The 57671-nt window shown below is 36.9% G+C and carries 53 protein-coding genes (1 of these 53 running past the window's edge); 34 read left to right on the top strand and 19 right to left on the bottom strand.

Translation table 11 applies throughout. The features are described 5' to 3' along the window. A protein-coding gene (locus tag I215_RS10840; protein ID WP_008992007.1) for a UDP-2,3-diacylglucosamine diphosphatase crosses the window boundary here: on the top strand, nt 1-319 show its end. 515 nt of this gene lie to the left of the window's left edge; only the last 319 of its 834 coding nucleotides appear in the window; its start codon lies off the left edge, out of view; its stop codon occupies nt 317-319. Between the two features lie 122 nt (nt 320-441). After that, entirely contained in the window at nt 442-744 is a 303-nt protein-coding gene (gene hpf, locus I215_RS10835) for a ribosome hibernation-promoting factor, HPF/YfiA family (protein WP_008992006.1), read from the top strand. Between the two features lie 82 nt (nt 745-826). Here hpf and I215_RS10830 read toward each other — a convergent pair whose 3' ends face one another. From I215_RS10830 to I215_RS10820, 3 genes are all read right to left on the bottom strand, one after another. Continuing rightward, nucleotides 827-1516 (bottom strand): OmpA family protein, encoded by a 690-nt coding sequence (locus tag I215_RS10830; protein ID WP_040460252.1) that lies wholly within the window; start codon nt 1514-1516, stop codon nt 827-829. 30 nt (nt 1517-1546) lie between these two features. Next, nucleotides 1547-2038 carry a lipocalin-like domain-containing protein gene (locus I215_RS10825; RefSeq protein WP_008992004.1) on the bottom strand — a complete coding sequence of 164 codons (492 nt, stop codon included), beginning with the start codon at nt 2036-2038 and terminating at the stop codon, nt 1547-1549. 109 nt (nt 2039-2147) lie between these two features. Continuing rightward, complete coding sequence (locus I215_RS10820) at nt 2148-4121, bottom strand: alpha-ketoacid dehydrogenase subunit alpha/beta (protein WP_008992003.1); 1974 nt, start codon at nt 4119-4121, stop codon at nt 2148-2150. Between the two features lie 168 nt (nt 4122-4289). Here I215_RS10820 and I215_RS10815 point away from each other — a divergent pair, with 168 nt between their 5' ends. The 5 genes from I215_RS10815 to I215_RS10795 all read left to right on the top strand — a co-directional run bounded on the left by I215_RS10815 (nt 4290) and on the right by I215_RS10795 (nt 8442). Continuing rightward, on the top strand, nt 4290-5240 hold the full coding sequence (locus I215_RS10815; RefSeq protein WP_008992002.1) for an isopenicillin N synthase family dioxygenase: 951 nt from the start codon (nt 4290-4292) through the stop codon (nt 5238-5240). 40 nt (nt 5241-5280) lie between these two features. Beyond that, nucleotides 5281-5610, top strand: coding sequence for a translation initiation factor (locus I215_RS10810; protein WP_008992001.1), 330 nt, complete (start codon nt 5281-5283; stop codon nt 5608-5610). A gap of 101 nt (nt 5611-5711) precedes the next feature. Beyond that, nucleotides 5712-6644, top strand: coding sequence for a DUF1835 domain-containing protein (locus I215_RS10805; protein WP_008992000.1), 933 nt, complete (start codon nt 5712-5714; stop codon nt 6642-6644). Nucleotide 6645: 1 nt separating this feature from the next. After that, the gene (locus I215_RS10800) at nt 6646-7521 is read left to right on the top strand and encodes a nucleoside phosphorylase (RefSeq protein ID WP_008991999.1); all 876 of its coding nucleotides are present in this window, start codon (nt 6646-6648) and stop codon (nt 7519-7521) included. A gap of 69 nt (nt 7522-7590) precedes the next feature. Continuing rightward, nucleotides 7591-8442: a substrate-binding domain-containing protein gene (locus I215_RS10795; protein WP_008991998.1), complete on the top strand. Its 852-nt coding sequence runs from the start codon at nt 7591-7593 to the stop codon at nt 8440-8442. On the opposite strand, the gene I215_RS10790 is transcribed toward I215_RS10795, so the two are convergent. The 4 genes from I215_RS10790 to I215_RS10775 all read right to left on the bottom strand — a co-directional run bounded on the left by I215_RS10790 (nt 8429) and on the right by I215_RS10775 (nt 12300). Then, nucleotides 8429-9094, bottom strand: a complete 666-nt coding sequence (locus tag I215_RS10790; protein WP_008991997.1) for a uracil-DNA glycosylase — start codon at nt 9092-9094, stop codon at nt 8429-8431. The genes I215_RS10795 and I215_RS10790 overlap by 14 nt on opposite strands. Further along, the gene (locus I215_RS10785; RefSeq protein ID WP_008991996.1) at nt 9094-9954 is read right to left on the bottom strand and encodes an alpha/beta hydrolase; all 861 of its coding nucleotides are present in this window, start codon (nt 9952-9954) and stop codon (nt 9094-9096) included. The genes I215_RS10790 and I215_RS10785 overlap by 1 nt, the downstream gene beginning before the upstream one ends. 73 nt (nt 9955-10027) lie before the next feature. Then, nucleotides 10028-10987, bottom strand: a complete 960-nt coding sequence (locus I215_RS10780; RefSeq protein WP_008991995.1) for a glycoside hydrolase family 43 protein — start codon at nt 10985-10987, stop codon at nt 10028-10030. A 14-nt stretch (nt 10988-11001) separates the two neighbouring features. After that, nucleotides 11002-12300 carry an anthranilate synthase component I family protein gene (locus I215_RS10775; protein ID WP_008991994.1) on the bottom strand — a complete coding sequence of 433 codons (1299 nt, stop codon included), beginning with the start codon at nt 12298-12300 and terminating at the stop codon, nt 11002-11004. A gap of 326 nt (nt 12301-12626) precedes the next feature. Between I215_RS10775 and I215_RS10770 the strand changes: the two genes are divergently transcribed. From I215_RS10770 to I215_RS16670, 13 genes are all read left to right on the top strand, one after another. Continuing rightward, entirely contained in the window at nt 12627-13274 is a 648-nt protein-coding gene (locus I215_RS10770) for a GNAT family N-acetyltransferase (protein WP_008991993.1), read from the top strand. Next, complete coding sequence (argG, locus tag I215_RS10765; RefSeq protein ID WP_008991992.1) at nt 13271-14458, top strand: argininosuccinate synthase; 1188 nt, start codon at nt 13271-13273, stop codon at nt 14456-14458. Before I215_RS10770 ends, argG begins: the two co-directional genes overlap by 4 nt. Then, complete coding sequence (gene argC, locus I215_RS10760; RefSeq protein ID WP_008991991.1) at nt 14455-15429, top strand: N-acetyl-gamma-glutamyl-phosphate reductase; 975 nt, start codon at nt 14455-14457, stop codon at nt 15427-15429. Before argG ends, argC begins: the two co-directional genes overlap by 4 nt. 18 nt (nt 15430-15447) lie before the next feature. Then, on the top strand, nt 15448-16236 hold the full coding sequence (gene proC, locus I215_RS10755) for a pyrroline-5-carboxylate reductase (RefSeq protein WP_008991990.1): 789 nt from the start codon (nt 15448-15450) through the stop codon (nt 16234-16236). A gap of 66 nt (nt 16237-16302) precedes the next feature. Continuing rightward, nucleotides 16303-17451: an aspartate aminotransferase family protein gene (locus I215_RS10750; protein WP_008991989.1), complete on the top strand. Its 1149-nt coding sequence runs from the start codon at nt 16303-16305 to the stop codon at nt 17449-17451. Next, complete coding sequence (locus I215_RS10745) at nt 17444-18640, top strand: glutamate-5-semialdehyde dehydrogenase (protein ID WP_008991988.1); 1197 nt, start codon at nt 17444-17446, stop codon at nt 18638-18640. The genes I215_RS10750 and I215_RS10745 overlap by 8 nt, the downstream gene beginning before the upstream one ends. Before the next feature lie 82 nt (nt 18641-18722). Continuing rightward, nucleotides 18723-19505 (top strand): glutamate 5-kinase, encoded by a 783-nt coding sequence (gene proB / locus I215_RS10740; protein ID WP_008991987.1) that lies wholly within the window; start codon nt 18723-18725, stop codon nt 19503-19505. A 120-nt stretch (nt 19506-19625) separates the two neighbouring features. After that, a complete protein-coding gene (proB, locus tag I215_RS10735; protein WP_008991986.1) occupies nt 19626-20411 on the top strand; it encodes a glutamate 5-kinase in 786 nt (261 codons plus the stop codon). A gap of 70 nt (nt 20412-20481) precedes the next feature. After that, on the top strand, nt 20482-21420 hold the full coding sequence (locus tag I215_RS10730) for an N-acetylornithine carbamoyltransferase (protein WP_008991985.1): 939 nt from the start codon (nt 20482-20484) through the stop codon (nt 21418-21420). A 15-nt stretch (nt 21421-21435) separates the two neighbouring features. Beyond that, entirely contained in the window at nt 21436-22221 is a 786-nt protein-coding gene (gene argB, locus I215_RS10725) for an acetylglutamate kinase (protein WP_008991984.1), read from the top strand. Between the two features lie 6 nt (nt 22222-22227). Then, a complete protein-coding gene (locus I215_RS10720; RefSeq protein ID WP_008991983.1) occupies nt 22228-23292 on the top strand; it encodes a M20 family metallo-hydrolase in 1065 nt (354 codons plus the stop codon). Nucleotides 23293-23382: 90 nt separating this feature from the next. Continuing rightward, complete coding sequence (gene argH / locus I215_RS10715; RefSeq protein WP_008991982.1) at nt 23383-24663, top strand: argininosuccinate lyase; 1281 nt, start codon at nt 23383-23385, stop codon at nt 24661-24663. A gap of 305 nt (nt 24664-24968) precedes the next feature. Further along, entirely contained in the window at nt 24969-25268 is a 300-nt protein-coding gene (locus I215_RS16670; RefSeq protein ID WP_008991981.1) for a zinc ribbon domain-containing protein, read from the top strand. Nucleotides 25269-25286: 18 nt separating this feature from the next. Here I215_RS16670 and I215_RS10710 read toward each other — a convergent pair whose 3' ends face one another. Then, nucleotides 25287-25823 (bottom strand): NADPH-dependent FMN reductase, encoded by a 537-nt coding sequence (locus I215_RS10710; protein ID WP_008991980.1) that lies wholly within the window; start codon nt 25821-25823, stop codon nt 25287-25289. 110 nt (nt 25824-25933) lie between these two features. Here I215_RS10710 and I215_RS10705 point away from each other — a divergent pair, with 110 nt between their 5' ends. Then, complete coding sequence (locus I215_RS10705; protein WP_008991979.1) at nt 25934-26821, top strand: aldose 1-epimerase family protein; 888 nt, start codon at nt 25934-25936, stop codon at nt 26819-26821. Between the two features lie 283 nt (nt 26822-27104). On the opposite strand, the gene lpdA is transcribed toward I215_RS10705, so the two are convergent. Continuing rightward, on the bottom strand, nt 27105-28508 hold the full coding sequence (gene lpdA / locus I215_RS10700) for a dihydrolipoyl dehydrogenase (protein WP_008991978.1): 1404 nt from the start codon (nt 28506-28508) through the stop codon (nt 27105-27107). 365 nt (nt 28509-28873) lie between these two features. On the opposite strand from lpdA, the gene I215_RS10695 reads away from it, so the two are divergent. Continuing rightward, nucleotides 28874-30298, top strand: a complete 1425-nt coding sequence (locus tag I215_RS10695) for an L-serine ammonia-lyase (protein ID WP_008991977.1) — start codon at nt 28874-28876, stop codon at nt 30296-30298. Nucleotides 30299-30319: 21 nt separating this feature from the next. On the opposite strand, the gene I215_RS10690 is transcribed toward I215_RS10695, so the two are convergent. Genes I215_RS10690 through I215_RS10680 form a run of 3 tightly spaced genes read right to left on the bottom strand, consistent with a single transcriptional unit; the run spans nt 30320 to nt 32988 of the window. Next, nucleotides 30320-31075, bottom strand: a complete 756-nt coding sequence (locus tag I215_RS10690) for a LytR/AlgR family response regulator transcription factor (RefSeq protein ID WP_008991976.1) — start codon at nt 31073-31075, stop codon at nt 30320-30322. Nucleotides 31076-31130: 55 nt separating this feature from the next. Continuing rightward, nucleotides 31131-31439 carry a 2TM domain-containing protein gene (locus I215_RS10685; protein WP_008991975.1) on the bottom strand — a complete coding sequence of 103 codons (309 nt, stop codon included), beginning with the start codon at nt 31437-31439 and terminating at the stop codon, nt 31131-31133. Nucleotides 31440-31443: 4 nt separating this feature from the next. Continuing rightward, on the bottom strand, nt 31444-32988 hold the full coding sequence (locus I215_RS10680; RefSeq protein ID WP_008991974.1) for a 2TM domain-containing protein: 1545 nt from the start codon (nt 32986-32988) through the stop codon (nt 31444-31446). Nucleotides 32989-33315: 327 nt separating this feature from the next. Here I215_RS10680 and recG point away from each other — a divergent pair, with 327 nt between their 5' ends. The 4 genes from recG (at nt 33316) to I215_RS10660 (ending at nt 39182) form a co-directional block, all read left to right on the top strand. Next, nucleotides 33316-35418, top strand: coding sequence for an ATP-dependent DNA helicase RecG (gene recG / locus I215_RS10675; protein WP_008991973.1), 2103 nt, complete (start codon nt 33316-33318; stop codon nt 35416-35418). A gap of 225 nt (nt 35419-35643) precedes the next feature. After that, on the top strand, nt 35644-38070 hold the full coding sequence (pheT, locus tag I215_RS10670; protein WP_008991972.1) for a phenylalanine--tRNA ligase subunit beta: 2427 nt from the start codon (nt 35644-35646) through the stop codon (nt 38068-38070). Between the two features lie 152 nt (nt 38071-38222). Then, complete coding sequence (locus tag I215_RS10665) at nt 38223-38924, top strand: hypothetical protein (RefSeq protein ID WP_008991971.1); 702 nt, start codon at nt 38223-38225, stop codon at nt 38922-38924. A gap of 24 nt (nt 38925-38948) precedes the next feature. After that, entirely contained in the window at nt 38949-39182 is a 234-nt protein-coding gene (locus I215_RS10660) for a putative signal transducing protein (protein ID WP_008991970.1), read from the top strand. Between the two features lie 56 nt (nt 39183-39238). Here the strand turns inward: I215_RS10660 and I215_RS10655 are convergent, their stop codons facing one another. Beyond that, nucleotides 39239-42130: an FAD-binding and (Fe-S)-binding domain-containing protein gene (locus tag I215_RS10655; RefSeq protein WP_008991969.1), complete on the bottom strand. Its 2892-nt coding sequence runs from the start codon at nt 42128-42130 to the stop codon at nt 39239-39241. An 80-nt stretch (nt 42131-42210) separates the two neighbouring features. On the opposite strand from I215_RS10655, the gene I215_RS10650 reads away from it, so the two are divergent. Beyond that, a complete protein-coding gene (locus I215_RS10650) occupies nt 42211-42705 on the top strand; it encodes a hypothetical protein (RefSeq protein ID WP_008991968.1) in 495 nt (164 codons plus the stop codon). A 129-nt stretch (nt 42706-42834) separates the two neighbouring features. Then, a complete protein-coding gene (locus tag I215_RS10645) occupies nt 42835-43938 on the top strand; it encodes a TlpA disulfide reductase family protein (protein ID WP_008991967.1) in 1104 nt (367 codons plus the stop codon). Between the two features lie 412 nt (nt 43939-44350). Here the strand turns inward: I215_RS10645 and I215_RS10640 are convergent, their stop codons facing one another. Together I215_RS10640 and I215_RS10635 are read right to left on the bottom strand one after the other, a co-directional pair. Then, on the bottom strand, nt 44351-45037 hold the full coding sequence (locus tag I215_RS10640; RefSeq protein WP_008991966.1) for an SIMPL domain-containing protein: 687 nt from the start codon (nt 45035-45037) through the stop codon (nt 44351-44353). A 50-nt stretch (nt 45038-45087) separates the two neighbouring features. Next, nucleotides 45088-45735, bottom strand: coding sequence for a rhomboid family intramembrane serine protease (locus tag I215_RS10635; protein WP_008991965.1), 648 nt, complete (start codon nt 45733-45735; stop codon nt 45088-45090). 258 nt (nt 45736-45993) lie between these two features. Here I215_RS10635 and I215_RS10630 point away from each other — a divergent pair, with 258 nt between their 5' ends. Then, the gene (locus I215_RS10630; protein WP_008991964.1) at nt 45994-46881 is read left to right on the top strand and encodes a lysophospholipid acyltransferase family protein; all 888 of its coding nucleotides are present in this window, start codon (nt 45994-45996) and stop codon (nt 46879-46881) included. 7 nt (nt 46882-46888) lie between these two features. On the opposite strand, the gene glmM is transcribed toward I215_RS10630, so the two are convergent. Both glmM and I215_RS10620 read right to left on the bottom strand, forming a co-directional pair. Next, on the bottom strand, nt 46889-48277 hold the full coding sequence (glmM, locus tag I215_RS10625; RefSeq protein WP_008991963.1) for a phosphoglucosamine mutase: 1389 nt from the start codon (nt 48275-48277) through the stop codon (nt 46889-46891). A 152-nt stretch (nt 48278-48429) separates the two neighbouring features. Continuing rightward, nucleotides 48430-49071, bottom strand: a complete 642-nt coding sequence (locus I215_RS10620) for a protein-L-isoaspartate(D-aspartate) O-methyltransferase (RefSeq protein ID WP_008991962.1) — start codon at nt 49069-49071, stop codon at nt 48430-48432. Nucleotides 49072-49305: 234 nt separating this feature from the next. Here I215_RS10620 and I215_RS10615 point away from each other — a divergent pair, with 234 nt between their 5' ends. From I215_RS10615 to I215_RS10595, 5 genes are all read left to right on the top strand, one after another. Further along, nucleotides 49306-50271: a Gfo/Idh/MocA family protein gene (locus tag I215_RS10615; protein WP_008991961.1), complete on the top strand. Its 966-nt coding sequence runs from the start codon at nt 49306-49308 to the stop codon at nt 50269-50271. Nucleotides 50272-50303: 32 nt separating this feature from the next. Further along, nucleotides 50304-51191 (top strand): 3-hydroxyacyl-CoA dehydrogenase family protein, encoded by an 888-nt coding sequence (locus tag I215_RS10610; protein WP_040460255.1) that lies wholly within the window; start codon nt 50304-50306, stop codon nt 51189-51191. Between the two features lie 95 nt (nt 51192-51286). After that, nucleotides 51287-51904 carry an acyl carrier protein phosphodiesterase gene (locus tag I215_RS10605; RefSeq protein ID WP_008991959.1) on the top strand — a complete coding sequence of 206 codons (618 nt, stop codon included), beginning with the start codon at nt 51287-51289 and terminating at the stop codon, nt 51902-51904. An 18-nt stretch (nt 51905-51922) separates the two neighbouring features. Beyond that, nucleotides 51923-53605, top strand: coding sequence for a gamma-glutamyltransferase (gene ggt / locus I215_RS10600; protein WP_008991958.1), 1683 nt, complete (start codon nt 51923-51925; stop codon nt 53603-53605). An 18-nt stretch (nt 53606-53623) separates the two neighbouring features. Continuing rightward, nucleotides 53624-54325, top strand: coding sequence for a hypothetical protein (locus tag I215_RS10595; protein WP_008991957.1), 702 nt, complete (start codon nt 53624-53626; stop codon nt 54323-54325). A gap of 67 nt (nt 54326-54392) precedes the next feature. On the opposite strand, the gene I215_RS10590 is transcribed toward I215_RS10595, so the two are convergent. Continuing rightward, on the bottom strand, nt 54393-55241 hold the full coding sequence (locus I215_RS10590; protein WP_008991956.1) for a DUF2911 domain-containing protein: 849 nt from the start codon (nt 55239-55241) through the stop codon (nt 54393-54395). A gap of 204 nt (nt 55242-55445) precedes the next feature. Beyond that, on the bottom strand, nt 55446-57269 hold the full coding sequence (gene rpsA / locus I215_RS10585) for a 30S ribosomal protein S1 (RefSeq protein WP_008991955.1): 1824 nt from the start codon (nt 57267-57269) through the stop codon (nt 55446-55448). Nucleotides 57270-57671 lie beyond the last annotated feature (402 nt).

Below are 57671 nucleotides of genomic sequence, written 5' to 3'. Positions count from 1 at the left end.
AAAAGCTATAAAATATATTGATGATTTTGAAAGCGTGGCGGCCGATCTGGCTATTGAAAATGGTTATAAATATGTGATATGTGGTCACATACACCAGCCTCAAATGCTAAGAAAGGTCAATAAAAACGGAACTTGCTTGTATTTAAACTCAGGAGATTGGATCGAAAACCTAACTGCATTAGAGTATCATCATAAGCGTTGGGATTTATACCATTTTAATCAAGATAAGCTTAGCTCCTTCTATGCCGATGAAGATCTAAAATCAATGAATTACAAAGAGTTACTCGCAGCAATTACTATTACCTCAAAAAATATATAGTACTGTATCTCACTAGGTAGGCACCAAATACCTCTACTAAGTTCTTAAATTGCTATTAAAACTTAGTAAATCCTATAGATTCTACAGTAAATTTTCTTATTTTTAGTACAAACATATGTACTATGCAAATAAACTTTGAATACGATGGTGTGGCCGCTAGTTCCCGATTGGAACAACTGGTTAGAAAAAGACTAGAGAAGTTGGAGGATAAATATGATTTTATTGTCCGCTTTGATGTATTTTTTCAAAATGAAAGAAGTTCCACAAGAGAAGCTGGAAAAATATGTAAAATTAAATTACGTGTTCCAGGCTCATTATTATTCTCGGAAGCTTCTCATGAAAAATTTGAGATGTCCATTCAAGAAGCCACTGATGATTTAGAACGTCAATTACAAAAAAAGAAAGGCAAATTAAAGGCGAACTAATTGCTTACGAGCAAAAAAATAAGGTCTGATTTTTGTGAGTCAGACCTTATTTTTTTAATTGTAAAACCTAAAGTTTCTTTTACTATTGTTGTGCTTTGGCATCCTGAATCATATCCTGATTGGCAATAATACCAAGCTCAACCCTTCTGTTCTTTACACGACCATCTGCAGTAGCATTGTCGTATTTTGGTTGTGTTTCTCCGTACCATTTAGTTGTCAATCTTGAATTAGAGACCCCATTAGCTGTTAAAAAGTCACGAACAGATTTCGCTCTTTTTTCTGATAATGAGTAGTTGTATTCATCAGAACCCGAAGTATCAGTATGTCCCTCGATAAGAACATTGGTATCATCATACTCTCTAAATACTTCTGCCATTTTGTTTAAGGTTGCTTTACCTTCAGGAGAAATTTCAGCAGAGTTAATTTTAAATTTAACACCACTATTCTCATCAAAGGTTACATTAATCCCTTCACCAATTCTAGTAACTTCTGCACCTGGAACTGCTTCTTCGATTGCTTCAGCATTTCGGTCCATTTTATTACCAATTCTATTCCCGACAACACCACCAACAGCAGCACCTATAATAGCACCTAAAACGGTATTGTTCCCATCACCTACATTGTTTCCGATCACTCCACCGATTACCGCACCAGATCCTGCTCCAATAGCGGTACCTCTTTGAGTTTTATTTGAATTTTGGATAGCATCACAACTGAACATTAATAATACTGATGCAAAAATCAAACTACCCTTATACACTGTTCTTTTCATAAGTTTATTATTTAATTGTTTTATTTAAAATTACATGCTGATTCTGTTGAACTGGTAGACTACATTGACACTTTCACCATCTACATTAGAGACAGAACTAATGACCATTTGGTCAGCACTTAAACTTCTAATGTCAAAAACATAGCCATAACCTCCACTGATATCCTTTTTCTTTTCATCGATAAATTTAAACTGAAATTTGGAAGGATTTCCATTGGCATCATCTTGAATTGACCAACGAATAAATCGCTGACCTGGAGCACAATTACCTGGCGAAATAATGTTGTAATAGCCAGTACTATTATTCGAGCGGAAGAACCACTCACTGCCTCTAAAACATTTAGAAGTCACATCATTGAATAGCAATGATTTGAAGTAGCCTTCATTGTTCTGATAATCGATATGGCTTAATTCCCAAGTTCCGTCTAATGATTTTCTGGAATCCCGATTTGCCTTACTCAACCCACAGGAAGACGCTACCACCGCGACTACCAATAGTAACAAATATGCTTTTTTCTTCATAATTAAGTAGTTTTAATTAAACTGATTTTTTGGGTTCTAAATTAGTAATTATTCCAACCTAATCAAGAATCCCTTATTAAATTAATAAAAATTTAAATACAAGACTATATTAATATTCTATTAGTTTTAATAATTCTTCTCTAAACCTAGTTTTAGGCAAGTAGTTATTCTCTAGGGATTTAGCGAAAGGAATGGGGGTTTCGATGCTACCAACTCGAATGATTGGGGCATCTAAATATTCAAAACAGTGCTGTGCTACCAATGCTGATATCTCACTAGCAAGGCCACAGAACAGCGAGTCTTCATGCAAGATAAGTAATTTTCCTGTTTTTTTAACAGAGTTGTATATGGTTTGTTGGTCAAGCGGCATTAAAGTTCTTAGGTCAATAAGGTCTACATCGATTTCAAGCTCAATAATCAAATCAATAGCCCAATGAACACCAGCTCCATAGGTAACAATACTAACATTAGTCCCTGACCTAACTTGGACCGCCTCTCCAATTGGTGTATTGTAATACCCTAAGGGAACATCTTGATATTGTGTCCTGTACAAGGCTTTATGCTCGAAAAACAACACTGGGTTTGGATCTTCAATAGCACTAATTAAGAGTCCTTTGGCATCTGTTGGAAATGCTGGGTAAATGACCTTTAATCCAGGTGTTTTCAAAAACCAAGCTTCATTAGTTTGTGAATGAAAAGGCCCAGCGCCAACTCCTGCACCACAAGGCATACGAATCACAACATCCGCATGCTGACCCCAACGGTAATGAGATTTAGCCAGATAATTGACAATGGGGTTAAATCCACTACTTACAAAATCAGCAAATTGCATTTCAACAACTGCCTTAAAATTTTGGATGGCTAATCCCATAGCTGTTGAAACGATACCCGATTCGCATATTGGGGTATTACGCACACGATCTTTAGAAAACTCTTCCACAAATCCTTGGGTAACTTTAAAAACACCTCCATATTCTGCGATATCCTGTCCCATAATTACAAGATGTTCAAATCTTCTCATGGCTTCTTTTAAACCATCAGAGACGGCATCAACAAGGCGCATATTCTCTGTTTCTTTACCTGGTAGAACTTGGTTAGGTCGGTGTTCTTTATATAGGTCTTGAATTTCCTTTTCAACAGTACTCTCTATATCATGAGCATCAAAGGCCTTACGGAGATTCTTCTCAATCTCAATACCGATTCTTTCTTTAATATCATTAGTTTGAGGGACACTAACAATACTTTTGTCAATTAAGAAGTTCTCATAATTTATAATTGGATCCTTTCCTTTCCAGGAATCTAGTAAGGTTTTAGGTACATATTTGGTTCCGCTAGCCTCCTCATGACCACGAATACGAAAAGTTTTAAATTCTAAAAGCACAGGTCTAGGATTCTCTCGTACACTTTTAGCCAAAGCACTTACTTTGGAATAAACCTCGAGAATGTTATTTCCATCTATAATATGTGATTCCATCCCATACCCTTGTGCTTTATCAGCTATATGTTCACAGTTAAATTGTTCTATAATGGGGGTAGATAATCCGTAACCATTATTTTCCACGCAAAAGAGCACTGGCAAAGACCAGACCGAAGCAATGTTCAACGCTTCATGAAAATCACCTTCACTAGTCCCTCCCTCTCCACTAAATACGGCACATACTTTAGGCTGTTTTTTTAATAAATTACCCAGTGCAATACCATCGGCTACACCCAACTGAGGACCTAGGTGAGAAATCATTCCAATAATATGATGCTCGTGGGTTCCAAAGTGGAAACTTCGGTCTCTGCCTTTTGTAAATCCAATATCCTTGCCCTGCCACTGACCAAAAAGCCTATAAAGCGGGATTTTTCGAGTTGTAAACACCCCTAAATTTCGGTGCATCGGTAGAATGTATTCATCCATATCTAAGGCGGAAGTTACCCCCACAGCGATTGCTTCTTGACCTATTCCACTAAACCATTTTGAAATCTTTCCTTGTCGGAGTAAAACTAACATCTTCTCTTCGATCATTCTAGAGGTAAGCATCGCTTGATACAGCTCTAATTGCGTAGTACTAGAAACTGAGCGGTGATCAAAAACCATCGCATTGGAAATTAATGGGTGATCCATGGATTTTATTTTTATCAAATTTAGAAAAAATTATAGAATTTTAATTTTACAGGAAAAACAAAGGAATTAAAAAATCAACCTTTACACTTCAGAAATTCTTACATTTGTTATAAGTAACTATTGTTGTAAAATTCAGGACAAATGAATAAAATACCTAGTGTTGATCTGACTGATTTCATATCAGAGGATCCTAAAAGAAAGCAAAAGTTTATCGATGAAATTGGTAAAGCGTATGAAGAGATTGGCTTTGTAGCCTTAAAAGGTCATTTTTTATCAGAAGAGTTAATCAAGGATTTATATCAAGCAATTAAAGAATTCTTTAATCAACCTCAAGAGATTAAAGACCAATATGAAATTCCAGGAATTGGAGGACAAAGAGGTTATACTTCTTTTGGCAAAGAGCATGCAAAAGGCAGAAAAGAAGGGGATTTAAAAGAATTTTGGCATTTTGGGCAGTATGTGGAGAATAATCCTAGACTTGAAGCTGAGTATCCCGATAATGTAATAGTGAAGGAAGTTCCAGAATTTAATAAAGCAGGTAAAGAAACCTACAAAAAGTTAGAAAAGACAGCCAAATACGTTCTTAGAGCATTAGCACTTCATTTGGGTCTTGAAGAAAATTACTTTGATAAATTCATTACCAATGGGAATTCAATCTTAAGACCAATTCATTACCCTCCTATTAAAGAAGAACCTAAAGCAGCAGTAAGAGCAGCAGCTCATGGAGATATCAATTTGATTACCTTACTTATGGGAGCCCAAGGAAAAGGACTTCAAGTTCAAAACCATGAAGGACAGTGGATTGATGCTATAGCACAAGAAGATGAACTTATGATCAACGTAGGTGATATGTTATCTCGTTTGACAAATAATAAGCTAAAATCAACCATTCACCAGGTAGTGAACCCTCCTAGAGAACTGTGGAATACTTCTCGTTATTCTATCCCATTTTTTATGCATCCGGTGAGCGATATGCCACTGAATGTGCTAGATAATTGTGTTGATCAGGAGCATCCAAAATTATACGAAGATATTACAGCAGGTGAATTTTTACATCAACGACTCATAGAACTTGGACTTATCAAAGTGTAAATAAAGATAACATAGGTAGAATTAGCTAAAAATAGCAATAATGGACTTACAAGACCAATTAAAAGATTTATTTCCCGATCATGAATTTGAGCAGGAAGAACATGTAGAGTCTTCAGAAAATACCATTTGGATACAAGATGAGCCCCTTCTATGCAAATACGAAAAAAGGAAGGGCAAACCCATTACAATTATCGATGGGTATAATGGAGCGGATAAAGACTTTAAAATTCTTGCAAAAGAGTTAAAAACCAAATTAAGTGTTGGTGGCTCTTTTAAGAAGGAATCCATCATAATTCAAGGAGATTATCGTGACCAAATCATGTCAATACTTCAAGAAAAGGGCTTCAAAGTCAAACGTGTAGGGGGTTAAAGTCCTTTTGAAATTAACATCAAAAATTATGGTAATTCATCACATAATTTATACATTTACCCATAATTAAACTAAATGTTTCTTCCAAATCTATAAATTAAATGACTAAAACACTGCACATTACAAACGGAGATGCGTTTACCGCGGTTTTGAAGACATTAGACATTTCTGGTGACATCATTACTTGGCGTGAAATGCTTTGCGAGGGTAAAACCACCCCTGAGGTTGGTAGTGAAACCTTTTGGCGACAACGATACGAGTTCTTAAATAGGGCTTATAAAGTAACCAAGGACACCTTTATTAATAGAACCCTAAAAGAATACCGAAATCTTTGTAATCAGAAATCTCAAGATGAAATTGTACTTTGGTTTAATAAGGATCTCTTTTGTCAAATAAATATGATTGCGGTCCTTAGTTGGATTAAGAAAAATAGATCTAATGCCACTATCTATCTTATCGGATCTGGTGTTGAAAAGGACTCACAACCCTCACCTTCTCTATCATCCTTAGATAAAACTGCTCTTGAGGATCTTTACAAAGACAGACTTTTACTTAATAAAGACGATATTGAATACGGCGATTATATTTGGCAGCTTTATTGTGAAAACAGTCCTATTCGCCTGCAAAGTGCAATTAAACAAAACAATAGTCAACTGCAATATCTCACCAATGTAATCCAAACCCACCTACATCGTTTCCCAAGTTTAAAAAACGGGCTCAACCAATTAGAGAATAAAATGCTTGACAAAGCATTGTATCAAAACATAAAATCCAAAGATTTATTAGTGGATGCGATGCTTCAGGACCCTGGATATTATGGATATGGAGATATACAATACTATAAAATGGCCTCTAAACTAAGACCATTGTTCCGCTCCTTTACTCCGGTAAAACTTACCAAAACTGGTACCGCAGTGGCTGAAAAACTTGAAAATTATTATCCGCAATTAAGAAACGAAAAGGAATTTTTAGGAGGAACACCTAAATACTCGTTCCTATTTGTTGAAGACACTGCGCAATTGCTTAAATTATAAAATGACTAGCATAGATGCATCTGAGCTAATCCTCAATGAGGATGGCAGTATATATCACTTAAATTTATTTCCAGAAGATCTTGCTTCAACGGTAATTACCGTTGGTGATCCTGATCGTGTCGCTGAGGTTTCGAAACATTTCGAGGTTGTTGAAATTAAAAAAGGAAAGCGTGAGTTTATCACCCACACTGGATGGTACAATTCGCAGCGTCTAAGTGTTATATCAACTGGAATTGGTACCGATAATATTGATATTGTTCTCAACGAGCTGGATGCACTGGTTAATATTGATTTTAAAACGCGTGGTGAAAAGCCGAAACATACATCATTAAAAATTGTGCGAATCGGTACCACTGGGGCTATTCAAAAGGAATTGAAGGTCGATAGTATCCTTGCAAGCAAATATGCCGTAGGCTTAGATGGTTTATTGCACTACTATCAAAGTGAAACTATTCAAGAATCTGACTACCAAACGGCTTTCACCAATCAAATACCTTGGCCACCCACCCACCCTACACCCTATGTTATAGCAGGGGACAATGATTTATTGAAAATATTTAAAGATGTTAATTTACACCTAGGTATCACTGCTACAAATGTTGGTTTTTATGGACCTCAATCTAGAGTGTTGCGCTTGCCATTAAAAAATCCCGAGCTAATTAATAGTCTCTCGACATTCGATTATAAAAATCAAAAAATCACCAATTTGGAAATGGAAACCTCAGCAATCTATGGAATGTCAAAATTACTAGGACATAAAGCCATATCGCTAAACAGTGTTGTAGCCAATAGAGCTAATGGAACTGTTTCCAAAGATCCTAAATTAGCCATGAAAAAACTCATTGTATTTGCTTTGGATAAAATTTCTAAAATTTAATGCCATCATTACCATCTTACTTTGATAAATTTTCTATTTTTAATTTCAGACACTTTTTGAATAAGAAACATGAAAAAGATACGAATTTCTGGAGTTCCAGAACATTTTAACCTCCCCTGGCATTTGGCAATCGACGATGGTGCCTTCGAGGATAGAGGAATTGAATTACAGTGGAGTGATGTTCCAGAGGGAACTGGCAAGATGTGTCAGCTACTACGTGATGATGAAACTGATATCGCAGTAATACTTACCGAAGGTATTGTAAAGGATATCGCGGCTGGAAATCAAGTTAAAATCATCCAAAAATTTGTGGATTCCCCTCTGTATTGGGGTATTCATGTGGATGCCCATTCCAGTTTCAAGACCCTTGAAGATGTAAAAGGAACTAAAGCAGCCATATCAAGATATGGAAGTGGAAGCCATCTGATGGCTTATATCAACGCAAATGAACAGGGTTGGGACACTAAAGATCTAAGCTTTGAGGTGGTCAATGACATAAACGGTGCCGTAACTGCCCTTGGTAATGGTTCGGCAGATTATTTCATGTGGGAGCATTTTATGACAAAACCACTGGTTGATCAAGGTATCTTCAGAAGAATATCAGACTGTCCTACTCCTTGGCCATGTTTTGTAATTGCAGCTAGCGATGCGGCAATTAAAAAACATTCAAATCTCATCAAACATATTTTAGAGGTTATCAATATTTATACTTCGGATTTTAAGGATATCCCGAGTATTGATAGAATGTTATCAAATCGGTATGGGCTAAAAGCAGAAGATGTGCAAGAATGGTTGTCAATTACCCGTTGGAGTCAGGAAAACATTACCCCAATGATGATTAAAAATGTTCAACAACAACTCTTGGAGTTAAACATCATAGACCAAGTGCTCCCATATGAGGATGTAGTCACCAATATATAGGGTCTAATTGTAAAGAAGTTAAAATTTCATTACATCGACTAAAGTGCTTATTTCCAAACCAATACCCTCTATTCGCACTTAATGGTGAAGGATGTCCAGAGACTAATACATGATGCTTTTTGGTGTCTATAAGTTTTACTTTTTCTTTGGCATAACCACCCCAAAGCATAAAGACAACATCCGACTTATCTTTGGATATAGTTTTGATCACCTGATCCGTAAAGGTCTCCCAGCCCATTTTTTGATGGCTCCCAGCCTTCGATTCTCGTACAGTCAATGTTGCATTAAGTAAAAGAACTCCTTGTTTTGCCCAATGTTCCAGATTCCCACTCAAAGGATAAGTTTTATCTACATCCGAGGCCAATTCTTTAAAAATATTTATAAGCGAAGGAGGGTGTGAGGTCCCTTCAGCAACTGAAAAACATAACCCATTAGCCTGATTTGGCCCATGATAAGGATCTTGGCCTATAATTACGACCTTACACTGATCAAAGCTACAATGTTCAAATGCAGCAAATATGGAATCCAAAGGAGGATAACAGATGCTATTTTGGTATTCCAAGGCTATAAAATCAAGTAACTCTTTAAAATACGTTTTCTTAAATTCTTCCTTTAAATGAGACTTCCAGTCTGGACTTAGGTCTAACTTCATTATTGCGTAATACTTATATCATTTACTTGATTTACTCCTAATTGTTCATTCAACCACTCGATCACCGTTTTAAACAAGTCCTCTTTTTGAAGATCGTTATGCAGCTCATGGTAACCGCCCTTATATAGTTTAAGGTCAATTAGAGGAGATTGCTTTGAAAAAGCTTTACTTGCCCAGTGACTCGTGATATAATCTCCCGTCCCATGAAACAACAAAGTTTTTATAGAGAGTTTATCCGGGTTTTGCATAATCCATTGTCCGCTTTCCATAACTGGAAACGTATACAGTGGACTAACCATATTATGCACCAGAGGATCGTCTTTATACTTTTCTACTTCTTCTTCCACTCGTGAAATGTATTTAGGGTCTATGCCACTTGGTAAAGTTATTTTAGGATAGACATAATGACATAATTTACCTAAGTATAGTTTCCAAGTAGGCGGGTCGAAAGCCAATTCTAAATAGGGACTTGAAACTATCAAACCTTTACAATTTATATCTCGGTTCATGGCGTAATTCAATACTAAATTCCCTCCAAGACTGTGCCCATATAGAAACAAATCCAACTCCGGAAATATTTCCTTTTTTTTCTCACATACTGCCTCAATACTATTTAAAACTGCCTTAAAATTAGGGCAGCATCCCCTTTTTCCTTCGCTATGTCCGTGTCCGAAAAGATCGTACCCAAAGACGGCAAATCCAGCATCCACTAATTCAGGGATTAATGATCCTGAATAACGACCACTATGTTCACCCATACCATGTACTAAGACAATAGCTGCCTTTGGTTTTTCGCTATACCAATACTGGCCGAAAAGTCGTCTATTATGACAATAAAAATGGTATCCTTGATATTCCATATCACAAAATAAAGAGGTGGTTCACTGTCTCTAAAATCGTAAACCATCTGCAAATTCCCTAAAGAATTCTAAATTATTTTCTCAAAGGGTGTGCTTTTACCCCTTCTGTTGTAATAGTAACTGGTTTAATGAATCCATTATCATCAAACTCCATCACTTCAATACAAGTCTCTCTAGAATCTCTTGCAGTTTCTGCTTTAGGCCTACGATGATACACAATATAGTACTGATTGGAATCTGGATATTGAATCACTGAGTGGTGACCCGCACCCGTAGCAATTTCCGGTTGTTGCTCGAGAATCTTATCAATTCGTGTAAAGGGGCCCATGGGTGAATCTGCGATGGCATAAGCCACACTATAATCTGGACCCGTCCATCCTCCTTCTGACCACATAAAATAATACTTACCATCTTTGATGAACATAAAAGGGCCTTCTACATATCCCTCAGGAGTGATTTCTTTAAATACACTCCCATCCTCAAAGGGTATAAATCCTGTAAAATCGTCCTTGAGTTTAGCTATATTACAATGCCCCCATCCTCCATAGATCAAATAATATTGACCATCTTTATCTTTAAACACGAACTGGTCTATTGGTTGTGCACCATTATGAAATTTACCCACAAGAGGTTTACCAATTAAATCTTTAAAAGGTCCAGTTGGCTTATCAGCTACGGCTACTCCTATCCCTCCTTCTTCTTGATCACTTTGAATATCATTGGCTCCAAAGAATAAATAGTACTTCTGGTCTTTTTTAACAATGGCAGGAGCCCACACCGCACGATGTGCCCATTTTACCGCTGAAGTATCCAAAACTCTTGGATGCTTAGTCCAATTCACCAAATCTTTAGAAGAAAAAGCGTCTAGAAAGACCTGATCTTCGTAAGCGGCGGAAAAGGTTGGATAAATCCAATACGCATCATCAAAAACAACTCCTTCTGGATCGGCATACCAACCTGGAAAAACAGGATTGTTTTGTCCCCAGGTAGAAAAACAAAGCGACATGGCTAAAAATAATAAGGTAGGTTTCATAAAATTTGGATCATTTAATTTTCCAGAACATCCCTCATGGCCTTTGCCTTTATGAGACATTCCTCATACTCGTTTTCTGGGATTGATTTTGCTGTAATAGCACTCCCGACTGAGAAAGATACATATCTTTTTTTAGAATTATATATAATACTTCGAATGATCACATTAAAATCAAAGTTTCCTAGAGGATCAAAATAGCCGACAGCCCCACTGTACAAACCTCTTTTAAATGTTTCTTGCTGCTCAATAATTTTCATAGCAGTATACTTGGGCGCACCTGTCATACTTCCCATAGGAAAAATACTTTTAATCGCATCCACTGAGTTGGTTTGCGTTGGCACTTGTGCTGATATTGTGGAAACCATCTGATGTACTTGTAAAAAACTGTAAACTTTACACAATTCTTCTACTTCCACACTACCTTTTTCCGCAATTTTAGAAAGATCATTCCGCACAAGATCCACAATCATAACATTTTCTGAACGCTCTTTGGGATCGTTTTTCAAATGTTCAAGTAGCTTGGCATCCTCTACCTTATCTTTAGATCTTTTGGAGGTTCCTTTGATGGGTTGTGAAATAACAATATTACCCCGACGTTGCATAAATCGTTCTGGAGATGCACATAGCAAGTGGTACTGGTCATATTTAAAATAACAAGCAAAGGGAGCTTTAGATATGTTATTGAGGTTCGAAAAGGTTTTTAATGGATCTATACTAGAATCTTCAGCATAAAATTCCTGACAGAAATTCACCTCGTATATATCACCTCTATGTATATGATCAATAATCTTTTGAAAGTGTTCAAAGTACGAATCCTTCTGCATTCGAAGACTTATTTTAAGAGAGGCTGTTTCACTTTCTAATTTCTCTAAAGCTTCTATAGCTTGAATTTCCTTATAATCTTGTTCCAGCTCATCATCTACCATGGCCAAATAATGGAATTCTACCACCGAACCGTTGATTACAAATAATTTCTTAGGTTGGAAAAAATAAAGGTCAGGCAAAGCTAAACCATCAAAGTTTTTGGAACTCAAATCCTCAACTGCATTCTTCAAATCATATGTCAAGTAACCAAATATCCAATCTTTTGTGGCTATCTGATATTCTTTGAGATCACTAAAAGCTGCAGTGTAATCGGTCTTAATACTGGTAAGGGCATCTAAGGCAAGTATGGCCTCATATTGACTATTAGCATTTTTGTGCTGGTTGCTATCCAACCAGACAACCTCTTGAAATTGATTCGACCATTTTAAAAGCTGGGTTTTAAACAGCTCAACATTTGAAATATTGAATTGTTTAACAGTTCTACGCATATTGTGGTTAGGCTTTATATTAGTATGTTACAAATTTAACAAAGATTACACATTTTAATTTAATAATAATTCCTAATATTGCACTGTAGAATTAATACAACACGAATTAATTGCACAATGCAAACAGAACAACAAAAATATAAAACCTTTTCAAAAGCGTCGTTAAGCACAACGTCGTTATTTGCTTTGGTACCTGTTCGCCAAGTTCGTTTTCCTCGCCGTCGTCGCCCGTAAGGGTGCGATCATATTATTGGAGTTAGGTGTGTCCAACTCCCCTTCAAAGAAACCATTTTTATATTTTCATTAATTTTTAAACAGGTAATTGAATGCAAATACTAATTGCAAACGATAAGCATATTCATTATGCACAGGAGATATGTGATACCATTGAAGAGTCTGCTAAGCAAAGAGGGACTGGTATCGCAAAGCGAACTCCTGAATATATTACCACCAAAATTCAGAATGGGAATGCGGTAATTGCCATTGAAGGCAAAAAATTCGCTGGATTTTGCTATATAGAAACTTGGGGGCATGGAAAATTTGTGGCGAATTCTGGGCTCATCGTCCATCCTGATTTTAGAGGCCAAGGTTTAGCCACTGAAATCAAAAAGAAGGTATTTCAACACAGTAGAGAAAAGTTTCCGGAGGCTAAAATTTTCGGAATTACTACGGGGCTCGCAGTAATGAAAATTAATTATGATTTGGGTTATGAACCTGTAACTTTTTCTGAGCTTACAGATGACCCAAGTTTTTGGAATGGTTGTAAAACCTGTAGAAATTACGACATATTAATGCGTAATGAAGGGAAAATGTGCTTGTGCACAGGGATGTTGTACGATCCAATTGAAAAGCAGAAAAACAACAAAGCACAACTCAAACACAACAATAACTCAAAGGTTTTTAAACGATTAAAAAGCATAAAAGAATCCTTACATCTACCAAAGGACAAACTAGATAAAATATTCAAAAAATGAAAAAATTAGTATTAGCTTACAGTGGAGGACTAGACACTTCCTATTGCGCAAAATCTCTTTCTGAACAAGGATATGAAGTACATGCCGTTAGTGTTAACACTGGAGGTTTTTCTAAAGAAGAAATTGCAGAAATTAAACAAAAAGCCCTTACATTAGGTGCTAAAAATTATGTGTCCATAGATGCGGTAGATAATTTTTACAACAAGGTCGTTAAATACCTTATTTTTGGAAACGTTCTTAAAAACAACACCTACCCTCTTTCGGTAAGTGCTGAACGGATTGTACAGGCTATTGAAATTGTAAATTACGCAAAAGAAAACGGTGCTAATTACATCGCACATGGTAGTACTGGAGCCGGAAATGATCAAGTGAGATTCGATATGATCTTTCAAATTCTAGCCCCAGAAATTGAAATAATTACCCCTATACGTGATCAACAACTCTCAAGACAACAAGAGATTGATTATTTAAAAAGTAAAGGCATTCACATGTCATGGGAAAAGGCTAAATACTCAGTTAACAAGGGACTTTGGGGAACAAGTGTAGGTGGAGATGAAACCCTTACTTCTCACTTGCCACTACCAAATGAGGCTTATCCAAGTCAATTGACTAATATGGGAACACAACGCCTAAAGCTAAGTTTTACTAAAGGAGAATTAACAGCTATCGATGGAAAGTCTGACACTCCTGTAGCCCTTATAGAAAAACTCAATGCCATTGCTTCACAATTCGCTATTGGACGTGATATCCACGTGGGAGATACTATTATTGGTATTAAAGGAAGAGTTGGTTTTGAAGCAGCTGCACCACTTATCATTATCAAGGCCCATCATACCCTTGAAAAGCATGTGCTAACCAAGTGGCAGCAACAACACAAAGAATACCTTTCCAATTGGTACGGAATGTTATTACACGAGGGTAATTACCTAGATGAAGTGATGAGAAATATTGAAACCTTCTTAAGCGACACTCAGAAGAATGTCACAGGTGATGTTTATGTAAGCCTTCACCCATACCGTTTTCTAATAGAAGGAATTCAATCAGAGCACGATTTAATGAATGCTAAATTCGGTAGTTATGGTGAGATGAATAAAGGTTGGACAGCCGAACAAGCCAAAGGCTTTATAAAACTCAGCTCTAATGCCGTTAAAATCCATCAATCCGTAAACAATCCAGAAAAATGATTAAAGCAGGTATAATAGGAGGTTCAGGTTATACAGGAGGCGAATTAATTCGACTCCTCTTGAACCACCCTGAAGTTGAGATTGATTTTGTATACAGCACAACCAAAGCGGATCAACTAATTGCGCATTCGCATGAAGATTTACTTGGGAGTTGTGACCTTAAGTTTGTAGGGGGTATAAATTCGGATGTAGATGTATTATTTCTATGTCTAGGGCATGGGAATTCTAAAAAATTCTTAGACGTCCATGAATTTTCCGCCAAAACCAAAATTATTGACTTAAGTAATGACTTTAGGTTAACTCCTGATAAGTCGTATGGTGGAAGAACCTTCGAATATGGACTTCCAGAATTGCAGAAGCAAACCATTAAAAACGCACAACACATTGCCAACCCTGGTTGTTTTGCAACTGCAATACAGCTTGGACTTTTGCCTTTGGCAAAAGAAGGGCTCTTAAAAGAATCGATTCACATTAATGCTACAACGGGAAGTACCGGCGCTGGTGTAGTTCCATCTCCAACTACACACTTTAGTTGGAGAAATGATAATTTATCCTGGTACAAACCATTTACACACCAACATTTAGGAGAGATCAATCAAAGTATTGTGAGTCTCCAAAACAACCAACCAGACATCTTTTTATTACCTCAACGTGGTGATTTTGCTAAAGGAATTTTTGTAACATCCTACATGAAATTTGAAAAAGGTTTGGAAGAAACTTGGAATTTGTTCCAAGATTATTATGTTATGGAACCGTTCACACATGTTTCGACCAAAGAAGTCCACTTAAAGCAGGTTATTAACACCAATCATTGTTTTATTCACCTTCACAGGCATAATGACGTATTGCTTATCACTAGTATCGTTGACAATTTAATCAAGGGTGCTTCTGGTCAGGCCGTACAAAATATGAATTTACTCTTTGGTTTTACAGAAAGTGACGGACTAAATTTAAAAGGAAGTTATTTCTAAAAACTAAAAACAAAACACATGAAAGTTACCGTCATTGGATCAGGAAACCTAGGGAAATCTATAATTGCTGGATTAGCCTCCAGTGCGTTATTTGATCCAAAGAACATTTTAGTAGCCGACAAATCAAACGAAAATTTAGAATTTATTAAAAATTCTTCTGGTGTCTCTGTGACTCCAGATAACAACAATGCCGTCAAAGACGCCAAGTGGATTATCCTTTGCATTCAGCCTAGGGTGCTAAAACTGGTTTTGGATGAGATTAAAGATCAACTAAATCCAGATCAAGTATTAATCTCCACTGTTACTGGTGTATCCATCGATGAAATAAATAAAATTGTTCCTGAAAACAAGGTCATAAGAGCTATGCCTAATACGGCAGCCATTAAACAACAATCTATGTCTTTTATCACCTCATTAGATAATGAGCATGAAGATGTAGCATTTGTTGAAAAGATGTTTGGCACTATCGGAAAGACAATGATTATCGAGGAACACTTAATGCAAGCGGCCACAGTTTTAGGCGCCAGTAGTACCGCATTCTTCTTGCGCTTTTTAAGAGCGTTAACACAAGGAGGCGTTCAAATGGGGTTTCACCCTCACGAGGCGCAAGAAATTTCAGCACAAGTTGCCATAGGAGCAGCCGCACTTATTGAAGATGGAACTCATGCTGAGGTAGAGGTTGATAATGTAACCACACCACAAGGTTGTACTATTGAAGGCTTAAACGCCATGGAACACAATGGACTTAGTTCCGCTGTAATCAAAGGTGTCATGGCAGCCTACCAACGAATAAATAACATTAACTAGGGTATTTTGTTGGATTTCTATAGAATTCCGTTAAAATATCAAAATTATAAACTCTGTACACAATAAATGAAACTGTTCGATGTTTATCCTTTATACGACGTTACTCCTCAGCGAGCAAACGATGTATTTGTTTACGATAATAACGGTGTAGAATATTTAGATCTCTACGGGGGTCACGCCGTGATATCTATTGGTCATGCACACCCTACATACGTAGAACGCTTGACCGAGCAAATCAATAAAGTTGGCTTTTACTCCAATGCTGTTCAAAACCCACTTCAAGTGGAACTGGCGGAAAGGTTAGGAAGACTTTCTAATTGTGAAGATTACGATTTATTTCTTTGCAATTCAGGGGCAGAAGCCAATGAGAATGCACTTAAGTTAGCCTCATTTCATACTGGTAAATCACGGGTAATTGCTTTTAAAAATGCATTTCATGGAAGAACATCAGCAGCAGTTGCTGCAACGGATAATAGGGCAATCAATGCGCCTATTAATAACCAGCACAGCGTCACCACTTTCCTTCCTTTAAACCAACTTCACTCTTTAGATTATGAATTAGCGTTCGGTGACGTTTGTGCGGTTATAATTGAACCCATCCAAGGCGTTGGAGGGTTGGACGAGCCAACTACCGAATTTTTACAAGGAGCTGCTCAATTGTGCAAAAAGCACAAGGTTGTCCTTATTTTGGATGAAATTCAATCGGGATACGGTAGGAGTGGTAAATTCTTCGCCTTTCAAAATCACAACATTGAACCTGACATAATTACAGTCGCTAAAGGTATGGGGAATGGATTTCCCATGGGTGGTGTTTTAATTCATCCCAAATTTAAGGCTAAACACGGAATGCTCGGGACTACCTTTGGAGGTAATCATCTCGCATGCACTGCTGGCCTTGCGGTACTAGAGGTTATGGAAAAGGAAAATCTTATAGAAAATACGGCAAAAATCGAAGCATATTTCAAGGAAAAAGCAAAGGAAATCAATACTTTACAGAAAATTAAAGGACGAGGACTCATGCTTGGAATGGAGTTTGAACAACCTGTATCAGACATAAGAAAAGCACTTATTTACGAGAAACACATATTTACTGGCGGCTCGGCAAATAAGAACTTATTAAGAATTTTACCGCCGTTAACGATTAAAGAACATCACATAGATCAGTTTTTTACTGCGCTAAATGATGTTTTAAAAAATCAAAAACAAAATGAATAAAGTATTAACAATTACAGAACGAAACAATGTATTAACCACTATGGCCGAATTGATCCGTGAGGAAAAGGAGGCTATAATAAAAGAAAATCAGAAAGATTTAGATGCTTATGATGGTGGGGATCTAGCAATGGAGGATCGTTTGAAAGTTGACAATGAGAAAATACAGGTGATGATCACTTCTCTCAAGGAACTTACAGACAAAGAAGATCCTCTTGGGAAAGAACGTTTCCATTTTCAGCATGAGAACGGCATGCATGTTTATAACAAAACAGCGCCTTTCGGGACTGTAATGATTATCTATGAATCGCGTCCTGATGTCACCGTAGAAGCTGCTGGAATTGCTTTTAAATCTGGAAATAAGATTGTCTTAAAAGGTGGAAAAGAATCAATTAATTCAAATCTGAAAATTGTTGAACTATGGGATCGCGCTCTAAAACAGCACGGTATCACAGAACAATGGGTAGAGTATTTAAAATTTGACAGAAAACAAACCCAGGCATTTTTGGAAAATCCGACACAACCTATCGATCTTATTGTTCCTCGCGGAGGCGAACGCTTAATTGAGTTTGTCAAGAAAAACGCAAGCTGTCCAGTGATTGTCAGCGGAAGAGGAAATAATTTTGTTTATGTTCACAAGGATGCCGATCTCGACCTTGCATTAAAGGTTATTATCAATGCTAAAACAGCAAAGATCTCAGCATGTAATGCTTTGGATAAAGTTTTAATTGACAAAAACTTACCCAACTATAAAGAATTTATAAAAAAGCTTTTACACCGACTCTCAGAGTCAAACGTAGAGGTTCATGTAGATCAAGAGCTAAGCTCATTTGATGGAGTTAAAACCATCACCGATCAGGACATTTGGTACGAAGAGTTTTTAGATTATAAAATTGTAATTGGAATGGTTGACTCAGTAGAGCAAGCTATTTCTAAAATAAACAAATATTCTGGTGGGCACTCCTCCTCCATCATAACTAAAGATCAGCAAATTGCTGATCAATTTATGACCTCAGTAGACACAGCAGCTGTATATCACAATGCATCTACTCGATTTACCGATGGCGGTCAATTAGGCCTTGGTGGTGAGCTTGCCATTAGCACAGATAAATTACATCAACGTGGTCCTATTGGATTAGAACATTTAGTAACCAACAAATGGTACATCCACGGCGATGGACAGATTCGATAATTAAAGTATAATTAATAAAATTTTAAAATCCCTATTTCGAATACTTCGAAATACATATAGAGAAACACATAAACACAAAAAAATGAGTAAGCCAAAAAAGAAGAAGAAAAGAATTCTATTAAAAATAGGTTCCAATACGCTTACAAAAGAATCCGATCAAATCTCAAGAGGTAAAATTGAAGATATAGGTCGACAAATCGCGGCTTTACAAGATGATTATGAATTTGTAATTGTCAGCTCCGGAGCAAAGGTAGTGGCAAAGCAATTTGTAAACTTGGAAAGCACATATAGCGAAGAAATTAACGTAAAACAAGCTTTAACCTCCATCGGTCAACCCCACCTTATTCGAATCTTTCAAGAGAATTTCAGGGAGTTAGGGCTCTTGGCCTCACAATGCCTTCTTTCGTATTCAGATTTTGAAAAAGAAGAATCCAAGAAAAACATTGTGAACACCATTAATATTCTTGTAGATAATGGGTACATTCCTATTATCAATGAAAATGATACTGTAGCCACCGACGAGATTCAGTTCGGTGATAATGATAAACTCGCTGCCTTAACAGCAGCATTATTAGAGGTAGATCTTCTAATAATTGCCACCAACACCTATGGTATTTACACGGCTAAATCCTTTAAAAATGGTCATCCAGAAACCATTACAGAGGTTCAGAATTTTTCCGAACTTAAAAAGGAAGTTGTAGATAATGATAAGTCAAGTCATGGTACTGGAGGCATGAGTTCAAAAGTAGTCGCTTTAGAGATTGCCAATAAGGCCAATATAGAAACCTGGATTGTCAACGGATTGAAAGATAATTTTATTATAAATTCGATCAATCAGAAAACACCATTTACTAAAATTGAATAAATGGTAAGACAATTATAAAGGAGTATCAGTGCCCAAAATGTCTTTCTAAGTAACGAAAACAATGCGATAAGTAGACATTTTGGGCGCTTTTAGTCCAAATGATATCATCTGAGAAATTAAATGAATGCAAAGACCAAAAAAAGAATTGTTCTTAAAATAGGGTCCAATACCCTAACCAAAGAAACCAACCATATTTCCCGAGGGAAAATTGAGGATATTGCCAACCAGGTCGCCTCGCTTAAGGATGAATATGAATTTATCATTGTGAGCTCAGGTGCTATTGCAGCTGCAAAACAATTTGTGCAGCTCGAGGGTAATGGTAAAGAAATTAACGTTAAACAAGCACTTGCCTCTATAGGTCAATTGCATCTGATGCGCATTTACCAGGAGAACTTTCGGGAGTTAGGACTTTATGTTTCACAATGCCTGTTGTCCTATTCTGATTTTAAAAGTGAATCCACGCGTGAGAATATTGTAAATACAATAAATATCTTGTGTGAAAATGATTATATACCGATCATCAATGAGAACGATACGGTAGCCACAGATGAAATACAATTTGGGGATAACGATAAACTAGCAGCTATGTCAGCTGTTTTACTCAAAGCGGATCTATTAGTAATTGCTACGAATACCAACGGTATTTACACTCGAAATTCCATTGAGCAAAATCAACCAAAAACAATTACATCTGTCAATAGTGTGGAACAACTCCTAAATGAAGTTGCAGATGGGAAATCGTCTCATGGTACGGGGGGGATGTTATCGAAAGTAGAGGCGGTTAAAATTGCCAATAGTGCAAATATTGAAACTTGGATCCTCAATGGATTGGAGGACGATTTTATTGTTAGAGCAGTCAATGGATCAAGTATATTTACTAAAATAGAAAAAACAGTAACATATTAATAACAAACAACATACATAGTATTAATTGCATTATAAGATCATATGTGAGGATACGAAAAACGTTCAGCCCATGAAACAATATTTAGACTTAGAAGATATCAAAGATTTAGATAGCCTTATCAAGAATGGTATAACGCTAAAAAACAATCCTTTTAACCATCAGGAACTAGGCCGGAACAAAACTATAGGATTATTGTTTTTTAACTCCAGCCTTAGAACTAGATTAAGCACACAAAAAGCGGCACAGAATCTCGGAATGAACGTAATGACCTTGGACCTTAATACCGACAGTTGGAAATTAGAATTTGAAAATGGAAGTATCATGCATAGTACTAAAGCTGAACATATCAAAGAAGCTGCTGCTGTAATCTCACAATACGTTGATATAATTGGATTAAGAGCATTTCCTACCTTAACTGATAAGGAACAAGATCAAAAAGAAACGATTCTTAAAAGTTTCCAAAAGTATGCTAGTGTTCCAGTGGTAAATATGGAAAGTGCCACTGCTCACCCGCTACAAGCACTGACCGATGCCATTACAATTGCAGAACATAGCCTTGTAAAAAAACCAAAAGTCGTCCTAAGCTGGGCTCCTCATCCAAAGGCCTTACCTCATGCGGTTCCAAATTCATTTGCTAAAGTAATGCAGATGATGGATGTTGACTTTTGTATAACCCATCCTAAAGGTTATGAACTCAACTCAGAAATCACTAAGAACACGCCTATTATTTACAATCAGGATGAAGCCTTAGAAAAAGCTGATTTTGTTTACGCCAAAAATTGGAGCAGTTACGCTGAATACGGAAAAGTATTGTCTAAAGACCAGGAATGGATGATCAATTTAAAGAAATTAAACAATGCTAAATTTATGCACTGTCTACCCGTTCGCCGAAATGTTATTGTAGCCGATGAGGTTTTAGATAGTGACCTATCATTAGTGATACAACAAGCCAATAATAGAACCTATGCCGCTCAAGCTGTTTTAAAAGAAATTCTTGAGAACATATAATGTAATTTGATAAAAATGAAAGTATCTGTAGTTAAGATAGGTGGTAATCTCATTGAGGACGAAGCTTGTTTAGAGAAAGCCTTGGATAATTTCGCACAGCTTAAAGGCTTGAAAATTTTAGTTCACGGTGGCGGTAAGCTCGCAACACAGTTGGCACAAAAACTTGATATTAAAACTAAAATGATTCAAGGCAGAAGGGTTACCGATGCAGAAACGCTTGAAATTATAACCATGGTATATGGTGGACTGGTGGGTAAAACCATTGTTTCAAAACTACAGGCCAAAGAATGTAATGCCATAAGTCTATCAGGAGCTGATTTAAATAGTATTCAATCGGTCAAGCGCCTTGTAAAAGAACATGATTTTGGATTTGTAGGAGATATCAGTAAGGTAAACACTCAGAGCTTTATCACACTGCTTAAAGCTCAAATAACACCAGTTTGCTGTGCCATTACCCATGATGGAAAAGGACAATTACTCAATACCAATGCCGACACCATCGCCTCCGAGATTGCCATCGCACTCTCTGATGAATATGAGGTTTCCTTATACTACTGTTTTGAAAAAAAAGGAGTTCTAAGGAGTGTTAGCGATGAGAATTCGGTAATTAGAGATATTGATCGCTCCTCCTATAACAATTTGATTGCTCAAGGGATCATCGCTGATGGAATGCTTCCTAAACTACACAATTGTTTTCATGCTCTGGAGAACAAGGTGCACCATGTTTATGTGGGAAGTATTGATATGTTAGCAAATCCAACGGAAGTAAAAACAACCCTGCACTTAAACGAATTAAACTAAAGTATGATGACCATAGAATCCCTAAAAAAAGAGGCTATTGCCCTTTTAAAATCACTTATAAGAACTCAATCCTTTTCATCAGAGGAAGACAAAACCGCTCTTTTAATTACCGAGTGGTTTAACCGCTATCAAATCCCATTTAAACGACAAGGTAATAATATTTGGGCTTTTAATGATGATTTTCAATCCCATAAGCCATTGATGCTTCTGAATTCACATCATGATACAGTAAAGCCTAATAGCGCCTATACGAAAGATCCATTTGATGCACATATTGAGGATGGAAAACTATTTGGATTAGGAAGCAATGATGCTGGAGGTTGTTTAGTGTCACTAATAGCCACCTTCACCTACTTCTATAAAAAGACCGATTTAAAATACAATCTGGTTCTTGTAGCCTCTGCCGAAGAAGAAAGCTCAGGGCCCAATGGGCTTAAATCAGTTTTAAAGGATTTACCCCATATCGATGTAGCTATTGTAGGAGAACCCACACTTATGAACCTAGCTATAGCAGAAAAAGGATTAGTCGTTTTCGATGCCGTGGTTAAAGGAACACCAAGTCATGCTGCCCATCCAAATGATGATAATGCTATATATAAAACCATTGACGTTTTGCAGTGGTTTAAGGATTACAAATTTGAAAAAGTATCGAATGTTTTAGGTCCTGTAAAGCTAACAATCACTCAAATTGAGGCTGGAAATCAGCACAATGTTGTGCCCGCTGATGTTCGAATGGTTATTGACGTTAGAGTGAATGATAAATACAGTAACCAAGAAATATTCGACACCTTAAAGAGAGAAGCGCCATGTGAGTTGACACCCAGATCACTTAGTTTAAATTCATCTGCCATCCCTGAAGATCACCCATTAGTTCAAGCTGGAATTTCCTTGGGTAGATCAACATACGGTTCACCTACCCTTTCCGATCAGGCCAACTTATATTGTCCTTCATTAAAATTAGGTCCAGGTGACTCTACACGTTCACATTCAGCCAATGAATTCATCTACGTTAAAGAAATTGAACAAGGGGTAGAATTGTACATTGAGCTACTCACAAAAGTATTGGAGTAACGGATGATGATAAAAAAATGCCATATCATAAAAAAATAACACAACAACCGCTAATTTTACGGCGTTAGAATTCAAAAAATAAATAAGGATATGAAACTTTGGGATAAAGGCTTTTCTACAGATAAAAAAATAGATGTATTTACCGTTGGTTCAGATAGAGAACTGGATCTGGTAATTGCCAAATATGATGTATTGGCATCCAAGGCACATGCTAAAATGCTCGCTAAAATCGGAATGATTTCTCCAAAAGAAGCCGATGAGTTAACAGCTACCTTAGATGCTATAGGCGAAGAAATTCAAAATGGAAATTTTACTATTGAGGACAGTTTCGAAGATGTGCATTCCAAAATAGAGTTTTTGTTAACTGAAAAACTGGGTGATACTGGTAAACGAATACATACAGCACGGTCTAGAAACGATCAGGTTTTAGTAGCGGTAAACCTTTACCTAAAAAATGAACTTGCACAAATAAGGCAAAGCACTAAAGAATTGTTTGATCATCTAATCCTATTAGCAGAAAAGTATAAGGATGTATTACTGCCAGGTTATACACATTTGCAAATCGCGATGCCTTCTTCTTTTGGATTGTGGTTCTCGGCCTATGCTGAGAGCTTAATCGACGATTTGTATTTTGTAGAAGCAGCTTATAGAACTGTTGACCAAAATCCACTAGGAAGCGCGGCTGGTTACGGTAGTTCTTTTCCTATAGATCGAGATTTCACCACCGCTGAGTTGGATTTTAATGCTCTTAAATATAATGTAGTGGCAGCGCAAATGAGTCGAGGAAAATCAGAGAAGTCTACCGCCTTCGCATTGAGTAGTGTTGCCAGCACGCTATCGAAATTCGCAATGGATATTTGTCTCTATATGAGTCAGAATTTTGAATTCATCTCCTTCCCTAACGAGCTTACCACAGGGTCGAGCATCATGCCTCACAAAAAGAATCCTGATGTTTTTGAACTCATCCGTGGGAAATGTAATAAAATTCAAGCGGTCCCAAATCAATTATCAATGCTTACCACTAACCTACCAAGTGGCTACCACAGGGATCTCCAACTCACCAAAGAAATAATTGTCCCAGCGATTCAAGAGCTTAAATCCTGTTTGGAAATGATGAGTTTTTCAATTACAAACATCATTGTAAATCAAAGTATCCTAGAGGATAAAAAGTATGACTATTTATTTAGTGTTGATACCTTAAATGATCTGGTGTTAAAAGGTATCCCATTTAGAGATGCTTATAAACAAATGGGTCAGGATATTGAAAAGGGTGACTATCAACCAAAGAAAGACATAAAACATACCCATAAGGGAAGCTTAGGGAACCTATGCTTAGATGAGATCAAAGCTAAAATGGATCAAATTCTTTAAGGTTAATTGCCATATCCATAATGACCTAAAAAAACAAGGCACTCTATTATTAGGGTGTCTTGTTTTTTTATGGTTACATCAGTTATTTTATAAATCAGAGCGTAAAATCCATTGATCGCTTTAGCGTGGATGGGATGTAAGGAACACACTACCCTTGGGAGAGGATGTATTGACGTATTGTTTCAGGTGATGCTTCACCAATAGAAAAAACGAATTAACCTTCTGAACAGAAAGTACGCTTGCGCCAAAACTGTTTCGACAAAGAAACGGAATGCTTTTGGCAAATGAAGTAAGGAGATTGTTATTTGAGCCTACGTACGATCTGTGAGATTGAAAGGGAACTTGTAAAGGTGGATAGGTTCTACCCCAGCTCAAAAACGTGTAGCGTCTGCGGTTGGATAAATGAGCATTTGAATCTTTCAACAAGGCAATGGACTTGTAAAAACGGACACGTTTTAGACCGTGATCATAACGCAAGGATCAATATCCTGAATGAAGGATTAAAAATACATCGGCTGGGACGGTCGTTTACAAAGGTGGAGCGTTCAAATAAGACTACTTCGGTAGCACCACTCGATGAAGCCCGAAGCCCATCATGTCTTTAGCGTGTGGGTAGTCGTTCACTATACTCTATTTAGGAATGCTTGTAAAACTACTTTGTGTTGTTCTGTTAGTTCATCATTAGTGATCACTCCTTTTTTGATCGAAAAATTCTCTTTAAAATTCGGTAAGGAAAATTTGTCTTCAACGAGTGCTCCAAATCGTGGTAGTAATTTTTCCGTAACCTCAATAGAGCCCTTCGCTCCCCTAGCCCCAGTGGAAGTACCTAGAAGGAAAATAGGTTTATTAATTAAAAATTTGCAATCAACTCTAGACAACCAGTCGATTAAGTTTTTAAAATACGCCGAAGGATTACCATTGTGTTCATTAACACCTATGATGACCCCATCGGCCTGGACGATATCATCTTTTAGTTCAACCAAGGACTCATTATATCCTTCCTCTCTTTCCAAATCTTCACTAAAAATCGGGAACTCCACCTTAGCCATATTTAAAAGTTGAATATCGTAATCATCTATTAAGGAGACTGTATATTTAACAAGTTCATAGTTTATTGAAGTGCTTGAATTACTTCCTGCAAAAGCAATGAGTTTTTTCATGAATTATAAGCTAATTAATTTTGTTATTATTGTTAAATATAATTAACTTTTTTCACATTGATCCTTCAAAGGTTTACTTTTACAATTCAATTTTCTATAGATACTTTTCCATGTCAAAAGCAGGTGAATATACCATACAAAATGAGTATTTAACAGTAGTTATTCAGGATACTGGAGCCGAGATCTCCAGTATAAAGGACAACCATTCAAAGGAATATATCTGGCAAGCAGATCCAAATATTTGGGGAAGTCATGCACCTGTGCTTTTTCCTATTATCGGTGCTTTAAAAAACGGCACTTATACTTATGATGGGGTGCTATACGGTGTCCCTAAACATGGGTTTATCCGAAATAATAAAAACCTGAAGGTACTTAAGCATTCCAAAAGCACCTTACAGCTTCAATACATTTATAGTGATGAAACACTTAAAAACTACCCTTTTCAATTCGAGTTCATTATCACCTTCTCTTTAAAGAAAAAAAGCTTGGAGGTTCATCACCAAGTTAAAAATCACACGTCTAACCAAGAGATGTTGTTTTCATTAGGTGGTCACCCAGCATTTAAATGCCCTTTAACTCCAGAAGAGAATTACAACGATTACGTTTTAAAATTTCAATACAACGAAAACAGTGACCGTCATTTGATCGATGAGAATGGGTTGCAAAACGGTGAGACTCTTCCTTTTTTTAATAATCAGGACACTATCGAATTGCAGCATTCATTATTTAAAGATGATGCATTAATTTTTAAAGATTTAAAATCTCGCAAAGTTAGTTTAGCACATAAGATTAAAGGAGAAGTATTGAGTGTATCATTTGAGGATTTTAATTACCTTGGTGTATGGGCAAAAACAGATGGCAATTTTGTATGTATTGAACCGTGGTTGGGTATTACAGATCACGCAGATACCAATGGTGATTTTAAGCAAAAGGAAGGGATTTTAACACTTGCTGGAGGAGAAACCTTCAACGCCTGCTTTACTATTGAAATTTTTTAGAAGGTATCATTTTTGCTAATTCACAGGATCTCTGGATCCAAAACCAAATGGATTTCCTTTGAGCGGATGTAACACTTACCTAAAAAATTCTTCCACAGGAGGTTATTACCTTCTGTTTCTTCACCCCTTCAAGATTTTGAAGGGCGTTTAAACTCCAAAAAAAAGGGGTGACCTTACTAAAAGAATCCAACCCCTCCTCTTTTTTGTAACACTTTAAAAGTGCTTATTTATTCCATTTTCGTAACTAGTAGTTAGCTTATAAATAAACTAACCCACTATCACTTTATACATGTAAGGCTCTATTATCAGTAGCTGCAAGTGCCGCTTCTTTAACTGCTTCTGCATAAGTTGGGTGTGCATGGCTCATTCTTGAGATATCTTCTGCACTTGCCCTGTATTCCATAGCGGTAACTGCTTCAGCAATTAAATCAGCTGTTCTTGCTCCGATCATATGGATCCCAAGAACCTCATCGGTTTTCTCATCAGCCAAGACCTTAACAAAACCATCAATATCCATGCTTGCACGAGCTCTCCCTAATGCGCGCATCGGGAATTGTCCCGTTTTATAACTCACCCCTTCTTCCTTTAATTGCTCTTCTGTTTTTCCCACTGCAGCAACTTCTGGCCATGTATAGACGACCCCAGGAATAAGATTGTAATTAATATGTGGCTTTTGTCCAGCTAAAGTTTCAGCAACAAAAACCCCTTCTTCCTCAGCTTTATGAGCAAGCATAGCTCCTTTAATAACATCGCCAATTGCATAAATGTTAGAAACATTGGTTTGAAGATGTTCATTTACTTCAACTTGCCCTTTATCATTTAACTTTACACCAGCTTTATCTAGGTTTAGTCCTTCTGTGAAAGGTCTTCGACCTACAGAAACTAAACAATAATCACCTTCAAAGCTCACTTCTTTTCCTTTTTTATCATCAGCTTTCACGCAAACTTTGTCTGCTTTACGGGTGACTTCTTTTACTTTATGTGAAGTATAGAATTTCATTCCTCCTTTTTTCAAAGAACGCTGTAACTCTTTAGAAAGTCCACCGTCCATCGTTGGAATAATTCGATCCATATATTCAATGACACTAACCTGTGCTCCAAGACGGTTGTACACCTGTCCTAGTTCTAACCCAATCACGCCACCACCGATAATGACAAGATGTTTTGGAATTTCTTTTAGTTTTAAAGCTTCCGTAGAGGTAATAATACGCTCTTTATCCAATTTAATAAACGGCAAGGTCGACGGCTTAGAACCAGTGGCAATAAGACTTCGTTTAGCTTCTATTTCTTGAATTTCTCCGTCTTTATCAATACTTATATGCGTAGCATCCTTAAAGCTACCAACTCCGTGATAGACATCAATTTTATTCTTATCCATCAAAAACTCAATCCCTTTGGTGGTCTGATCTACAACACCTTGTTTACGAGAAATCATTTTTTCTATATTAACCTTTACTTCACCAGGAATTTCAATACCGTGAGCTTCAAAATTTTTGACAGCCTCCTCATAGTGATGAGAAGAATCCAAAAGTGCCTTTGAGGGGATGCAACCTACATTAAGACAAGTACCACCTAGAGTATCGTACTTTTCAATAATGGCAGTTTTCATTCCAAGTTGAGCACAGCGTATTGCAGCTACATAGCCGCCAGGTCCAGAGCCGATTACGGCTACGTCATATGAATTCATAAAAGTTAATTTTCTATAATTAATCTAGTTTGATAACAAAAATACAAATGTTTTGCGCAACTAGGGCTATGAAATAATTGAAAAATATAGCTTTTAAGGAGCTCTTAGAATAAGGGTAAAGAATTCCAAAAATCCTCAAAAATTAATACTGAATTTTCCACATTTACCCAAAAACAAAATAAGAGTTAGAAAACATATCGATAAAATAAAAAAAACGTGACAATCTCCTGGTTTTTACAATAGTCCTTTAAAAGCTTTAAAGCACCAAAAACACTGGGGATTCCTATACGAAAATATTTTAGATCTATTAACTTTTACCTTGTATAAGTATATGTATCTTTGTGGCTACTTTAACGTTTTCGTCTATGGAGTGTATCAGTATTTTTGACATGCTAAAAATTGGCGTTGGCCCATCTAGTTCTCACACCTTAGGACCCTGGCGAGCAGCACAGCGGTGGATAGAGGAATTAAAAAATGATAAATTATTCCACAAGGTGGCAAGCATTCAGGTTCATATGTTTGGTTCCTTATCTTTAACAGGTAAAGGTCATGCCACTGATTTGGCAGTTTTACTTGGGCTTTCAGGGACTGATCCTGAATATGTACCTATTGAAGATATAGACCCTATTGTAAAGAAAATAAAGGAGACTTTAGAACTGAACTTTAACAACGAAAGAAAGATCGATTTTACCCCTGAGAAAGACCTGATTTTTCACAGGGATTTTCTTCCTTTCCATGCCAATGGCATGCGTTTTTCGGGCACATTGGATGATGGCACTACCTATGAACAAACCTACTACTCTATAGGTGGAGGATTTGTAGTTAAGGAAGAACTCTATCATCCAAAGGACAACTTAGACATTATAAAGCAGTTTCCCTATCCTATTCAAAAGGGTACTGAACTGTTACACTTCTGCCACACAGAACAACAATCGATTTCTGAGATAGTATTAAAAAACGAACTCTCACTTCGAAGTGTTCAGGAAATCGACACCGAATTAAAACGTATTTGGGACACCATGCTTGAATGCATGTATTTAGGTTGCCACACTGAAGGTAATCTACCCGGTGGTCTCAATGTAAGAAGACGCGCCTTCGATATCCACGAGCGATTAAAAGGAGATCTGAAATACGATTCCCCTACACAGTGGATTGAAGTGATTCGTAAAACCGAAGTAAAGTTTAGGCAAATTCTAAAATGGGTAAGCTGTTTTGCCATTGCAGTAAATGAAGTAAACGCCTCTTTGGGAAGGGTTGTAACCGCACCAACCAATGGCAGTGCTGGAGTCATCCCTTCTGTTTTGATGTATTATATGGTCATCGAAAACCACCAAGCAGGTTTTGAAGAAATTAAAAAGTTCTTATTGGTGGCAGGAGAAATTGGGAGCATCTTTAAAAAAGGGGCCACTATCTCAGCAGCTATGGGTGGTTGTCAAGCAGAAATAGGAGTGTCCTCTGCAATGGCAGCAGGTGCCTTGACAGAACTCCTTGGAGGAACTCCAGACCAAGTATTAATTGCAGCTGAAATTGCTATGGAACATCACTTAGGACTCACCTGTGATCCAATTGGAGGTCTTGTCCAAATACCGTGTATCGAGCGTAACTCCATGGGAGCAATCAAGGCTATCAATGCAGCAGAACTAGCTTTGGATACCGATCCAAAGAATGTGAAGGTACCTTTGGATATGGTAGTAAACACCATGTGGGAGACCGCTAAAGATATGAACTCCAAATACAAAGAAACCTCAGAAGGAGGATTAGCTGTAGGGGTTCATTTAAGTGACTGTTAAATTAAAAACAGCTATTCAATTTTAACCTAACCAATCTTTAAAGGATTTTACTCTTTGACGGCTAACAATAACCTGTCCATCTTCTAAATGATTCATCTTTAGTCGAAGACGGTTATTGGTGTAATTGAGAATATCGCCAATTTGGTTTATGTTTATGATGTAGCTTCGGCTAATTCGAAAAAACAGATCTGGTTGTAGGTCTTCATAGATCGCATCCATGGTGCTATCCATTAGATAGCTTCGATTCTCTAAGGTGTGAAGATAGGTTCCTTTATCTCGACTGTAAAAACACACGATATCATCCATAGAAATGAGCTTGATGCGTTGTCCCACATTTACGCTAAAACGCTTTTTATACTCTCTATCAATGGGATTGATAAGCAGTTTTTTCACCTCTTCAAAGTTTAAAGAGACCTGGCCTTTATCTGGTTTAAAATGGCGGTATTTGGCTACGGCATTTTCCAGTTCTTCTTCATCTATCGGTTTAAGCAAGTAATCAATACTATTGAGTTTAAAGGCCTTAAGAGCATATTCATCATAGGCTGTGGTAATGATTATGATGCTATGAATCTGAACGGTCTCAAAAATTTCAAAGGACAAGCCATCAGAGAGCTGAATATCTAAAAAAATCAGATCTGGATGTTGGTTATTTTCAAACCATTCCACAGACTCCTTGACATTGTGAAGTAACTGATCGACCTCCACTCCTAGTTTACCTAACATTCGGCCTAATCTACGCGCTGAGGCTGCCTCGTCCTCAATAACTACTACTTTCATAAAATTTATCTATTCCTTTAGTTGGTTTTAATTAATGTTGGAGTTTAATACGAGATTATTCCCATTTATGTTCCGATTCCTTTTTGTAGGTTTCCTCTCTTTCCATAAATTCCTTAATCTTACGCTCTTCCCAGTCCTTGGAGAAAATCAAATTAAACCCAAATAACTTCAAGGCTTGAACGACTATTACAAAACCCCACCATACCGTTATCCACAAAAACCAGGGATAGGTTAACCCATTGATCATATAATTACACACCAACAAGAATAAGTTGACTACAATAAAAATAGCCAATGAAGTGTAAAACTTTTTTAACTCCTTAACCCGCTCCTTTGCTTTGATATATTTTTCGTCTATTTCCATCGTATTATTTATTTTGGTTTTCTTTATCCATGAACTCTTTCATTTTTTTATCCTCCCAATCTTTGCCTAAGAAAGGATGATAATTATAAACTTCCATACCGTGAACAGCGAGTCCAATTCCCCAACCAATAATTGGAAAAATAACCCATGTAAAGTCTGGACTTGTTATATGGTTTATCCAAGCTAAGAAGGGAATCACTAGAAGATATGCCGTAAGGTTAGCATAAAAGCCCTTTAATTTTTTGGCTTTCTCCCTATCGGTATCTTTGCTTATAAAAGGATGATAATTGAACACCTCTAATCCATGCATGATCAATCCAATACCCCATCCCACAACTGGGAAAACAATCCATGGAAAGCCCGTATATGTAGTATAGTACACCCAAACTAAAAATGGGATCACAAAAATATAAGAGGTAAGGTTTCCATAGAATCCTTTGAGATCCTCTATCTTTTTTTTAGCGATTGCATAGCGCTTTTTATCAATATAAATTTCCTGAATTTGTTCCATTTTGACTCGTTTGGTTAAAAGCGGTAGCTTAACACTAAAGTTAGACACTGATTTCTCTACCTCTACATCTCTCGCTGTTAATAAAGCATAACGCTGTTTAATATTCACTAGTCCTACTCCAATGCTATGTTTAATTACCGCCTTAGGCTGATTATTATTCGTTACTACTAAATACTGCCCCTTTTGAAAAATTTTTACAACAAGAGGTGATTCTTGTGTAATTTGATTGTGTTTAATTGCATTTTCAAGAAGCAACTGTAAAGAACACGGAACCACCTTAGCTTGAAAATTAATATCCTGAGCAATTTCAAAAACGATGCTGTTTTCAAATCGCATTCGAACTAAGGTCATATATGTTTTGGCAAAGTTTAGCTCCTCCTCCACACTGACTAGTTCTTTGGATTTTTGTTCAAGTACATAACGATACACCTTGGAGAGTAAGGTGGTGAACTTTTGAGCAGCCTCTGGGTTTTCTTCAATTAAACTGTTGAGCACATTTAAACTATTGAATAAAAAATGAGGATCCAATTGACTCTTTAGCGCATCAAACTGAGCAGTAGCTTCTCCTGCTATAAATTTCTGTTGCTTAAACTTAGATTCTTGTTTAGATCGATACAAATGAAATCCACTAAATGCAACACCAACTAGAAAACTAACAGCCAGGGGTATTACATAGTATTCCATCCTATCCTGAATTAAGAACTCTCTTATTGTGGCTCCATTTACAAAGTATTGAACCCCAAAATTTAAAACAACCAAACAAGCGTAACTCAACAGGACAGCCCCTAAAGATGTTATAAAGAATAATGTATTTGGATTTATTTTAAATTTATTTTGTCTTCGGATCCACCTAAAGAAACTTGCATTGGCTATAAAGAGAACGATCGTATAAATTAAGCTAAGGATCAACCTTGACCATAGAATCTCATTGAAAGACACCTGTCCTTCATTGCCATAGTAGATTATGGTAATAATTACAAAAACAACGATTCCTACCAAAAACCCTCTGACAATATCTTTTATTACATTAAGTATCATCCTAAAAACAAATTATTATCAATAAAAGTAGTAAAACTTTGACATATACCCTCTGGAGCAATTGTACTGATTGAAGATTTCAAACTTTGCTCCTGCAAGTGAATACCCAAAGGGTTTAAGGTTAGAATTCTTGTAATCAAGTAATACACGAGATAATAAATTAACTGCATCATTTTTTGATTGATTTATGATTTGGTTCAAAATTGTGACATTATCGAGCCTTATTAAAATATAAATAACCGAATTGTTGAATTTTAAGGATGAATTGTTAATTATTAGTTTAAAGGTCGCTTTTAAACTTTCCAGCGAACTGTTATCTTCGTAACCATGAATCCAGATATACTACAAACACCTATAGAATATTTAAAGGGAGTGGGCCCCTTAAGAGCAGATATTCTTCGTAAGGAATTAGGTATTGATAAGTATCAGGATCTTATCCAACTCTTTCCAAATCGTTATATTGATAAAACCCGATACTATAAGGTTAATGAACTGCAACAAAACGGTGCTGATGTTCAACTTATAGGATACATTACAAATTTCCGTACTGTAGAGCAAAAAAAGGGCAGGCGACTAGTGGCCACCTTTAGAGATGACACTGGAACCATGGAACTAGTTTGGTTTAGAGGGCAAAAATGGATTACTGAAAATACCAAACGTGATCAACCTTATGTCATTTTTGGGAAGGTAAATTGGTATAACGGATTCTCTATGGCCCATCCAGAGATGGAGTTATTCTCAGAGCATGAAAAGAGCATGCGTTCTGCTATGCAAGCCATTTATCCTTCCACGGAAAAACTCGCCCAGAAAGGAATCAGCAATCGCGTGATCATAAAGTTAATGGAACAACTATTTATGGCCACCAAAGGTCGCTTTTTAGAAAACCTACCTCAGAGCATATCCCAGGAGCTAAAATTGATCTCTAAAAGCAAAGCAATGTTCAACATTCACTTTCCTCAGAGTCAGGACCTTCTCTCAAGAGCACAGTACCGATTAAAGTTTGAAGAATTGTTTTACATCCAACTTCAATTACTCTCAAAAAACATCAATCGCAAATCGAAAATAAAAGGTTATGTCTTTGAGACAGTTGGTGTGAGTTTTAAAACCTTCTACGATACCTACCTTCCTTTTGAACTCACTGGAGCACAAAAACGAGTGATTAAAGAGATTCGAAATGACCTAGGTAGTGGTGCACAAATGAACAGACTTCTTCAAGGAGATGTAGGATCTGGAAAAACCATTGTAGCTTTAATGAGCATGTTACTTGCCATTGATAATGGATTTCAGACAACCTTAGTAGCTCCTACAGAGATTTTAGCCACCCAACACTATAATGGTATAGTAGAATTAGTTAAAGATATGGGCCTTGCGGTACGCTTACTCACCGGGTCTACCAAGACCTCAGCTCGAAAAGAAATACACCAACAACTCTTAAGCGGAGAGTTACATATTCTTATCGGCACCCACGCCGTATTGGAAGATAAGGTGAGTTTCAAAAACTTGGGGCTTGCAATTGTGGATGAGCAGCATCGCTTCGGAGTAGCGCAAAGGGCTAAACTTTGGCGTAAAAACCAAATCCCACCTCATATTTTAGTGATGACTGCAACCCCTATTCCTCGTACATTAGCCATGAGCCTTTACGGAGATCTCGACATATCTGTTATTGATGAATTGCCACCAGGGAGGAAACCAATAACTACAGTTCATCGATACGATAGCAATCGACTCAAGGTATTTCGTTTTATAAAGGATGAAATACAAAAAGGACGACAGATCTATATCGTGTATCCTCTAATTCAGGAATCTGAGAAACTAGACTATAAGGATCTTATGGATGGGTATGAAAGTATCGCACGAGAATTCCCAGCCCCAGAGTTTCAAATCTCCATTGTCCACGGGCAAATGAAACCAGCAGATAAAGATTATGAAATGGAGCGCTTTATCAAAGGAGAAACTCAAATTATGGTCGCCACTACAGTTATTGAAGTGGGGGTTAATGTGCCCAATGCCTCTGTAATGATTATCGAAAGTGCCGAGCGTTTCGGACTCTCACAACTGCATCAATTACGAGGAAGAGTGGGACGTGGGGCAGAACAAAGCTATTGCATCTTAATGACAAGTCACAAACTATCATCAGATTCTAAAACTCGGTTACAAACTATGGTGTCAACCAATGATGGTTTCGAAATTGCAGAGGTAGATTTAAAACTCAGAGGCCCTGGTGATCTGATGGGAACCCAACAAAGTGGTATACTAAATTTAAAAATAGCAGACATCGTAAAGGACAATGATATCCTAAAGGCAGCTAGGCATTATGCTAGTGTCATCCTAAAGAAGGACCCTAAATTTGCCATGTCAGAACACCAAGCTATGCGCCAGAACTATCTTCTTCTAAACAAGGATAGAAAAATCTGGAATTACATAAGTTAAACCACAAAGAGTAACTTATATTCTGTTATACTTTAATCTAAATAAGACAAATTTTCATCCCATCAAGTTTCAACTATCTCTCGCCCTATCTAAAGTTCCATTGCCATTAGCTTTAAAATTGCCACAAAATATGTAGCATTTACCATGTTATTCTACAAGGTAATATTTCCTATTTTCCATTGTGGATTAGTATATTTGCAGTTCAATTCAAATTATTAAGCACAGGTGAAAATATCATATAACTGGTTAAAACAATTTATTCAACTCAATTGGGATGCTGAAAAGACATCAGAATTATTAACTGATTTAGGATTAGAAGTAGAAGGAGTTGAAGAATTTGAGTCGGTAAAAGGTTCTTTAAAAGGCATTGTAGTAGGTCACGTACTCTCTTGTGAACAACATCCAAATGCCGACCGATTAAAGCTTACTAAAGTAGACGTCGGAGCAGCAGATCCTCTTCAGATTGTATGTGGAGCCCCTAATGTGGCAGCAGGTCAAAAGGTTCCTGTGGCTACTATTGGCACTACCCTTTATACAGAAAACGGAGAGTCATGGGTGATCAAGAAAGGAAAAATTAGAGGAGAGGAATCCTTTGGAATGATATGTGCCGAGGATGAATTAGGCCTAGGGAAAGGCCATGATGGAATCATGGTATTAGAAGATGCTCTAGAACCTGGCACTCCATGCGCCGAATTATTTGATATTGAATCCGATACTGTTTTTGAAATAGGTCTTACACCAAACCGCGCTGATGCCATGAGTCATTATGGGGTGGCACGAGATTTAAAAGCAGGGCTGATTCAAAATGATATTCACTTAGAATTCATTACGCCTTCAGTTAGTAGTTTTCATGTCGACAACAGAACACTTAGAGTAGATGTCGATGTTCAAAATAAAGAACTATGTCCTCGTTATTGTGGTGTGACTATCTCAGGAATTAGGGTGGAAGAATCTCCGGCTTGGATTAAAAATAGACTCAAAGCCATTGGAATCACTCCTAAGAATAATGTAGTGGACATTACCAATTATGTGCTTCACGAATTGGGGCAACCGCTTCACGCCTTTGACGCCAATATGATCGCCTCTAAGAAGATCGTAGTGAAAACGGCAGAGCCTGGCACGAAATTTACCACTCTAGATGGTGTCGAGCGCGAGCTCCACCAAGAAGACCTTATGATATGCGATAGCGAAAAGCCATTGTGTATTGCGGGTGTTCTAGGAGGAATGAATTCTGGGGTCACGGAGAGAACTACAGCAGTTTTCTTAGAAAGTGCATACTTCAACCCTGTATCGGTTCGAAAAACTGCGAAAAGACACGCAATTAATACCGATGCTTCATTCCGCTTTGAAAGAGGTATTGATATCAATAGCACCAGATATGCTCTTTTAAGAGCGGCATTATTTATTAAAGAAATCGCAGGTGGAACTATCTCTAGTGATGCAGAAGATTTTTACCCTAAAAAGTTTGAAGATTTTCAGGTATTTTTAACCTTCGAGAAAGTAAATTCACTCATTGGTCAAAACCTTTCAACAGATACTATTAAATCTATTTTGAGTTCCCTAGATATTAAGATTAACAATGTTACCGAAACGGGGATCGGTCTAACTATCCCATCCTATAGAGTTGATGTACAACGTGAGGTAGATGTCATTGAAGAGATTTTGCGTATCTATGGATATAACAATATAGAGTTTACCCAAAAATTAAATGCATCCATAGCACCAACTTCCAAATTTGAGGATTATAAAATTCAGAACTCCATTGCAAATCAACTGGCCGCAACTGGATTTCATGAGATTATGACAAATTCGCTCTCCTCTCCTAGCTATGTAGAACTCAGTGAGGATTTTAAAGAACAGCATAATATCAACATACTAAATCCACTTAGTAAGGAACTCTCTGTTATGCGACAATCCATGCTCTTTAGTGGTCTTGAAGCTATTGAGCACAATATCAATCGCAAAAGCAATGATTTGAAGCTTTTTGAATTTGGGAAGACCTATCATCAGTACGGTAATCAAAGAGAAGAACACAAACATTTGAGTATATTGATCACCGGGAATATTCACCGAGAAAGCTGGAGTGTAGCAGAACAAAAGAGTGACTTTTTTGTTTTAAAAGGTATCCTTGATTCCATAATTGAACGTCTTGGGCTTTCTGACCCAAAGGCCAGTGCTGCCAAATCTGCTTTATTCTCAGAAGGTTTACTTTATAAGATCGCTAATGAGAATATCGTATCTTTTGGTGTAGTTGATCAAAAGATTTTAAAACACTTTGATATCAAACAACAAGTATTATACGCCGATTTTTATTGGGATAATGTACTAGAGCTAGTAAAACAACAGGACATTAACTTCACATCCTTCTCAAAGTATCCTGAGGTACGAAGAGATTTGGCTTTACTGATTGACCAAAATATCAACTTTGACGCCATTTCAGAAATAGCATATAATTGTGAAAAATCACTATTGAAAGATGTCAACTTATTTGATGTCTATCAAGGAGATAAAGTTCCAGATGGCAAAAAATCGTACGCGGTAAGTTTCACCTTGCAAGACACAAGTAAAACCTTAACAGATAAACAGATTGATAAGGTTATGCGTAAATTACAAAGCAGTTTCGAAAAGCAACTCAATGCGCAATTACGCTAAAAGAAATAGCGCGCATAAGGCAATTTAAAACTTCAATATTCGAATTATCCCAAACATTCGGAAGGTTAACTTTAACACCTTCGTAGTAATGCTTTGGGATAATTTGTTTAAATTTGATAGAGGCCTTATTTTAATTTTAAGTATTGTAATCTATGTGGAGTCGAGTTAACATCGAAGAAAAGCTTAAAATCTTCAGAGATAAAAATCATCGCGGGGAACAATTACTAAAAGAGGTTTATGAAATTCTAAATAGACAATCCAATATTCAACAAGAACTTCAATCCCCCACTAAAGGTTATAACGAATTTCATTTCGAGATTTTGGATCACAGTAGAATCTATCACATCGAACATATCAAGGCGATATGTATTGCGTATCGTCTACGTTTTCTAAGTTCTAAATATTTCAAAGGTAAATATCCAAAGAAGGCATTGGAAGCCGTGAAGAAATTAGAAGATGAACATCAAATAAAGTTACAAGGCTTTAAAATTGTAGCACCTTCTAAACTTTTTAAATTGGAAAATGCCGATGATCCGTTATTATTCGCACCCATGGGAAATGATTATTTCTACCTGATTCACAAATGGGGAAAGGATTTGCATCCCTTTCGCAAGTATTTGGTCTTACCATTTAAAAGCTTTCTGCATTTGGCCATAACTGTGATAGCTCTTAGTTGGATAGTGGCTAATTTAATTCCATTAGAGCTTTTCACCCCTGAGCAAGGCAGCAGTTATTTTTGGATTCTCTTTCTTTTTGTTTTTAAAATGATTGGAACCATAACCATTTTTTACGCAGTGGCACTAGGTAAGAACTTTAATCCTGCAATATGGAATAGTAAATATTACAATAGTTGAATAATTATTTAAAAGGTAAATATCATGGAAGACAAAGACTATATTCGAATTTTCACCGGCAGTAATATCATCAGCAAACGATTAGTACAGCTGCTAAAAGAGGCTGGAATTAATCCTATTGTTAGAAACGAAACAGAGTCCGCAAGACTAGCCGGTTTTGGCCCTACAGTAGTTGATCAGGTTCAAATTTTTGTACATAAAGATGAACACAATCGAGCTTTACAAATTAGTCAAGAACTAACCGCTGAGGAAGAGTAATACAATCTATTTTAACCCTTCTTCACTAGTAAGACTCCTTTTTACTTACATAAAGCTTACACCAAAGCTTGCTTTAGAAGGCTTATAGGGTGAATAGCTTTTACCCCTGTGCCGTCTTGAATTTGATGTCTGCAGCTGGTACCATTGGCTACAATGGTCACCTGGTCAGTGGCTTTTCTAATAGCTGGAAACAATCGCAGCTCCCCCATTTGCATACTAACGTTATAATGTTCCTGTTCATAACCAAAAGAACCAGCCATACCACAGCAGCCTGAGTTAATGAGCGTAACATTGTAATTGATCGGTAAATTCAAAATATCAAAACTCACCTTGACATTGGATTGAGATTTTTGATGACAGTGAACATGGTATTTAATAGTACGCTTTTCTTGGGTAAACTGATCTGGAGTAATGACACCTTTTTTAATTTCAGCAGACAAAAACTCTTCAAGAATAAAACTTCCAAAACCTAGTTTTTTAGCAGTATCTAGGTCATCGACCATTCTTAAATATTCATCCCTAAAGCTAAGAATTGCTGAAGGCTCAATCCCAACTATTGGAATTTGTTTTTCAAGATATCCCTTCAGGGCTTTTGTATTTCGATTGGCATATTTTTGGGCCTGAGAAAGAAAACCTTTGGATATAAAACTACGACCACTTTCACCAAAATACAGTATTGGATTATAGCCAAGTCCTATTAGCAAATCAATAGCGTCCTTTCCAATTGATACATCCATATATTGTGTAAACTCATCAATATAAAGCACCAGTTCTTTAACGGTTTTTGGTGTAACTTGTCTTTTTTGAAGCGACTTGTTTAAATAAGAATCAAAATTAAAGCGTTGAATTCCAGGTAAATTTCTTTTGTTCGCTATCTTGAGGACCTTTTTTAGTACATACCCCATGATTTGACTATTGGTAGCCCAAGGCAAAAGACTCCCTAGTTTATTAAGCTTGGTATTATAAGCAAATGCCCGATCTCTTAGAGTAGGTGCATTACTTTTGTAATATTGATATAAAAATTCTGCTTTCAAGGTAGCCACATCCACATTGCTAGGGCATTCACTACTACAGGCCTTACAGCTAACACATAGATCAAAAACTTCTTTAAGTTGTTCTTGATTAAATTTATTGGGCTTTTCAGAATGGGTTAAATATTCCCGAAGCGCATTAGCACGGGCTCTTGTAGTATCCTTTTCATTCTTTGTAGCATGGTAGCTCGGACACATTGCACCATTTGAATGATGAGTTTTTCTACAATCTCCACTTCCATTACATTTTTCTGCAGCTCTTAAAATCCCAAGTGAATCAGAAAAATCAAGAAGCGTATTAACCTCTGGTTCCTTTCGATCGGTCTCATACCGTAGATTGGTATCCATTGGGTCAGCATCTATAATCTTACCAGGATTTAAAATACCTTTAGGGTCAAAAGTGTTTTTGATACGTTTTAAAAGTTCATAATTAGCATCCCCGATCATGAGTTTTATAAATTCTGCACGTACCCTTCCATCTCCATGTTCTCCACTCATGGATCCACCATACTTTTTAACTAAATGAGCTACATCGGTAGTGATTTGGCGAAATAGCTTTACATCTTCCGATTTCTTCAAATCCAAAATAGGACGTAGGTGCAGTTCTCCTGCTCCAGCATGGGCGTAATAAACGGCCTTTTGATCATATTTTTTCATAATAGCGGAGAACTCATCGATATATGCACTTAAGTCCTCTATGGTAACCGCTGTATCTTCAATACATGCAACGGCCTTTTTATCCCCTACAATATTTCCTAATAATCCCAGTCCAGCCTTTCTGAGTTCAAGTGCCTGATCAATTTCACTGCCATATAAACAAGGGTGCGCATAGCTTAAACTTTCATCTAAGGCAGCTGTTAAATGGTCACGTTTCTGCTCTAGGACCTCCGTATCATTTGACCTTAACTCCAACATTAGAATAGCCTTTGGGTCACCCTCTATAAAAAATCGATTCGGTAATTGTGATTTGTTATTCTTAGTACAATCTAAAATTACCTTGTCCATCATCTCACATGTAAACAAATCATGTTTCATCACCTTATGTACTGTGTTGCAACAATCCTCTACACTGTTAAAGTGAGCAGCAACCATAACCCCTTGTTCTGGCATGAGATAATCGAGCTCAAGTACTAATTCGGTCATAAAGACTAATGTACCTTCACTACCAGCAATGAACTTACTTAAATTAAACCTTTCGCCTTGATTATTGAAAGGTTGAAGGTTCAACAGCTCATCAATGGCATAGCCCGTATTTCTTCTGTGAATCTCTGGTTTGGGAAAGTTACTACGGATTTGCCAATCAACTCCTTTATTCGAGAGTTCCTTAAAAATTGAGCGATAAACCTCCCCTTCTAGGGTTTCCAATGTCAACTTATGCTTAAATTCTTCAGTGGTTAGTTCTTTAAAAACCACTTTTGACCCATCACTTAAAACTCCGTGAATCTCAACAATCTTATCTCTAGTTACTCCGTACTTTATAGAAGTTGTCCCACTAGAATTATTCCCGACCATACCTCCTATCATACATCGATTGGAAGTAGAGGTGTTTGGTCCGAAAAAAAGGCCATGAGGTTTTAGATAAGTATTTAATTCATCTCTAATAACTCCAGGCTCAACACTTACTCTTCGTGTATTTAAATCCAATTTTATAATCCCTGTCAGATGTTTGGACACATCAACCACGAGTCCTTCTCCAACACATTGTCCAGCAAGAGAGGTTCCCGCAGTCCTTGGTATGATCGGAATACTGTTTTCATTACAAAACTGAACAATTTGAGTAATATCCTCTACATCTTTCGGATAGCATACCCCTAATGGAAGTTGCCGATAAACAGAAGCATCAGTAGCATAAATAGTACGGTGTAGATCGTCTAAGAGTAACTCCCCCTTTATAATTGAGGATAAGGCCTTTAGCATGAGTTTAGAAATTTTTAACAATATAATATAAACTTTTAGTTAATATTATATCGTATATATGTCAAACAAAAACCAAATTTATGAAAAAGCTACTATTATTTAGCGTTTTAGTTATTGGATTTACTTCGGCGAGTGTCGCACAGGAAATTTCTAAAAATGCATTAGGATTACGTCTTGGGGACGGTAATGGATTTGGAGCAGAAATCTCCTATCAAAGAGCTATTTCTTCCAGTAATCGTCTGGAATTTGATCTTGGTTGGAGAGATGAAGATCATTTTGACGCCTTTAAACTTACTGGGCTTTATCAATGGGTATTCCCAATAGAAGGTGGGTTTAATTGGTATGCAGGCGCCGGTGGTGGATTTGGAAGCTATGACGGTGACAGAGCGTGGTTCGACGAGCATCATCATGACCACAGTGGTACCTTTTTATTTCTAGCTGGTGATGTGGGGATAGAATACAATTTTAACATCCCACTACTACTCTCTCTGGATTTTAGACCAGAATTGGGATTCAACGACTTCGACGACGATTTAGGATTCGATATTGGTTTAGGGATCCGCTACCAGTTTTAAAACTTTAGTAGAAATTATATGTAAAGGCCTTGAAAAAATAGTTTCAAGGCTTTTATTTGTTAATTCTCTTTTGGAATTGAACTGAAATTTTAACTTTGTAACCAGCAAAAACCAAATAAATATAACTGAATGAAAAAAATTGGATTAATTATTGTCCTTCTTGTAGGTTTAGTAGCTTGCGAAACAGTTGCTGAAAACACCTACAAGGTAACAGTAAATGCGGAAGGAGCAGAAGAGGGTAAACTAGTATATTTACAAAAACCACAAACTGGAATGCCCCCAAGTGTTATAGATACTTTAGAAATAAAAAACGGTACTGTAGAATTCAGTGGAACTGCAGAGAGTCCACAGTTACATTACTTACTTTTCGATGGAAATCGCGGGATACTTCCTTTGATCCTTGAAGAGGGTAATATTACCGTTACTGCTCATATTGATAGTTTAAACACCTCAAAGGTTGTAGGTACGCCATCAAATGATGACTTCACCTCTTTTATAGAGGGTACGATGAGTATTCGAGATAAAATGGCCAGTATCCAACAACAAGGTATGGAAGCCCAACAAAAAGGTGATACCGTTACCTTAAATACCTTGACTGAAACTTTTAAAGAAGTTCAAGAAGAGGCTAGAGAATATGAACAAAACTTTGTGAAAAACAATTCTGACTCTTACATCTCCTTAATGGTTATTCAGCAAATGGCCAATAGCCCTCATGCAGATAAAGCAGCTGAACTTTTCGATGGGTTGTCAGAAGAATTAAAAAACGATGAGATTGGTAAAGCCTTAAGCAAACAATTTGAAGGGATCAAAAAATTATCTATAGGATCAATTGCTCCTGATTTTTCAGCACCTACCCCTGAAGGTGACACGATCTCCTTAAAATCTTCATTAGGTAAAGTTACCGTTCTTGATTTTTGGGCTGCATGGTGTAAACCATGTAGAGTTGAAAACCCTAATTTAGTTAAACTATACAACGATTTCCATGAGAAAGGTCTTAGTGTTGTAGGTGTATCTTTGGATAGAAAAGCAGAGGATTGGATAAAAGCAATTGAAGAAGATCAATTACCATGGCATCATATGTCAAACCTAAAATTTTGGCAAGATCCTATTGCAGAGATGTATAACATCAAATCCATTCCAGCAACTTACATCTTGGATGCAGAAGGTAAAATTATTGCAAAAGACCTTCGTGGAGAAGAGCTCTATGATAAAATAGCTTCCCTACTTCCTTAAAAGTTATAAAACACAATTCTTCATTATAGAATATGCATGATTTTAAAGGTTACTCCTTGAAATCTTAACGATAAAAGCTCAGGTGATTTAAAACTAAATTTCCTGAGCTTTTTCCTTTATATGACAAGTCGTAAAATGTAGTTTGAAGTCACCCACAACTCCACCAATTGCCATAAGACAACTAATAATGGAATGCTCCATTTCAACTAAAGTGAATTGATGGTTAATAAACTTTTTCTATTAATGTTTTTAGCCACTTTTTGATTTCCAACCATAGTTTTTTAAGTATATAAATGCCAAAGTATCTTAGAGATGCTAGTCTTTAAAGCCCCACTAAAGTGAATATAAAAGGGCTACCCCAATGGATAGCCCTGCATGAATTTTTTATTCTATCAATGTGATAAAAGTTGTATTATTTCAGTTCAAATCGGATAGAAACTGAAGCTTTAATAGCCATTTCACCAACAGCGATAGTTTCCATATTGCCAGAATCACTAAAGCTTGCTTTAGCCATTTCCATTCTATAAACAGGCTGTGGTGCACTTACACCTCCTGATTCGTTAATATATAGCGCCTTTCCTACGCTCATTCCCAAGGCAGAAGCTAGCTCGTGTGCTTTCTTCTTTGCATCTTTTACCGCTGCAATTCGCGCCTCTGTCTTGTGTTGTTCAATCCCTGTAGATCTAAATTCCACACCGTCAATTCTGTTAATTCCTGCATTTAAAAGCCCTTGAGTAAAGTCGGTATACTTATCCAAATCCTTTAAAAGAATCGCGATGGACTGATTGGCTACATAATTGTATTCTTTGGTCTGGTAATCGTAGTTTTTATTTAAGTTGATATACTCAGTATTTATATCCTTTTGATCGATGTCCATCGATTTGGCATACTTAAGGATCTGATCGATAGCCTTATCGTTTAATTCTTTGACCTGCTGAGCGGATTTACCTTGATTTTCTACTCTTACTTTGATAAATACTTGATCTGGAGTAACTTTAACTATCCCTTCTCCACTAACAGAGATATAAGGTGAGGTTTCTTGTGCTGTTAGGCTCATGCTTGCGAATAATACGGTTAATATTAAAATTGCTTTTTTCATCTATAATTGCTTTATTGGTTTTATTGTTCTATAACAAACCTAGTGCCAAACTATAATTTGTTTGCTTTTTCAAGTATAAATAAAATCAGAATAGGAAGCGCTAATAAGCCAACCATTAGAGGTTGAACCCATATCAGTGAAGGGAAAAATAATAACGTAACTAAATATCCTCCAATTGCACCACCAAAGTGCGCAGTATGTCCTATATTCCCCACTCTATTGCGCATTCCATAAATTGAATACAAAAGATATCCTATTCCGAAAATATAGGCAGGGACCGGGATGGGAATAAAAAAGAAACCAAGTCGCATATCTGGTTGTAATAAAATTGCTGCATACAAAATACCAGTAACCGCTCCACTAGCTCCTACGGCACTATAGTGATATTCATTTTTATGAAAAATCATCGATAGAACATTCCCAGCCACAAGGCTAATTAGATATATAATCAAAAACTTAACACTCCCTAAATAAACCACCACAATAGGGGCAAAAAAATAAAGTGTTAGCATATTAAACAGCAGGTGCGTCATATCAACGTGTAGAAAGCCAGAAGTTAAAATTCTAATTTTCTCTCCCCTTTTTATAGAACCTATATGAAACTTATAGCGTTCAAAAAAGCTGTAATCTTTAAACCCCTTATAGGAGGCCAGAACATTGGCTAAAATAACCACAATGGTAACAATGTCTATATTCATAGTGCGTAATAAAATTTTCTAGTTCAAATATATGGTATTCCATTTTTATATTATCCTTGTGGTGTTTTAAATTCTCTGAAACCTTTTTCTTTTTAAAGAATCACATTCGAATAATTTTCAAGGTTTAAATGTAGAAATTAATGAGGCTTATTTTGTAAAATCTAGTAAGACATGTTTGTGACACCGATATAAATCAACTTAAATATCCCTTTAAGCCTACTATTAATTTTTATGTACATTTGCCAAAATTGATACTGCATGCAGCTACTTGCTTATTTATTAATCTATCCGATACTTTGGGTTATTTCCAAATTACCATTTGTTCTATTGTACCGGGTTTCGGACTTCTTACACATCATCCTTTTTCATGTGATAGGTTATAGGAAAAAATTAGTGCTAAAGAATCTAGAGCTATGCTTTCCTGAGAAAAGTCACCAAGAATTATTGACCATTCGAAAAAACTTTTATCTGCACATGTGCGATCTATTTTTGGAAATGATCAAGTCACTGTCAATGACTCCTGAACAAATGGCAAAACACGCAGTTTTTCATAATCTAGAGGTTTTAGATAGGTATGCTGAACAAAATAAAAGTGTCGTACTATTATGTGGACATTATGCAAATTATGAATGGGTACTATCACTTGCAAATCAAATCGAACACGAAGCTTTTGGCATATATTCTCCATTATCAAATAAATACTTTGACCGACTCATTAAAAGAATAAGAAAGAAAAACGGCGGAGAATTAGTCTCTAGATATCAAACAGCAAGAAAAGTCCTTAAGAATCATCGTGATAACCGATTATCACTTTACGGATTTGTAAACGATCAATCACCACAATTAATCCATGCGGACTATTGGCGAGAGTTTTTCGGTGTGAAAGTTCCAGTTTTTACCGCAGCCGAAACCTTGGCAAAAAAGTTTGATATGGCAGTGGTATTCTTCTGCGTTAAAAAAGTAAAAAGAGGGTATTATGAAACCACTATAATAGACATAACATCCAATTCAGCGAAATACCCCGATTACAAGATAACAGATATTTACTGGGAATATCTTGAGCGTGAAATCAGAAATAAGCCAGAGTATTACCTCTGGACTCATAACAGATTTAAACATAAAGATAAGGCCCCAAAGGAGGATTAACTTCCTGTTACACTACCGCAATAGCTTTTAACTCAGCGATAAATTTCTCAGCCAGATCATCTGCATTCTCCTGCGTGGTTGCCTCAGTATATATACGAATAATCGGTTCGGTGTTAGACTTTCTAAGGTGAACCCAGCTGTCAGAAAAATCAATTTTAACCCCATCGATGGTCGTAATATCCTCATGGCTATATGCCTCAACAACACTTTCTAAGATTTTATCCACATCCAATTCTGGGGTTAATTCAATTTTCTTTTTACTCATAAAATAGGATGGATACGAGTCTCTAAGCTCCTTAACGGTGACTTGTTTTTCTGCCAAATGGGTTAAAAACAACGCAACTCCTACTAAGGAATCTCTACCGTAATGGCTCTCAGGGTAAATAATACCCCCATTGCCTTCACCTCCAATGATGGCTTGTGTCTTTTTCATAAGTGACACCACATTAACTTCTCCAACAGCAGAAGCCTTATAATGCCCTCCGTGCTTTTGAGTAATATCCCTTAAAGCCCTTGAAGAAGAGAGATTCGAAACCGTATTCCCTTTGGATTTTCCTAGAACAAAATCTGCACAGGCAACCAGGGTGTATTCCTCTCCAAACATTTCTCCCTCATTGGTGATAAATGCTAATCGATCCACATCTGGATCCACCACAATACCCATATCAGCTTGTTTTTCCACAACGAGCTTACAGATATCGGTAAGGTGCTCTTTTAGAGGTTCAGGGTTATGTGGAAAGTCACCTGTTGGTTCGCAATACAATTCTATTACTGTTACGCCAAGTTCTTTCAAGAGTTTAGGTATGATCACTCCACCACTTGAATTAACACCATCAACAACTACTTTAAAATTGGCTGCTTTGATCTTATCTACATCCACTAGTGATAAATTCAAGACCTCATCTATATGAATATCCATATAGGAATCATTAAGTGTAATCTTTCCTAAATCATCTACTTGAGCAAAATTAAAATCCTCTTGCTCTGCAATATTTAATATTTCAAGTCCTTCTTCTCCATTTATAAATTCGCCTTTATGATTGAGCAATTTTAGAGCATTCCATTGTTTTGGATTGTGACTTGCCGTTAGAATAATTCCACCATCGGCCTTCTCTAGAGGTACTGCAATTTCTACCGTGGGTGTAGTAGACAACCCTAGATTTATAACATCTATTCCAAGACCTATTAAAGTAGATACCACTAGCTTTTCAATCATCTCTCCAGAGAGGCGAGCATCTCGACCCACTACGACCTTTAACCTCTGCTTTGAAGATTGCGATTTAAGCCAACTGCCATAAGCAGCAGCAAACTTTACCGTATCCAAAGGGGTTAAATTATCCGAAGTTTTGCCTCCAATAGTTCCTCTAATTCCAGAAATAGATTTTATAAGTGTCATATAATAATATAGTTAGATTATTTTATGTTAATTTTTTGATCACCACAGATCCTTTTAAAAATCACGTGGCAGACAAATATAACGTAAAGCTATAGGGTATATTTGTTTTAAACTATGATTTTTTCGTTAAATCAGATGAAAGGTAAGATTGCTTAATTTTTGTCCTCTAACATAGGTACAAATCTAAATTCACCATACTCAAATTTCTCAAATTCCTTAGGTGATTTACGAGTGTATAAAGTCATCACTTGAACATCATCTCCTACTGGAATAACAAGCCTACCTCCCACTTTAAGCTGTGCCATGAGTGGCTTAGGAACAAATGGTGCTCCTGCAGTTACAATAATACCATCAAAGGGTGCCTGGGAAACCAGTCCCTTATACCCATCACCGAAGATCATTTGTTTAGGCTTGTAGCCGAGCTTAGGCAAAAACAAATTGGTCTTTTTAAAAAGTTCTTTTTGTCTTTCGATAGTATAGACCTGGGCTCCTAATTCAAGTAAAACAGCAGTTTGATAACCGCTCCCGGTACCGATTTCAAGTATTTTACTCCCTTTTTTAACCTCTAATAATTCACTTTGAAATGCCACTGTAAAGGGTTGAGATATAGTTTGGCTAGCTCCAATTGGGAAAGCTTTATCTTGATAAGCATGTTCCTCAAAACTGCTATCCATAAACAAGTGTCGGGGTATTTTTTTTATTGCATTTAGAACCCTCTTGTCTGAAACCCCTTTTTGTTCTACGATTTCAGCTAATTTTTTGCGCATGCCCTGATGTCGGTAGGTATCTTTCAAAACTCCTGGAATATTAAGATGGATTAGTTTTCTACAAAACTAGACAATTTCAATGTAAAAAAGTAGTGGCATGAGTCTTAGCATTCACCTTTGGACTGATTGCCATAGTGTTGCTCTTTATAATATTTTTAGAATTTTTAAGGGATAAAAATAATTAGTTAGATTTCAGTCTTTTAAAAATTAAGGTTGAAAGAGTGCTTCAATAATCTTATTTTTGTTTAAAAACATACTTATATGCTTAAAGCAGGAGTTCTAGGTGCTGGCCACCTTGGGAAAATTCATTTGAAACTAATCAATCAATCTGATAAATATACACTCGTTGGATTCTATGATCCAGATGAAAAAACAGCGAAAAAGATCGTTGCCGAATTTGGCTATCGTTATTTTGATACCATAGAAGCCCTTATTGACGCAGTGGATGTTGTAGACATTGTAACACCAACGCTCTCACACTACAAATGTGCCGTTGAGGCCATTAAGAAAGGGAAACATGTGTTTTTAGAAAAACCCATTACCAATACTGTGGAGGAAGCCGAGCATTTAATTGCACTAGCAAGACAGCAGGGAGTAAAAGGGCAAGTTGGACATGTGGAGCGTTTTAATCCCGCTTTTTTATCGGTTAAGGATAAAATTGACAATCCAATGTTTATAGAAACCCATCGTTTGGCAGAGTTTAACCCAAGAGGAACTGATGTCCCTGTAGTACTAGATTTAATGATACACGATATCGATGCTATTTTAAGTGTGGTCAACTCCCCTGTTAAGGAGATTCACGCAAGTGGCACTTCGGTAATTAGTCAGTCCCCAGATATAGCCAATGCAAGAATTGAATTCGAAAATGGTTGTGTCGCTAATCTAACAGCCAGTAGAATCTCTTTAAAAAATATGCGTAAATCAAGATTTTTTCAAAAGGATGCCTATATATCCGTAGATTTTCTTGATAAAAAGGTCGAAGTTGTTAAAATGAAAAATGCACCAAAGGAGCCTGATCAATACGCTCTTATTCTTCAAAATGCTGAAGGTGAGAAAAAACAAATATATTTTGAAAACCCGAAAGTTCAACAAAACAATGCCATCCTTGCAGAATTGGAAACCTTTGCAGAGGCAATTGAAAACGACACTATCCCTGCAGTTAGTCTCGAACAAGGAACAGCTGCCCTAAGAGTGGCACTAAAAGTTGTTGAACTTGTAGGTAAATAATCAACTAGCACAAACTAAACTACATGGAAAACATTCAAAACATTACTGTCATCGGAGCTGGAACTATGGGCAATGGTATTGCACACACCTTTGCACAACACGGCTACAAAGTCTTTCTAAATGATATTTCTGGATCAGCACTTGATAAGGCAATATCAACCATAGAAACCAATTTAGACAGATTAGTAGCCAAAGAAAAAATATCCCTAGAGGTAAAAACTAATACTCTGGATAACATTATAACTACCGTGGATTTAAAGCAGGCAGTGGCAAGTGCAGATTTGGTAGTTGAAGCAGCGACGGAAAACCTAGATCTTAAATTAAAAATTTTTAAGTCCTTAGATAACTATTGTAACGATAACACAATACTAGCTACCAACACCTCCTCCATTTCAATAACAAAAATTGCTACCGCCCTATCTAATCCAGAACGTCTCATTGGAATGCACTTTATGAATCCTGTACCAATTATGCCACTTGTGGAGGTTATAAAAGGATACAATACCAGTGAAACGGTTTTAATGCAAATCATGAAGCTTTGTGAATCTATTTCAAAAATTCCTGTAGAGGTTAATGACTACCCAGGTTTTATAGCCAACAGGATTTTAATGCCAATGATAAATGAGGCAATCGAATCGCTATTTCAGAGGGTCGCTGGAGTGAAACAAATCGATTCTGTTATGAAGCTTGGAATGGCTCATCCGATGGGACCTTTACAACTGGCTGACTTTATTGGATTGGACGTTTGCTTGTTTATTTTAAAGGTTATGCATGATGGATTTAAAAACCCAAAATATGCTCCCTGCCCTCTATTGGTAAATATGGTTACCGCAGGTAAATTGGGGGTAAAATCAGGTGAAGGATTTTATGATTATAGTACCAGTAGGAAAGCAGATCAGGTAGCCAAACAGTTTAGTTGACCAAAAAAATGGTACTTTTAGTACCTGACAATTTAGCAAATGATGCTATGTCATCCTTTGGTAGTTTAGCATCACAAAAGTGAATCGCCTTATTTATGAATTTTTTAGCACATATATATTTATCAGGAGACAACCCTAAAGTCAAAGTGGGCAATTTTATGGCTGATAGTATACGTGGGAAAAGATATGAGGACTATCCACAAGATTACAAAAACGGAATCCTGTTGCATAGAGCGATAGATACCTTTACTGATGCACATCCAACAGTTCGAAAGAGCACCAAAAAGCTTCACGCGAACTACAGCCATTATAGCGGAGTGATTGTAGATATCTTTTACGATCACTTTTTAGCGAAAAATTGGCAAGACTACTGTAAACAACCCTTGGATATTTACGTGGAAGAATTTTATGACTTATTACAGGAACATTATCCCATACTCCCCATGAATATCAAGCGTATGATGCCCTACTTAATAGCTGATAATTGGCTATTGAGTTATGCAAAGATTGAGGGGATTTCAAAGGTACTAAATGGTATGAATCGTAGAACGCAAAACAGATCCAAGATGAATTATGCTACGGAAGATCTCCAAGAACACTACAGTGAATTTGAATCTGAGTTCACATCGTTTTTTGAGGAATTAAAGACATTTTCATCGGAGCAATTACAAAAGCTAACACGCCATAATCCTAATAGCCCTTTAGAGATCTAATAATCCCAACAGATATTTATGAAAAAGACACTTCTCTTCACCCTGTTACTTATTTCTTTCTTTGCTTGTAAGACTAAGGATGTCCCTAGAGGTCCTATTGCAGATCATGCCATGGTGGTGTCTGCTAGAGAAGAGGCTTCCGAAATTGGCCTAGAAATCTTAAAGAAAGGCGGAAATGCTTTTGACGCTATGATAGCCACTAAGTTTGCCCTAGCCGTTAGCTTTCCATTTGCAGGTAACATAGGCGGTGGAGGTTTTTTAGTTTACCGTCTTAGGGATGGCACTACGGGCACCCTGGATTTTAGAGAAAAGGCACCACTTGCCGCAACAAAACAAATGTACCTCGATTCTTTAGGTGAAGTGATTGCGGGTAAAAGTACCACAGGCGCATCCGCAGTTGGTGTTCCAGGAAGTGTTGCAGGAATGTTTGCTGCACACAAAAAATTCGGAACCCTCCCATTCAATACTCTTATCCAACCAGCTATTGACTTGGCTAAAAAAGGCGTAGTTGTGACCCAGAAACAGGCGAATTCTTTAAATTATTACAGAGATAAAATCGTTGAGGTAAGTGGAGATACTATCCTTTTTGCAAATCAGTTTGTGGCTAAGGACACTATTAAATACCAATCTTTAGCCAGAACATTAGAGCTAATACGCGATCACGGTCAAGCCGGGTTTTATCAAGGTGAAATAGCAGAAAAAATAGTAGATTTTATTAAATTTAATGGTGGTATTATAAGCCTAAAGGATCTTAAGCAATATCAAGCGATTTGGAGGGATGCAGTTGAGTTTAAGTATAAAGATTTAAAAATCATTTCCATGGGCCCTCCAAGCAGTGGAGGAATTACCCTAGCACAAATCATGAAGATGGTTGCACCCTACTCTATTGGAGATTTTTCCCATAATGGAACAGAGCATATACAACTATTGACTGAGGCTCAGAGAAGAGCTTATGCCGATAGGGCATATTTCCTAGGGGATCCTGACTTTGTACATGTACCACAACATCAACTTATAGATCAAGAATACCTGCGTAAGCGAATGAAGTCATTTTCCTTTGATACGGCGACTAGCTCATCGGATGTAGGCCATGGAGCGATAGAAATTCTAGAACACGATCAAACCACTCATTTCTCCATTGTCGATCCTATGGGAAACGCCATAGCTGTAACCACCACCATCAATGGGGCATATGGGTCCAAGCTATACAGCGAAGAACTTGGATTTTTCTTCAATAATGAAATGGATGATTTCAGTGTCAAACCAGGAACCCCTAATATGTTTGGTTTAACGGGTGGTCAGGCCAACAGTATTGCCCCTGAGAAAAGAATGCTCAGTAGTATGACTCCCACCATCGTTGAAAAGGATGGTGCCCTTTCCATGACCTTGGGTACCCCAGGAGGTTCTACCATCATTACTTCAGTTGCTCAAACCATGCTAAATGTATACGAATTTGACATGGGGATGCAGCAGGCAGTGGATGCTCCTAGGTTCCATCACCAATGGCTCCCTGATGAGGTCTTAATGGAACCTAATGGTTTTGATTCTCTAACCATACAAACCCTTAAGAACAAAGGCTACAAGATAAAACATGGACAATCCCGCATAATTGGAAAAGTTGATGGAATCTATGTTCTGCCTGATGGACGATTAGAAGGCGGTGCAGATCGTCGAGGAGATGACACCGCAGTAGGATTTTAACCCGCTTAAACTTAAGTTATGTTTTCTAAACTATTTAAATTTCTTTTTGTTGTCTCGATAGTGGTTCTTTTATTAGGAGCTGGGGCTTACTTCATTTTAAATCAACCCATTCCACCATCCAAATCTGGACCTAAGGCCGAAGAGTTAACTCAAAAAATGCTTAAGGCGATAAACTACACAAATTACAAAAAGGTGAGGTACCTCGAGTGGACCTTTAAGGGTAAGCATCATTATAAGTGGAACAAACTAAAGGGTCATGTTATTGTAAAGTGGGAGGATGTTGAGGTACAATTAAATCTTAACAACTACTCTAAAAGCGAGGTATTCATCCAAGGTGTTAAAATGCACACAGATCCCAAAGAAGATCTAATTGAGGAAGCAAAAACTTATTTTATAAATGATTCTTTTTGGCTTGTGGCTCCATTTGAAATTATGGATCCGAATGTTCAGCGACACAGTGTTGAATTAGAAGATGGCAGTGAGGGGTTACTAGTTACATATTTGGATAATGAGCAAAAACCAAAGAACACATATTTATGGTTATTAAACGAAGATGGTTTTCCAAATAGTTTTAAGATGTGGACAAAAGACAATCCTATAGGAGGACTTAAGGCTAGTTGGGACGATTGGAAAGTCACTGGGGCCAATATTTTCTTACCTTCACAGCACAAATTGCCACTACAAACAATAAGACTAACAAATCTAAAGGCATACAACTAAAAAAACCACAGAAACAAAAGTGAATTTACTTTGATTCTGTGGTTTTAGATTAACATATTTTTTAAGCCTATTTCTTAGTTTCCCATTTTTGGAGAGAATTTTGATTTAAACGAACATAATCAGAATTCCCTGCTGCTTCTGCAGCATTTATAGACTGTTTTGCGGTTGCTATAGCCTTTTTGGTTTTTCCGTTGGCATGCTGGATAAGCGATTGCTGATAGAGCATCCAAAATGCTGGTTCACCTTGCAAAGAGACTGCTTTCTCCACCCATTGCTCTGCTTTTTCAAGATCCTTTCCTTGCTGGAAGTAATAAACTGCAGCAGCGTAGTAATCTGAACCTGATGGACCATTAAAAGTATTCTCGATACTAGCCATCGCCTTTTTATCAGTAGGAACCTCAAAAGGGATTCCTATATAGGTGTTTTCCCATAAAATTCCTAACACAGCACCACTATTATTAAGATTATCCAAGGAAAGCGTAAATGTTTCTATTTTAAAAGGAAACGTTACTGGAGTAACTTGAAGTTCTACAGCTATATTGGACGCATCCCACTGTGCTGGATTTCCCCAATTATTAGTAGTGGTATAAAAATATACATCCCAATTTTCTTCTCCTGGTTTGGTATATAAGGAATACGCTCCTTTGGGCAAAGTTTGTCCTGCGATAATAACATCATCGCTAAAGGAGATTACAGTGTTTTCATTAGCACCAGTTCGCCATATCTTATCATAAGGTACTAATTCTCCAAATATTTCCCTGTCACGGAGTGAGGGTCGAGAATACGTAATGTTTACCTCGGTAAGACCAACGGTCTGCGAAATAGTCGCACCAGGGCTTGGATGTGGAGTCTGGACTTGTGCATTGATTTGAAGGCCACCTAGGACCATTAAAGCACATAAGAAGATTCTTTTCATGGTTGTTATATTAATTAGTTTTACTACAGGCAAGTTACACAAAATCTCTTTATGAGGTGAACAGTAAATGAGGGCTGTTCAGGTAAGAAAGTCCAATCACAAATTACCTTAAACAAAGGTGCTATAGTGCAGAATTTAGCAATAATAAAAGACCCTCCACAAGGGAGGGTCTTAGATTTAAAATTTTTGGAAAAGTTTTTTTAATTAAGCTTTTCCTTCCATTTTATCTTTCAATGCTTGAAGCTCTGCATTAGCATCTCCAAGGGTTGTTTTTTCCGCTTGATTACTACGTTTCGCTGCAGCTTTAACATTTTTCTCTTCTTCTTCTTTGAAGATAGCTGTATGAGAAGCAACAACTCTTTTGAATTCTTTGTTAAACTCGATAACTTTAAATTCAGCTGTCTCTCCTTTTTTCAGTTTTTTACCATCTTCTTTCTCTAAATGTCTAGAAGGGACGAATGCTACGATATCATCGTTGAATTCAATAGTAGCTCCTTTGTCAACGATCTCAGAAATTTCAGCGGTATGAACTGTACCTTCTCCAAACTCACTTTCGTATTTATCCCAAGGATTTTCAGTAGTTTGTTTGTGACCTAGGCTTAGTTTACGTCCATCAACATCAAGTTCAAGAACTTCAACCTCTAATTTATCACCTACGTTTACAAATTCAGAAGGGTGCTTGATTTTCTTAGTCCAAGAAAGATCAGAGATATAGATTAACCCGTCAATTCCTTCTTCAAGTTCTACAAACACTCCAAAGTTTGTAAAGTTACGTACAATTCCTGTGTGCTTAGATCCTACTGGATATTTAGAAGTAATATCAGTCCATGGATCTGGCGTCAATTGTTTGATACCTAGAGACATTTTACGCTCCTCGCGATCCAATGTAAGAATTACAGCTTCAACCTCATCACCAACGTTTACAAAATCTTGTGCAGATCTCAAGTGCGTTGACCATGACATTTCAGAAACGTGAATTAGACCTTCAACACCTTCAGCAACTTCGATAAATGCACCGTAGTCAGCGATAACTACTACTTTACCTTTAACTTTATCACCTACTTTTACTTCTTCTCCAAGAGCTTCCCAAGGATGTTTCTGTAATTGTTTAAGACCTAATTGGATTCTTGATTTATTATCATCAAAATCAAGGATAACAACATTAAGTTTCTGATCTAGCTCTACCACCTCATTTGGATGGTTGATACGTGACCAAGAAAGATCTGTGATATGGATAAGTCCATCCACACCTCCAAGGTCGATAAACACTCCGTAAGAAGTGATGTTTTTAACAGTACCTTCAAGAACTTGACCTTTTTCAAGTTGTCCGATGATTTCTTTTTTCTGTTCTTCGATATCAGCCTCGATAAGAGCTTTGTGAGAAACAACAACGTTTTTGAATTCGTGATTGATTTTAACCACTTTGAATTCCATTGTTTTACCTACATAAGCATCGTAATCACGGATAGGCTTCACATCAATTTGAGAACCTGGTAAGAAAGCTTCGATTCCGAATACATCTACAATCATACCTCCTTTAGTTCTACACTTAACGAAACCGTTAACAATTTCTCCTTTATCGTGAGCAGCATTAACGCGATCCCAAGCCTTGATAGTTCTAGCCTTACGGTGAGACAACACTAATTGTCCTGATTTATCTTCACGAACATCGATTAATACTTCAACCTTGTCCCCTACACTTAAATTAGGATTGTAACGAAACTCATTTAAAGAAATAACACCTTCAGATTTGGCGTTAATGTCGATAATAGCTTCTCTGTCAGTAAGGTGAACTACAGTTCCCTCAACAACTTCCTCATCAGCTGTATCAACGAAATTCTCTTCAACTAAGTTTTCGAATTCTTTTAATTTTTCGTCTTCAACTTGATCAATTCCTTCTTCGTAATTGTGCCAGTTAAAGTTCTTTAGAAACTCCTCAGTAGATACAGTTTCTTTTACTTCAGTTTGTGCTTGAGCAGAAGTTGCTTCTGCCGCTTGTTCTTTTTGTGTTTCTTTAGCTTCAGCCATTTTGCTGAGAATAATTTGTATTCTGTATTAAATCAGGAGGTTAACAATATTTAATCACAGAAGATGTTGTTATTAATTTTTAAACAAACCCTTTTCCCTCCTGGCTTAGTAAAAAGGAGTGCAAATTTACAATTATATTAATTGATTTACAAACAATTATATAAATATTCATAAACATACTGCGGAAACCCATTCATCTTTAGTGGATGGGAGGAAAGCAGTGATCCCCTTTGTTAATAACTTATTTTTTTAAATGTAATCATATAGCAACTTTTATGATCTTTGCATTATGAAAATGACTCTGAAAATCAAGCTTTTGCCTACCGATGAGCAGGCCGTATTGCTCCTTCAAACCATCAGGGAAGCTAATGCCTCTTATCAAGGGAGAAGCGGATCTGGTTT

The sequence above is a fragment of the Galbibacter marinus genome, from assembly GCF_000300875.1.
Lineage (GTDB): Bacteria > Bacteroidota > Bacteroidia > Flavobacteriales > Flavobacteriaceae > Galbibacter > Galbibacter marinus.
Note: the sequence above shows the minus strand (reverse complement) of the source record. Positions and strands in the feature narration are given on the sequence as shown.

Excerpts from the sequence above, each read along its gene's own strand:
- I215_RS10810 (WP_008992001.1), top strand. The coding sequence starts at position 5,281 with ATGGACTTACAAGACCAATTAAAAGATTTATTTCCCGATCATGAATTT.
- I215_RS10795 (WP_008991998.1), top strand. The coding sequence starts at position 7,591 with ATGAAAAAGATACGAATTTCTGGAGTTCCAGAACATTTTAACCTCCCC.
- argG (WP_008991992.1), top strand. The coding sequence starts at position 13,271 with ATGAAAAAATTAGTATTAGCTTACAGTGGAGGACTAGACACTTCCTAT.
- I215_RS10595 (WP_008991957.1), top strand. The coding sequence starts at position 53,624 with ATGTTTTCTAAACTATTTAAATTTCTTTTTGTTGTCTCGATAGTGGTT.
- I215_RS10590 (WP_008991956.1), bottom strand. The coding sequence starts at position 55,241 with ATGAAAAGAATCTTCTTATGTGCTTTAATGGTCCTAGGTGGCCTTCAA.
- I215_RS10745 (WP_008991988.1), top strand. The coding sequence starts at position 17,444 with ATGAATAAAGTATTAACAATTACAGAACGAAACAATGTATTAACCACT.
- I215_RS10805 (WP_008992000.1), top strand. The coding sequence starts at position 5,712 with ATGACTAAAACACTGCACATTACAAACGGAGATGCGTTTACCGCGGTT.
- I215_RS10685 (WP_008991975.1), bottom strand. The coding sequence starts at position 31,439 with ATGGAAATAGACGAAAAATATATCAAAGCAAAGGAGCGGGTTAAGGAG.
- proB (WP_008991987.1), top strand. The coding sequence starts at position 18,723 with ATGAGTAAGCCAAAAAAGAAGAAGAAAAGAATTCTATTAAAAATAGGT.
- I215_RS10790 (WP_008991997.1), bottom strand. The coding sequence starts at position 9,094 with ATGAAGTTAGACCTAAGTCCAGACTGGAAGTCTCATTTAAAGGAAGAA.
- I215_RS10785 (WP_008991996.1), bottom strand. The coding sequence starts at position 9,954 with ATGGAATATCAAGGATACCATTTTTATTGTCATAATAGACGACTTTTC.
- I215_RS10770 (WP_008991993.1), top strand. The coding sequence starts at position 12,627 with ATGCAAATACTAATTGCAAACGATAAGCATATTCATTATGCACAGGAG.
- I215_RS10800 (WP_008991999.1), top strand. The coding sequence starts at position 6,646 with ATGACTAGCATAGATGCATCTGAGCTAATCCTCAATGAGGATGGCAGT.
- I215_RS10720 (WP_008991983.1), top strand. The coding sequence starts at position 22,228 with ATGACCATAGAATCCCTAAAAAAAGAGGCTATTGCCCTTTTAAAATCA.
- I215_RS10635 (WP_008991965.1), bottom strand. The coding sequence starts at position 45,735 with ATGAATATAGACATTGTTACCATTGTGGTTATTTTAGCCAATGTTCTG.
- I215_RS10645 (WP_008991967.1), top strand. The coding sequence starts at position 42,835 with ATGAAAAAAATTGGATTAATTATTGTCCTTCTTGTAGGTTTAGTAGCT.
- I215_RS10615 (WP_008991961.1), top strand. The coding sequence starts at position 49,306 with ATGCTTAAAGCAGGAGTTCTAGGTGCTGGCCACCTTGGGAAAATTCAT.
- proB (WP_008991986.1), top strand. The coding sequence starts at position 19,626 with ATGAATGCAAAGACCAAAAAAAGAATTGTTCTTAAAATAGGGTCCAAT.
- I215_RS10820 (WP_008992003.1), bottom strand. The coding sequence starts at position 4,121 with ATGGTTTTTGATCACCGCTCAGTTTCTAGTACTACGCAATTAGAGCTG.
- I215_RS10695 (WP_008991977.1), top strand. The coding sequence starts at position 28,874 with ATGGAGTGTATCAGTATTTTTGACATGCTAAAAATTGGCGTTGGCCCA.
- hpf (WP_008992006.1), top strand. The coding sequence starts at position 442 with ATGCAAATAAACTTTGAATACGATGGTGTGGCCGCTAGTTCCCGATTG.
- I215_RS10705 (WP_008991979.1), top strand. The coding sequence starts at position 25,934 with ATGTCAAAAGCAGGTGAATATACCATACAAAATGAGTATTTAACAGTA.
- I215_RS10605 (WP_008991959.1), top strand. The coding sequence starts at position 51,287 with ATGAATTTTTTAGCACATATATATTTATCAGGAGACAACCCTAAAGTC.
- I215_RS10665 (WP_008991971.1), top strand. The coding sequence starts at position 38,223 with ATGTGGAGTCGAGTTAACATCGAAGAAAAGCTTAAAATCTTCAGAGAT.
- rpsA (WP_008991955.1), bottom strand. The coding sequence starts at position 57,269 with ATGGCTGAAGCTAAAGAAACACAAAAAGAACAAGCGGCAGAAGCAACT.
- glmM (WP_008991963.1), bottom strand. The coding sequence starts at position 48,277 with ATGACACTTATAAAATCTATTTCTGGAATTAGAGGAACTATTGGAGGC.
- I215_RS10660 (WP_008991970.1), top strand. The coding sequence starts at position 38,949 with ATGGAAGACAAAGACTATATTCGAATTTTCACCGGCAGTAATATCATC.
- recG (WP_008991973.1), top strand. The coding sequence starts at position 33,316 with ATGAATCCAGATATACTACAAACACCTATAGAATATTTAAAGGGAGTG.
- I215_RS10650 (WP_008991968.1), top strand. The coding sequence starts at position 42,211 with ATGAAAAAGCTACTATTATTTAGCGTTTTAGTTATTGGATTTACTTCG.
- I215_RS10750 (WP_008991989.1), top strand. The coding sequence starts at position 16,303 with ATGAAACTGTTCGATGTTTATCCTTTATACGACGTTACTCCTCAGCGA.
- I215_RS10830 (WP_040460252.1), bottom strand. The coding sequence starts at position 1,516 with ATGAAAAGAACAGTGTATAAGGGTAGTTTGATTTTTGCATCAGTATTA.
- I215_RS10825 (WP_008992004.1), bottom strand. The coding sequence starts at position 2,038 with ATGAAGAAAAAAGCATATTTGTTACTATTGGTAGTCGCGGTGGTAGCG.
- I215_RS10815 (WP_008992002.1), top strand. The coding sequence starts at position 4,290 with ATGAATAAAATACCTAGTGTTGATCTGACTGATTTCATATCAGAGGAT.
- lpdA (WP_008991978.1), bottom strand. The coding sequence starts at position 28,508 with ATGAATTCATATGACGTAGCCGTAATCGGCTCTGGACCTGGCGGCTAT.
- I215_RS10680 (WP_008991974.1), bottom strand. The coding sequence starts at position 32,988 with ATGATACTTAATGTAATAAAAGATATTGTCAGAGGGTTTTTGGTAGGA.
- I215_RS10775 (WP_008991994.1), bottom strand. The coding sequence starts at position 12,300 with ATGCGTAGAACTGTTAAACAATTCAATATTTCAAATGTTGAGCTGTTT.
- I215_RS10655 (WP_008991969.1), bottom strand. The coding sequence starts at position 42,130 with ATGCTAAAGGCCTTATCCTCAATTATAAAGGGGGAGTTACTCTTAGAC.
- I215_RS10640 (WP_008991966.1), bottom strand. The coding sequence starts at position 45,037 with ATGAAAAAAGCAATTTTAATATTAACCGTATTATTCGCAAGCATGAGC.
- argB (WP_008991984.1), top strand. The coding sequence starts at position 21,436 with ATGAAAGTATCTGTAGTTAAGATAGGTGGTAATCTCATTGAGGACGAA.
- argH (WP_008991982.1), top strand. The coding sequence starts at position 23,383 with ATGAAACTTTGGGATAAAGGCTTTTCTACAGATAAAAAAATAGATGTA.
- proC (WP_008991990.1), top strand. The coding sequence starts at position 15,448 with ATGAAAGTTACCGTCATTGGATCAGGAAACCTAGGGAAATCTATAATT.
- I215_RS10630 (WP_008991964.1), top strand. The coding sequence starts at position 45,994 with ATGCAGCTACTTGCTTATTTATTAATCTATCCGATACTTTGGGTTATT.
- I215_RS10730 (WP_008991985.1), top strand. The coding sequence starts at position 20,482 with ATGAAACAATATTTAGACTTAGAAGATATCAAAGATTTAGATAGCCTT.
- I215_RS10710 (WP_008991980.1), bottom strand. The coding sequence starts at position 25,823 with ATGAAAAAACTCATTGCTTTTGCAGGAAGTAATTCAAGCACTTCAATA.
- argC (WP_008991991.1), top strand. The coding sequence starts at position 14,455 with ATGATTAAAGCAGGTATAATAGGAGGTTCAGGTTATACAGGAGGCGAA.
- ggt (WP_008991958.1), top strand. The coding sequence starts at position 51,923 with ATGAAAAAGACACTTCTCTTCACCCTGTTACTTATTTCTTTCTTTGCT.
- I215_RS10780 (WP_008991995.1), bottom strand. The coding sequence starts at position 10,987 with ATGAAACCTACCTTATTATTTTTAGCCATGTCGCTTTGTTTTTCTACC.
- I215_RS10690 (WP_008991976.1), bottom strand. The coding sequence starts at position 31,075 with ATGAAAGTAGTAGTTATTGAGGACGAGGCAGCCTCAGCGCGTAGATTA.